The following is a 53,813-nucleotide window of genomic DNA, read 5'->3' on the forward strand; positions in this document are numbered from 1 at the left end:
GCCAGCCGAGGCGCGCCGCGCCCAGCGCCGCGCCGGTTTCGCCGCCGCCGTGCTGGCGCGTGGGCGTGTCGAAGGCATCGGCCACCAGTTGCGCCCAGTAGGCGCTGCGCGCGCCGCCGCCCAGCATCGACAGCGGGCCCACTTCCGTACCGGCGGCGCGCAGGGCGTCGAGGCCATCGGTGAGCGCGAGCGTCACGCCTTCGAGTACCGCATAGCCGAGCAGCGCGCGATCCGTCGCGTGCGTCATGCCGAAAAACACGCCTTGCGCGTACGGGTCGTTGTGCGGCGTGCGCTCGCCCGAAAGATACGGCAGGAACAGCGGCGCGTGCGGCAGCGTGCGCGTATCGAGTTTCTCGACTTCGGCGAGCAGAGTGGGCTCGTCGGTGCCGGTGAGCTTGCAGACCCAGCGCAGGCAACTGGCCGCCGAGAGCACCACGCTCATCTGATGCCAGCGATCGGGAATCGCGTGGCAGAACGCATGCACGGCGGAAGCCGGATTGGGCGCGAAGCGATCGCCGATCACGCAAAGCACGCCCGAGGTGCCCAGCGACACGAAGCCATCGCCCGGCTGCACCGCGCCGATGCCAATCGCGCTGGTGGCGTTGTCGCCGCCGCCTGCGGCCACCACCACGTCGTCACGCAGACCGAATTCGCGCGCCACTGACGGCAGCAGCGTGCCGGACGGCGCACTGCCTTCAGCGAGCGACGGCATCTGCGCACGCGTCATATTGCAGGCGTCGAGCAGGGCGTCGGACCAGTCGCGTTTGGCCACATCGAGCCACAGCGTGCCCGCCGCATCGGACGGATCGGACACCTTGCCGCCCGTGAGCTTCAGGCGCAGCCAGTCCTTGGGCAGCAGCACACAGGCGGTCTGGCGGAACAGATCGGGTTCGTGACGCGCGACCCACAGCAGCTTGGGCGCGGTGAAGCCCGGCATCGCCAGATTGCCCGCCACGCGATGCAGCTGCGGCGCGCGCGCGGTGAGTTCGGCGCATTCATCGACGGCGCGCATGTCGTTCCAGAGGATCGCGGGACGCAGCACGGTGTCGTGTTTGTCGAGCAGCACCGCGCCGTGCATCTGCCCGGACAGGCCGATACCGCGTACTTCGGCGAATTCATGCGGATGCTTCGCGCGCAGCGCGGCGAGCGCCTGGCGCGTGCCGTCCCACCAGTCGGCGGGACTCTGCTCGGCCCAGCGCGGATGCGGACGAGACACCGTGAACGGCGAGCCCGCGGTGCCGATCACGCGGCCGTCGGGCGCGAGCAGCAGAACTTTTACTTCGGAGGTGCCGAGGTCGATGCCGAGATACATGGGCGCGCGCACAGTTCGTCTAGGTGGAGGCGCTACTTTAGCCGCGCGGGCAGGACGACGCCATGCGCGCCGACCCGAGGGCGCGGCGCGCGTCCGGTTGATATCGGAAAAAGCGTGTCGCGTGTGCCGTCACGCGCGGGCGCCGCGTTGCGCCAGCCACGCGTCGACGCGCGCGAGCGCATCGCGCAACGCCGCCAAAAGCGGTGCGCTGCCCGCGAGGCTGCCCCACAGCAGCTTGTCGGCGGCGAAGGCTTCGAGCGGATCGTGCGCCTCGAACATCTTCGCCACGGACGGCCCGTCCATCACGCCGTCCTGATACTGGTAGGGCAACGTTCCCGCGTTCCAGCGCTGCAAAAAGCGCAGGAACAGCGCGGGCAGAATCGCCGTGGCGGCAGGCGTCGCGCCCGCAGCGATGCGCTGCGCGATGGTCGGCGCGATAAAGCCGGGGATCTTCGAAAAGCCGTCGGCGGCTACGCGCTGGTTGGTGTCCTGGATATACGGATTGCTGAAGCGTTCGAGCACCACGTCGCGATATTTCGCCAGATCGAGCGGGCTGGGCGTGAGACAAGGGATCACGTCCTCGGTCACGTAGGCGCGCGCGAAGGCCTGAATGTCGCTATCGACGGTGCCTTCGTGGATGAAGTCGAGGCCCACCAGCGTGCCCGCCCACGCGATGCAGCTATGCGTGGCGTTGAGGATGCGGATCTTCGCCTCCTCGTAAGGCATCACGGATTCCACCATTTCCGCGCCCGCGCGCTCCCAGGCAGGGCGGCCCGCGCAGAAGTGATCCTCGATCACCCACTGGATGAACGCTTCTCCCATCACGGGGCAGGCGTCGTCGACGCCGGTGGCGGCTTTGACGCGCTCGCGCACGTCGGGCGTGGGGCGCGGCGTGATGCGGTCGACCATCGAATCGGGGCAGGCCGTGTTGGCGTCGAACCATTCGCGCAGCGCCATCGCGCCGCGCAGGCCGAGGAATTCGCGCATGCCCGCGTGAAAGCGCTTGCCGTTGCTGCGCAGGTTGTCGCAGGTTTGCAGCGTGACGGGCGCGCCGCCGCGCTGCATGCGCGCTTCCAGAATCGCGGCGAGCGCGCCGTAGATGGTGGAGCGCGCACCGTTCAGATCGGCGGCCAGATCGGGATTGGCGGTGTCGAGGCGGTCGTGCTCGTCGAGGTAGTAGCCGCCTTCGGTGACCGTGAAAGCGATGATCTTGCAGGCTGGATCGGCGCCTGCTTCAACGAGGCTCGCCAGATCCGCCGACCACGGCAGCACGCGCGTAATCGAATGGATCTGCTCGTAATGACGCTCGCCCTGTGGCGTGACGGTTTCGAGCGTGTAGACGCCTTTTTGCGCGGCCAGGGCGTCCATCACGGGATTCATATCGGCGCGGATATTGCCCACGGTTAGCGACCACGCGGGCTCGTCGGGCTGACGCGTGAGGTTCACGCGATGCAGATACCACGCCTGATGCGCCCGGTGAAACGACCCGGCGCCGATGTGCAGGATCACGTTCGCGTCGCTGCGTGCGCTGTCCATAACTGTCTCCTGATTTTTTTGCCCTGATTCGTGCTCTGAGGGCGCGCGCATTTTGCGTGCGCCATAGCCACATGCGTGGCGGCTTGCGTGAGCATTTGCTCTTTTGATGAACGAATGATCGTATTCGGTCGGGCGAAAGTCAAGACGGCAGCAGCGGGATTTCGCTGATGCGGTGCGAAGAAAGGGGATAAGAGGGCGCGACCGTGCACGCCGGGGAGTGGCTTGGGCGCGGTTGTTGTGGCGCACAACGTTGCGCTAGATCGAGTTTCAGGCGGATTGCGGAAAGCCAGCCACTGCGCCTCGTGCTATCCTGTGCATTACATTTGCGATGCAAAAGGAGCCGCGATGAAAACTGCCACGATGCCCGCGCTGCGCGTTGACCCGGAACTGCGTTCGGCGGCCGAAGATTTGCTCAACGATAACGAATCGCTGTCCTCATTCATGGAAGCGGCGCTGCGTGAAGGCGTGGCGCGCCGGCGGCTTCAGCGTGATTTCGTTGCGCGCGGGCTGGATTCGCGCGCGCAGGCACGGCGCGACAACGAATATTTTGCTGCTGACGATGTGCATGCCGAACTCGAAAGCATGCTGAACACAGCGAGGAAGAACGGGTGAGTTTTCGTGTGCGCTACACCCGTGGGGCGCGCGACGACCTCAAGCGGCTTTACGCGTATCTGCTGGAACGCGATGTCGAAGCTGCTACACGTGCCCTCGATGCGATTCGCAAGGCCGCTGACTTGCTGTGCGATTTCCCGTTCACGTGCCGTAAGGTCGATGATTCCAACCCGTTTCTACGCGAACTGTTGATTTCATTCGGCGGCTCGGGTTACGTCGCGCTGTTTGAGATCGAAGGGGCGCAAGGCGACGCCGACCCGGAGCACTACGTCACGATTCTCGCCGTTCGCCATCAGCGCGAAGACGACTACCACTGAGCACACGATCAGGCGCTGACGCGCTCCACCGCCGCCACCGCCTGCGCCGTCAAATCAGCCGCACAGCAATCGACCACAATGCGCTCCGGCATCGCGCGCAGCCACGTCAGCTGGCGCTTGCAGAGCTGACGCGTGGCGAATACACCCTTATCGCGCATGGTCGCGTAGTCGATTTCGCCGTCCAGATATTCCCACGCCTGGCGATAACCCACGCAGCGCATCGACGGCATATCCGCGTTCAGATCGCCGCGCGCGCGCAGCGTCTTCACTTCGTCGAGCAGACCGTTCGCCAGCATCGCGTCGAAGCGCTGCTCGATGCGCTTGTGCAGCACGCTGCGATCCGACGGCTCCAGCGCGATCGGCACGAAGCGGTAGCGCGCGGCGTCGTCCGTGGCGGCCTGGCGCGGCGCAGCCAGCAGCGTCGACATCGGCTGGCCGGTCAGCAGGTAGATTTCCAGCGCGCGCTGGATGCGCTGCGAGTCGTTGGGTGCGAGGCGCGCGGCGGTGGGCGGATCGACTTCGGCCAGACGCGCGTGCAGCGCGGGCCAGCCGTCGCGGGCCGCGTCGGCGTCGAGCTGTGCGCGCACGGCGGCGTCGGCGGTCGGCAGATCGTTGAGGCCTTGCGTGAGCGCCTTGTAGTAGAGCATCGTGCCGCCCACCAGCAAGGGCACGTTGCCGCGCGCGACGATCTCGCCCGTCACGCGCAGCGCGTCGGCGCGGAAGTTGGCGGCGGAGTAGGCGTCGGCGGGATCGACGATATCGATCAGGTGATGCACCGCCGCCGCGCGTTCCTGCGCGTCGGGCTTGGCCGTGCCGATGTCCATGCCGCGATACACCAGCGCCGAATCGACGCTGACGATTTCGATTTCGCGCCCGCGCGCCCGCGATTGCGCGGTAAATTCCAGCGCCGACGCCGTTTTGCCCGATGCGGTCGGGCCCAGCAGGCACGCGACCGGAAGTACGTGATTCACCATCTCTGCCATCTCACTGACCGCGCATGAAAAGACGATCGAGATCGGCGAGCGTGAGCTGATACCACGTCGGGCGGCCGTGGTTGCACTGGTCGGCGCGTTCGGTGGCTTCCATCTGGCGCAGCAGCGCGTTCATCTCGTCGAGCGTGAGACGACGGTTGGCGCGCACCGCGTGGTGACAGGCGAGCGTGCCCAGCATTTCGTGCTGGCGCTCGGTCAGCACGCGCGAGCCGCCGTAGGCGTGCAGATCCGCGAGCACGGCGCGAGCGAGCGCCTGCAGATCGGCGTCCTTGAGCAGCGCGGGCACGGCGCGGATCGCAATCGAGGTCGGCGAGAGCACCGCGAGGTCGAAGCCCAGCGCTTCGAGCGTGGCCTTTTCTTCTTCGACGGTGCCGGTTTCGATCGGATCCGCCGTCATCGAAACCGGAATCAGCAGCGGTTGCACTGCCAGCGAGCGTTCGGCCAGCGCGTGCTTGAACTGCTCGTAGAGGATGCGTTCGTGCGCGGCGTGCATATCGACGATCACGAGGCCGCGCGCGTTCTGCGCGAGCACGTAGATGCCGTGCACCTGACCCAACGCGAAACCGAGCGGATGATCGTCGCGGGCGTCGAAGGGCGCTTGCGCGGCGCTGGACTGCGCGTCGAACAGCGCGCCGGCTTCGGCGGCTTGCGTGACGGTCGAGCCATCGGCCGTGCCTGCGCCGACGTCCTTGCGGCCGAACAGCGCGTCGTAAAGCGCGAGCGGCTGCGCTACCGGCAGCGAGCCTTGCTGCATGCGCGACTGGCGTAGCCAGGTGTTGCCGCTGGACGAACCGCCTGCGCCGCTTGACGCACCCGCGCTGCCCGAGCCAAAGCCCGACGAACGCGAACCACTCGATCCGCCGAAACCGCTGCCCGATCCGCCAAAACTGCTCGCCACGCTGGCCGTACCGAATTGGCCCGATCCCGCGCCAAAGCTCGCCGCCGAACCGCCGCCGACGACGCCAAGCGAACCCGTGCCAGCCGTCGCGCCCGACGTCAGCCCAACCGATCCGCCGAGCACGCCCGCGCCTGGCATGGCGCGCGGCTCGATCATCGCGGAATGGCCGCCCGATGTGGTTTCGGGCGAGGCGCCCGCGTGCCGGGCGAGCGCGCGCTGCACCGCATGGAACACGAACTGGTGAATCGAGCGCGAATCGCGGAAACGCACTTCGATCTTCGACGGATGCACGTTCACATCGACGGCCTCGGGCGGCAGATCGAGGAACAGCACGTAGGACGGGTAACGGTCGCCGTGCAGCACGTCTTCGTAGGCGGCGCGCACGGCGTGCGTGAGCAGCTTGTCGCGCACGAAGCGGCCGTTGACGAAGAAGTACTGTTGATCGGCGCGATTACGGCTCGCGGTAGGCAGACCCGCGCAGCCGTAGACGGCGAGCGGCCCCGCGCGCTCGTCGAGCGGCAGGTGGGCCGTGGCGAACACCTCGCCGAGAATCTTCGAGACGCGCGTGGATGGATCGCTCGCGTTCCAGTGTTCGACCGCGCGGCCGTTGTGCAGCACGGAGATCGCCACGTCCGGACGCGCGAGCGCGCTGCGTCGGATCATCTCCAGGCAATGGCCGAGTTCGGTCTGCTCGCTTTTCAGGAATTTGCGGCGTGCGGGCGTGTTGAAGTACAGCTCGCGCACTTCGATGGTGGTGCCCTGGCCGCCTGCGGCGGGTGAGAGCGCGCCGGTGTTGGCGTCGATCTTCATCGCGTGCGCGGCGCTGGCGGGGCGGCTCGTGATCGACATCTCGGCGACCGAGGCGATCGAGGCGAGCGCTTCGCCGCGAAACCCGAGCGTCGCGACGCTTTCGAGTTCGGCGAGCGAGCGGATCTTGCTGGTGGCGTGGCGCGTCAGCGCGAGCGGCAGTTCGCCTTCGGGAATGCCGCAGCCGTCGTCGGCGATCGAAATGCGCTTTACGCCGCCTTCGTCGAGCAGGATGCGCAGCGTGCTCGCGCCCGCGTCGAGCGCGTTTTCGAGCAGCTCCTTCACCACCGAGGCGGGGCGCTCGACCACTTCGCCCGCCGCGATCTGGCTGATGAGCTGATCGGGCAGCGCCTGGATCGCACGCGCGGGCTGGGCCACGCGTGGCTCGTGCGGCGCGGGCGCTTCGTGCGTCTCGGGCGCTGGGCTTTCGGTGGCGGAAGCGGCGTCGATGGCCGCGTCGGGCGCGGCAGCGCCGCTGGGATCGAGATTCTCGGACATGCGCGCAATTATAACGACTCGGGCGGCAGCCCTTACGGCCCCGGTTTTGTCTCCGATTGGCGCGCTTTGGCCGTGCATTGCGCGCATTTTTGCGGTTTTTCGCGGGAATTTTTCGTGACGCCGGGCACTTTCTGTATCATGGCGCGGTCAATTTTGCTTCTCGCGCAACACCGGTTTCGCGCGCCATGAATCGTCACTTACCAGGGACGAAAAAGCGCGCTGGAGCCATGACCAATAAGGGACACTTTTGGATACGCTGCTGCAGTTCGTCAACCTTGTCTTGCACATCGACAAGTTTCTCGGAGTCTTCATCCACCAGTACGGCGCCTGGGTCTATGCGGTGCTGTTCCTGATCGTGTTCTGCGAGACCGGCCTCGTGATCCTGCCGTTCCTGCCGGGCGACTCGCTGCTGTTCATCGGCGGCGCGTTTGCGGCCACGCATGAAATGAACCTTGGCGCGCTGCTCACGCTGCTGATCGTCGCGGCGGTCACGGGCAACACGCTCAACTATCTGATCGGCCGCGCGATCGGGCCGAAGGTGTTCAACACAAGCATTCCTGTGCTCGAACGCTTCCTCGACCGCGCCGCGCTGCAGAAAACCCACGACTTCTATGAGCGCCACGGCGGCAAGACCATCGTGCTGGCGCGTTTCATTCCGGTCGTGCGCACGTTCGCGCCTTTCGTCGCAGGCGTCTCGCAGATGAGCATGCAGCGCTTCCAGCTCTTCAATATCGCGGGCGCGCTGTTCTGGGTGCTGCTGCTGGTGCTGCTGGGCTTCTTCTTCGGCAATATTCCGTTTATTCGCCAGTACCTCAACATCATCGTGCTGGTGGGTATCGGCGCGGCTATCGTGCCGGTGGTGCTGGGCGGCCTGTGGAAGATGATGCGCAAGAGCGGCGGCGGCAATGCCGTGCGCGGGCCGAACGGCAACTGATCGAGCCGCATCGACGCGCTTCATGAAAAAAACGGCATCGCCCGCAAGGACGATGCCGTTTTTCTTTGCCTGGCGCTTTACGTGGCTTGCGGGCCTTGCTGGCCGATGCGCCGGATGATCGAAGGCGTTTCCGGCGTCGGGTAGCCGGCGTCACGGAAGGTTTCGACGATCGCGCGGTTGGTGTCGAAATACACCTGCCAGTACGTGTCGTTGTTCGTGTACGGCCGCACGGCCAGCAGCGGCCCTTCGGGCGTGAACGAGAGAATCTCCACATCCGGCGCGGGGTCCGCGGCGACGTTCGGAATCTTTGCGATGGCCGCGCGCAGGCGGCTGGCCGCATCGACGGGATCGACGCCATTGGCGATCTTCGCGGTGAGTTCGACGCGGCGCACGGGCGTGGCGCTGTAGTTCGAGATCGTGTCCGAAAAGATCTTGTTGTTGCCGATGATGTTCACGACGTTGTCGGGCGAGATGATGGTCGTGCCGAAGATGCCCAGTTCCTTCACCGTCCCCGTCACGCCGCCCGCCGTCACGAAGTCGCCCACCTTGAACGGGCGCAGCACCTGCATGAACACGCCCGCCGCGAAGTGCGCAAGCAGACCGCCCCACGCCGTGCCGATCGCCAGACCCAGGCCCGCGAGCAGTGCCGCGAACGAAGTCGTCTGCACGCCGAACACCTGCAGGATCGCCAGCACCAGGATCAGGTTCAGCACCGCCGCGAGAATCGAGCTCAGATAATGCGCGAGCGTGGGATCGACGCGCTCGTTGCGCCCGAGCATCTTGCGCAGGAAGCCCGCGACCAGATTGATCGCCCAGCGGCCGACGATCCACAGCACGATGGCCGCCAGAACCTTGGTCCCGAAGTCGATGCCTCGGGTCATGATGAATACGCGGATGGTTTCGAGATCCAAGATGCCCTCGCTTGATTCGGTGATTGAGCCGGAAAGACGCGTTGAAATGCAGGGAACTGCATGTTGAAGCGACTGAAACGACGACTGTGCAACCGTGGGGGCGAGGCAAGGGAGTTCTGACGGGCGTCGAGCGCGGCCCGTATCCGCTTCAAATCCGCATCGCTTGTGCATTTATAGGCGAAGCGGCGATCGCGTGCATCCTGCGTGCCCAGGCGGTTCGGGGTTGACCCCAGGCAATGCGCGCGCCGTATGCGCGTCTCCGTTCTTCAGTTGATGCGCACCGGATACGCGTTCGGCGTTATCGTTGCGGGTTGTCTTGCGCGCCGGCTTAAAACGTTTTCAGCGATCAGTACACCTACAAGGAGGCTTCATGAACCTGTCGAATTCCGATCTGCATCTCATCACCGTCGATCTCGAAGCGCTGCGGCCCACGCAGCTCACGGTCGGCTACCGTGAGGTAGAGCTCAAGCGCACGCACTGGAAGTCGCTCGACAAGAAAGGCCGCGCGGCGGCTATTGAGAATCACTGGTTTCCGGCCGTGCTCGGTCCCAAGGGCCGCTACTACGTGGTCGATCATCACCATCTGGGTCTCGCGTGGCTGCACGAAGGCGTGCCCAGCGTGCGCGTGACCGTCATCAAGGACCTCTCCTGGCTCGACCAGACGATCTTCTGGCGCATGATGGAGCACAACCAGTGGGTGCATCCCTTCGATGCCTCGGGCGAGCGCTGCGACTACGACGCGTTGCCTAAACAGCTTTCCGGTCTCTCGGACGATCCGTATCGCAGCCTCGCGGGCGAGTTGCGCGTGGCGGGCGGTTACGCCAAGGACACCACGCCTTTCAGCGAATTCCTCTGGGCCGACTACCTGCGCCAGAAGGTGAGCGCGGCGCGCGTGTCGAAGGACTTCGACAAGGCGCTGTCCGATGCACTCGCTCACGCACACGACGCCGATGCGCGCTATTTGCCGGGCTGGTCGGGCGTGGTGCCGGCAGCCGCCGCGGCCAATGGCTCGGGCGGGGCGGTGGCGCAAGCCGCGGCAGCCAGCGATGCAGGCGACGCCGCCGCCAAGGCCAAGGGCAAGGCAAAGAAAAAGCCCGCGTGAGTTCGCAAGCTCACATCGGCAGTGTGGATTTGCTGTACGGCGACGTTTCGATCACGAGCGCGCCGTCTTTGCTGCGTTCGTTTGCATGGCGCTCGCGCGCGTTGCGTCGCGCGGCGCGGCGGGCGAGCGCCAGCGCGACGGCCGCCGCGAGCGCATAGGCGACGGTGCGCGCAAAGAACGCACTGACCGGGTGGTAGATCGCCCAGGGACCGCCCGCATCGGCGAATACGAGGAACGTGAGCGCCGCGTCGAACGCGCACAGTATCGCCATCATGCCGATGAAGAGACGTGTGGCGTGCGGCGTGAGATCCGGGCGCATCGCGCGGATGAACCAGCAGGCCATCCGCACGACGGCGAGCAGGACGAGATTCGAGAGCAGGCAGCAGACGAAGTTGTGCATAAGAAGGGCCAATGGCCGGCGAGAGGCCGGAAGCGGCGCGATCATGGCACGCCTCGGCATCTCGAAAAATCGCCTTCGCGTGCGTGTGGTGTACGTTCAAGCGCGCGCGGCCACGCGCTCCCGCAGCAACGCTTTACGCGGCGCGGCTGCGGCGGCTTTGTCAACTTTGGTCAGGCGTGGGAGCGACGGTTGCATCGCTGCAACGCAATCGGGCGCAGGAGGCGCGGGGAATGTGCCGGAGCGCTTACCGAGCGTCGGGTAGCGGCGCGTCGGGCGGCGTGCCGCTTTTCAGGAAATGGCAGAGCCACTGACAGGCAGGACCGGTGGCGGCGTCAGTACGGTGGATCAGCGAGACGTTGTAGTTCACCGAACCGCGATCGGCGAGGACGATGCGTACGAGCCGGCCCGCTTCGAGATCGGCTTCGACCAGATGACGCGGCATCGATCCCCAGCCCAGCCCCGCGAGCAGCAACCGGTGTTTGGCGCCCAGATCGCCAAGCTTCCACGCGCGATTGCTATACACGCCGAAGGTCTGTCCGACGGTGAGGCGGCTGCGGTCGGTCAGCACGAGCTGGGTGTGCTCGCGCGCGTCCGAGATGCGCACCGGCTGCGGCGCTTGCGCAAGCGGATGGCAGGGCGCGGCCACCAGCACGAGTTCGACCGTGCCGATCGACTGCGCCTCGATCACATGCGGCCAGTTCTGGTTCGGCCCGCTGATACCGATCGCGCAATCGCCGTCCAGCACCAGTTTGATCACGCCGCCCAGCGCCTCCATGGTGAGATTGAGCGCGACGGTGGGAAACGCCCGCGCGAAGGCCTGCAAGGCTTCCACCAGCCGTTGCGACGGAAACATCACGTCGACGGCCACGGAGACTTCGCCTTCCAGGCCGCGCTGCAGGCCCGCCGCCTTGGCGTTAAGCTGGCCCATCAGCAGGTCCAGACGGCGCGCATCGGCGAGAATCGCCCGGCCCGCGGCGGTGAGTTCGGGCTTGCGCTTGCCGCGCTCGAACAGCGCCACGCCCAGCAGCGACTCCAGATTGGCGATGGTGTAGCTCACCACCGACTGCGCGCGGTCGAGCTGACGCGCCGCCGCCGAGAAACTGCCGGTTTCGGCCACGGCGATCAAGGCGCGCAGTTGTTCGAGGCTGGGCGAGCGATCCATGGTCGACCTATCGAAAAAATGGATGATAACGATCCATTCTAGACGATTGTTTGAATAGCTAGCGCCGGGTTAAAGTGCGCGTTCCTTATCGAAGGTGCTCATGCCGATGAACCGTTCCGTCAAGCCCACTGGCCGCTACAGCGGCGTCGCGATGCTGCTGCACTGGTCGATCGCCGCGCTGATCGTCTGGGGCTTCGCGCTCGGCTGGGTTATGACCGATATCCCCGGTTTCACGCCCACCAAACTGCGTTATTTCTCGTGGCACAAGTGGATCGGCGTGACCGTACTCGCGCTGGTGCTGGTGCGCATTCTCTGGCGTGCGACCCACGCCGCGCCGGCGCTGCCGCGCTCGATGCACGGCTGGGAGAAGGGCGCTGCGCATCTGGGCCACCTGGCGCTTTACCTGCTGATGGTCGCGATTCCCGTGAGCGGCTATTTGTATAGCTCGGCGGCGGGCATTCAGGTGGTGTATCTCGGCATCTGGCCGCTGCCCACGCTGATCGGCCCCGACACCGCGCTCAAGGGCGTGCTGCGCACCGTGCACGTGACGCTCGACTACGCGCTGCTCGCCGTGGTGGTGGTGCACGTGCTCGCGGTCGTGAAGCATCAGCTGCTCGACCGTCAGAATGTCCTCGCGCGCATGCTGCCGTTTGGCACGCCGCGCGACTGAACCTGATTTCTCTCCAACGCTCATAACGAACGCCTCGCGCGAACCGAACGAACATGATCCAACGTCTCGCCTCCAAAGTCTCCGTCGTCGCGCTTGGCGCGGCGCTCGCCGCCGGCGCGGCCTTCACCGCTTCGTTCGCACTGAACGCGGACGCCGCCGACAACGCGAAGAGCACGGTCTCCGCCGTGTTCAAGCAGATGAACGTGCCGGTCGAAGGCAAGTTCAACAAGTTCAGCGCCGACGTGCATTTCGATCCGACCAACGCCGCCGCATCGAGCGCGAAGCTCGACGTGGATGTCGCCAGCTTCGATCTCGGCTCGCCGGACTACAACAAGGAAGTCGCGGGCGACGAGTGGTTCGACGCCGGCAAATTTCCGCACGCGACCTTCGTCTCCACGCAGATCAAGCCGGGCGCGAACGGCGCATACAGCGTCGCGGGCAAGCTCACGATCAAGGGCAAGACGACCGACGTGGTCGTGCCCGTGACGTACCACAAGGATGGCGCGAACCAGGTGTTCGACGGCGCGCTGCCCATCAAGCGTCTCGCGTACAACATCGGCACGGGCGAGTGGAAAGACACCTCGGTGGTCGCCGACGACGTGCAGATCAAGTTTCACATCGTGGCCGCCGCGCACTAACGCGCTGGCCGTTTTATCGATTCAAGCCGATTCACTCCGATTCACCCGACTTTCGTCATCCGTAACAGGACCCACGCTTCCATGAAGACCACGATTTTCGCCGCGGCCGCACTGGCTGCCGCCATCGCTACGCCTGCATTCGCTGCTGCAACGACCTACAACCTCGACCCGACGCACACGTACCCGAGCTTCGAAACCGATCACTTCGGCGGCGTCTCGGTGTGGCGCGGCAAGTTCACGAAGAGCTCGGGCACCGTCGTGCTCGACACCGCAGCGAAGACCGGCACGGTCGACGTGACCATCGACGCATCGTCGATCGACACGGGCAACAAGGCGCTCGACAAGCACGTCAGCTCGGCTGAAATGCTCGACGCAGCCAAGTACCCGACGGCCGTCTACAAGGGCACCTCGATCAAGTTCGACGGCGACAAGCCCGTTGAAGTGATCGGCACGTTCACGCTGCACGGCGTCACGAAGCCGCTGAACCTGAAGATCGATTCGTTCAAGTGCTTCCAGAACCCGATGCTCAAGCGCGAAGTGTGCGGCGCCGACGCGACCGCCCAGTTCGACCGTTCGGACTTCGGCGTGAACTACGGCCAGGCCTACGGCTTCAAGATGCTGACGACGCTGCAGATCCAGGTCGAAGGCGTGAAGGCTGACTGAGCGTAGTCTCAGTTGCCGTAAAAAAGCCCGTGCGTGAGAGCGCACGGGCTTTTTGTTTTTTGGCGCGCGCCTGATGGTTCAGTGAATCGGCGAACTCGATGAACTTGCGTGCACCGTGCGCGGCGCGAGCGCGACATCGACCACGTGCGAATGCCAGATGCCACACGTCGCTTTCACGGGCACCCACGCGTATTTGCCGCGCACTTTCGCGAAGGCGCGCAGATGGATCAGCGTGTCGATGGGGGAAGCCTGCGGCGCGGGGCTCGACGCCGCCGAAACCTGCGCAATCGCGCTGGCGGGCACGGGGCTTTCGACCTTGGCGGTGAGCGCGCGGCGATCGGGCACGAGCAGCGAATCGTAGCGCTGCGCCTGACGCACCCATTCGTCGAGCGCGGCGACACAGTTCACGACGGCGTCGGGCACGCGGATACGGCGCAGGTATTCGTAGTCTTCGGGAGGAGCTTGAACCTGCGCCTGAACGCGCAGACTGACCCAGAGCAGCGCGACAAGAGCGCAGGCGAGAGTCGGGAACTTCATGTTGACGTGGCCTGTGCAGCGGAGTGGAGAACAGCGGGGAGGGCGTGAGTATACACGCTGAGCACGCTGAGCCTCGGGCCGGCTCGCACGGGCCGCAGATGGATGCGCGCGCATCGATCCGGAAAAACAAAAAGCCCGGTCGCAATGACCGGGCTTCCTGATTTTATCTTTGGTAGGCCGTACGGGATTCGAACCTGTGACCAACGGATTAAAAGTCCGCTGCTCTACCAGCTGAGCTAACGACCCAAAAGAGAAGCGGGATTATAGCGAGATACCCGGGGGGTGTCAACAACCCGGGCACGTCAAAATGAGAAAAGGCCCGAAACACGTCAAACCTGCCGACGTCTTCCGGGCCTTCGAAGCACACACTGGCGATAGCGCCAGCCGCACCTTACTTCAGCTGCGAGAGCTTGCTTTGCGCGGCCTGCGCCACATCCGAGCTGCCGTACTGCGAAACGATCTGCTCAAGCGTGCGTTTGGCCGCAGCCTTTTGCCCCTGCTCGATCTGATTGTTCGCAATCGCCATGAGCGCTTCAGGCGCACGCGGATGCTGCGGATACTTGCTGACCACGTTCTGCCAGGTCGCAGTCGATCCCTTGTAGTCCTTCAGTGCGTAGAGCGCATTGCCGAGCCAGTACTGCGCGGTCGGCTGATACGGGCTCTGCGGATACTTCGAGATGAAGCTGCGGAACGACGCGGCGGCCTGCTTGAAGTCGCCATTGCGAAACTGCGTGGAGGCGGAGTTGAACGCATCCATCTCACCCGGCTGAACCGTGCCTTGCACGCCGTCCACGGTTTCCTGTTGCGGCTCGAACTTCTTGAGACGCGTATCCAGATCCGTGTAGTAGTCCTTCTGCTGCTTCGCAAGCGTCGTCAGCTCATTGCCGAGATCCTCGTTCTGTCCACGCAGCGTCGCGACCTGCTGGTTGAGCTGGTCGATACGGTTGGACTGGTCGAGGATCGTGCGTTGCGCGGCCGACAACTGGCTATTCAGATTGTCCGTCTTCGCACGCAGGTCGAGAATCGCCTGGCGCGCCTGATCGTCATCGAAGAGACCCGCGTGGGCCGGCAGCGCCGAGAAGGCGACGCCAGCCACGCAGGCGGCTGCGGCAAACCGCAGCGGGGAGAAACGGTGCGACATACGCCCCTTCATCCAATGCTAATTACTGTTGGTACACGAGGTCAGCACGGCGGTTCTGCGCCCACGATGCTTCGTCGTGGCCGGTTGCCAGCGGCTTTTCCTTGCCGAGGCTGACGGCTTCCATCTGCGAATCCGGCACGCCCATCAGCGACAGCGCCTTGCGGACGGCTTCAGCACGCTTCTGGCCCAGTGCCAGGTTGTACTCGCTCGTGCCGCGCTCGTCGGTGTTGCCCTGGATCAGGACGTGACGTTCCGGGTGCGTCTTCAGGTACTGTGCGTGTGCCTGGATCACGCTCTGGTAGTCATCCTTGACTGCGTAGCTGTCGAAGTCGAAGTACACGCTGCGCTTGGCGAGCGGGCTGTTCGGGTCGTTCAGCGGATCGACGTTGACCTGTGCGACTGCGTTCGGGTTCGGTTGCGTGCTCATGTTGCCGGCGTTCGCGTTTTCGTCGGCCTTCGGAGCCGACTTACACGCTGCCAGCGCACCGATCATCAAAACGGCCAGGGCCAGGCGGACTTTGTTCGACATCATTGTTGCTCTCCTGAAGTGTTATTGCATAAAAGGACCCCAGGACGGCTCGCGTACGCTGCCGCCCTGAACGGACAGGATTTGCCGCGTACGACCGTCGGTCGAAACAGCAGCCAGCACGCCACGGCCGTTCACCTGTGTGGCGTAAAGAATGTACTGACCGTTCGCCGCGAAGCTGGGCGATTCGTCATGTGTCGTGTCGGTCAGGGCGGTCGCTACGCCGGACTGCAGATCCTGAATGTACAGCTTAAATCCGCCCCCCGTGCGCGAGATGTACGCCAGCTGTTTGCCGTCCGGGCTGACCCGCGGGCTCGTGTTATAGCTGCCGGTAAACGTCACGCGCTGCGCCGATCCAGCGCTTTCGCCCTGGGCTGACATCTTGTAAATCTGCGGCTGGCCACCGCGATCGCTCGTGAAGTAAATCGAGCGTCCGTCAGGAGAGTAGGTGGGTTCCGTATCGATCGTCGTGCCTTGCGTCAGGCGGCGCAGACCGGAGCCGTCAGCATTGACGGCGAAGATCTGCGTATTGCCCGTGCGCGAGAGGGCGACGGCAAGCGTGCGCCCATCCGGCGACCACGCAGGCGCCGAGTTGTTGCCCTTCTGATCTGAAATGATGACGCGCCGCCCCGTGGGCAGGTCATGCACGTAGACGATGGGCTTTTTCTTTTCGAAAGAAACGTAGGCGACCTTGGTGCCGTCAGGCGACCAGGCCGGCGAGATGATCGGCTCGGGGCTCGACAGCGCGATGTGCGCGTCCTGACCATCGGAGTCCGAAATCTGCAGCTGATAGCGGCCGCCCGTCTTGATGACGTACGACAGACGCGTGGCGAAGACGCCGCGATCGCCCATCAGCTTGGCGTAGATGTAGTCCGCAACCTTGTGCGCGCTCATGCGCAGGCCGGCCGGCGGGCTTTGCAGCACGAGACCGCCGAGGCTTTCGCCCTTCACGGTGTCGTACAGCTTGAAGCGCACTTCGTACTGGCCGTTCGGCAGCTTGTTCACGCTGCCCGCAACGAACGCATTGGCGCCCTTGGCCTTCCAGCCGCCGAGGTCGACCGAATCGTTTTCCGAGACGGGCGTGCTGCCCGCGTCCACGTTCGTGAACTTGCCGCTGCGCGCGAGGTCGGAGCGCACGATGGCGGCGACCTGCTGCGGCGAGTTGGCCTCGCCGGCGAACGTCGCCGTGGCGATCGGGAATTGGGTGGAGCCCACGCCGGTGACGAGGACGTTGAGTTGTGCGTGCGCGGCGCCGCCGACTGCGATCAGGCAGGACGCGACGAGGGTACGCAGGCCAAGCTTCGTCATCAAACTCATGCTGTGCTGTTTCCTGAAAAAGCGATATTTGTCACATCGCGGAACAGCAGACAGACCCGAAATGCATCGAATCGTTCCTTGTCTGCTGCCGCGCGCCAGCTTATCTGTGCTCTGACTTGCGCCGTCAACCTGCCGGGCGCAAGGTAATCTTGAAGCTCGACGGCGTCTTGCCGTCGGTGTCCTGCGGCATCGGATCCGAACGCTGCACCGCACGCAATGCCGCGTCGTCCCACGACGAGTTGCCGCTGCTGCGCGTGACCGTCGCCGAAAGCAACGTGCCGCTAGGCGCGCAATGCACCGACACCACCGTTTCGAGGCCTGACGTGTCGCCGGCCCAGACGATGTTCGGACGCACGCGGCGTTGCACCTTCTCGGCATAACCCGCCGATGCCGCGTTGCCGCCCGAGCCGCTGCCCGTGCCGCTCTTCGCCAGACCATTGCCGCTGGAGCCTTCGCCGCCGCCCATCGCACCTTGCATCTGGGCGATACGCGCGCGTCGTTCGGCGTCCATCTTCTTGGCCTGGGCGTCGGCTTGCGCCTTGGCCTTGGCGGCCTTGTCGGCGTCGGCCTTCTTCTGGGCGTCGAGCTTCGCCTGCTTCTGCTGCTGTTCTTCTTCCTGCTGCTTCTTGAGCGCGTCTTGCTGCTGCTGTTGCTGCTTGAGCTTTTCGGCGGCCTGTTGCTGCTCCTGCTGCTGTTGCTTGAGCTTCGCCTGCTTCTGCTGCGCGGCCAGTTGCGCCGCCTGCTGGGCAGCCAGTTGCTGCTGACGCTTCGCTTCGGCTTCCTGCTGTTGCTTTACGCGCTGCTGTTCCAGCAGCTGCGCTTCGCGCGCCGCCGCTTCCTGCTGCTTACGCTTTTGCTGTTGCAGCGCGATGTCCGCGTCCTCCGTTTTTGGCGGCGGCGGGGCAGGCTGCACCGGCACGGGCGGCGGCAAGGGCTTGGGCGTGGAAAGGTCCGGGACTTCCGTCCACAGTTCCGCTTCCTCGCCTGCCGGCGTGCTGTTCTGCCAGTGGATGCCGTGATACAGGAAGAAGCCGAGCAGCACGTGCATCACCACGGCGAGCGCTATAGCACGTCCCGTGCCGCGCTCGCGCGGTGGCTGCAATGGATACGTTTCGTTCTTCCGGGTCATTGCGATTTAACGAGCAGTCCGACACGTTTGACGCCGCGCGCCTTTAGATCGGACATCACGTTCATCACCGTCTCGTACTTGACGGCCTTGTCGGCGGCGATCACGACCGGCTGGTCGGGATGGCTTTGCTCGCGATCGGCAACGAAGCTGTTGAGATCGGCGCGCGACATGGTTTCCTGCTGCGTGGCGCCCGAATCATCCTTGTAGCGTACGCTCAGATTGCCGTCGGGACGAATGTTCACCACCACGGGCGGCACCTGCTGCTGCTGGGACGCGCCACCGACAGTCGGCAGATTGACAATGGACGGCGCCACCAGCGGCGCGGTCACCATGAAGATCACGAGCAGCACCAGCATCACGTCGATATACGGCACGACGTTGATGTCGGCCATCGCACGACGCGAGCGGTTGCCTCGCATGCTCGAACGCATTGAGCCTGCCATCTTCGACTCCTTTGAAGATTAGTGGGCCTGACGCTGCAGGATGTTCGAAAACTCTTCGATGAAGGTTTCGAAGCGGATCGCCAGACGGTCGATGTCGTGCGCGTAGCTGTTGTACGCAACGACTGCCGGAATCGCGGCGAACAGACCGATGGCGGTGGCCGTCAGTGCTTCGGCGATGCCGGGCGCGACGTTCGCAAGCGTCGCCTGCTGCACGTTCGCCAGACCGCGGAACGCGTTCATGATCCCCCACACCGTGCCGAACAGACCGATGTACGGGCTGACCGAGCCGACCGAAGCGAGGAACGAGAGATTCGCTTCGAGCGCATCCATCTCGCGCTGGAACGCTGCGCGCATCGCGCGGCGGGCGCCGTCGAGCACGAGGCTCGGATCGTTCAGACGTTTCTCTTTGGCCTTGAGGAATTCGCGCATGCCCGACTCGAAGATACGCTCGAGCGCGCCGATCGTGTGACGGTTGTTGGCGGCGCTTTGATACAGCGCCTGCAGGTCGCCGCCCGACCAGAAGTCGCGCTCGAAGCGCTCGGTCTGCCGGCGCGCACGGCGGATGGCAAACCACTTGCGGAAGATGAAGGTCCAGGAAATCAGGGAAAGCAACAGGAGCAGTCCCATCACCGCCTGTGCCAGTATGCTCGCATTAAGAACGAGTGAAATGATCGACAGATCTTGTGTAGTGTTCATAAAGATTCGTTGTGACGTCCCGAAAGGGGCGAGCGGCTGCAAGGCGTTGCGAAGCTTCCCGAAGGCAAGCGGCAAGACTGCGCGCGATTGCGACCGAACCCAGCTTGGTCCTGCAATGACCGACGCGAGTTCACTGGCGTCGTAATCAACGGCAATAGTTAAGTGGCCGTTGACACAGCCGGCAAGACTTTCTTCATGCCACGCTCCAAAGCGTCGAAAACATGGCCTGGAATGGGAGCGGGGCGCATGACGGCACCGTCGACGCAGGCGACGCGGATCTTGCCCGTTGCCAGCAGCGTGTCACCGCGCCACGCTTCCTGCATGAAGTCGACAGATGCGCGGCCCAGCTTGTCCAGGCGGCTCACGACCGTCACGACATCGTCGAGACGGGCGGGCGCCCGATAGTCGAGCGCCGTGCTGCGCACGACGAAGAGCGTGCCCGATTCCTCGGCCAGCCTGCGTTGATCGACGCCGCACGCGCGCAGCCATTCGGTGCGCGCGCGCTCGAAGAACTTCAGGTAGTTCGCGTAGAACACGATGCCGCCGGCGTCGGTGTCTTCGTAGTAGACGCGGACCGGCCATGTAAAACCTTCCGCGGCCTGAGATGGGGCCGTATCCGGCTTGCTAGTGGATCTTTCCATGCCGCGCATTCTACCGGAACGCATAAGCGTTACGCCGTTCGGACGACTGAGCTACGAAAGTATTCTGAAAGCTTTTAGCCGCGATGGATAGTGAGTCCCGCGAAGCTCTGCGCGACCGGCATCAGCTCGATCGTGTTGATGTTCACGTGGGCCGGGCGGGTGGCGATCCAGTAGATCGAATCGGCGATGTCTTCGGCCGTGAGCGGTTCGACATCCTTATAGACATTGGCCGCCTTGGAGTCGTCGCCGCGATAGCGCACGTTCGAGAATTCGGTGCCGCCGCACAGGCCCGGCTCGATATCCGTCACGCGCAGCGCCGTGCCTGCGAGGTCGGCGCGCAGGTTCAGGCTGAACTGGCGCACGAAGGCCTTGGTCGCGCCGTAGACGTTGCCGCCCGCATACGGCCAGCGGCCCGCCACCGATCCAAGATTGAAAATGTGACCGCGGTTGCGATCGACCATGCCCGGCAGGAAAGCATGCGTGACTTGCACCAGACCCGTGCAGTTGGTGTCGATCATGGTTTCCCACTCGTCCAGATCGGCCTTCTGGGCCGGTTCGACGCCCAGCGCGAGGCCGGCGTTGTTGACGAGCACGTCGATATTGGCGAATTCGGCGGGCAGGGCGGCGGGGGCGGCCGCAACGGCGGCGCGGTCGCGCACGTCCAGCTCGAACGGCAGCAGCGCGTCACCCAGCTCCGCGGCGAGTGCGTCGAGACGGTCCTTGCGGCGCGCCGTGGCGACGACGCGGTGGCCGCCCTTCACGAAGGCTCGGGCGATGGCGGCGCCAAATCCTGCTGATGCGCCGGTGACGAAGACAATCATGGTGGCTCCCTGGTCGGTAGAAGGCGAGGAAAGGGGAAAGCCTACTTCCAATGCGGCGCTGCGGCAAGGAAGCGGCAATACCCGCGCAAGCCGCGCCAGCTGTGGCTCAGGGGGCGCGAAGCCGGTCCGGTTGCCTAATATGGGCGGTTCCAATACACTAACGCGCTCAATCCCTGCGTGACTGGCGATAGGGTTCCCGGCGGGCTGAATTTGTAACGACGGTTGCAACGTCTGTAACAAAGGCCCGGCAAGCTGTGCTTTGCATGGCTCAATTGGGGGCTCAAGGTGGAACGACCCACCGTGAAGCGCAGGGTGCCGTTTTGCCGTTCGCCTGGGCAGCCGAGATCCGCGCGCTTTCAATAGCGCTGCACGGGCTGTCCTGCCTCGCGTGTGCGGCACCTTGTTCCGCCACGTCAAGGCTGGCCATAGCTCCTGGAGCGTTGCCAGCAGCGCCGCGTACCCGCTACGCGTTCCGCGCGAGACCCGGTCAACCTGAACACACTTAACGGAATCCGTATGTTTAACCGAGCCGAAAGCACCATCGCCAACGTCGATCCCGAACTCTTCGCCGCGATCGAACTCGAAAACCGCCGTCAGGAAGATCACATCGAACTGATCGCGTCGGAAAACTACACCTCGCCCGCGGTCATGGCCGCGCAGGGCTCGCAGCTCACCAACAAGTACGCCGAAGGCTATCCGGGCAAGCGTTACTACGGCGGCTGCGAAAACGTCGACATCGTCGAGCAACTGGCCATTGACCGCGTGAAGGCGCTGTTCGGCGCGGAAGCCGCCAACGTGCAGCCGAACTCGGGCTCGCAGGCCAACCAGGGTGTGTTCTTCGCCGTGCTCAAGCCGGGCGACACCATCATGGGTATGAGCCTCGCCGAAGGCGGCCACCTGACGCACGGCATGGCGCTCAACATGAGCGGCAAGTGGTTCAACGTCGTGAGCTATGGTCTCGACGCGAACGAAGACATCGATTACGACGCACTCGAAAAACGCGCGCACGAAACCAAGCCGAAGCTCATCATCGCAGGCGCATCGGCGTTCGCGCTGCGTATCGACTTCGAGCGCATCGCCAAGGTCGCGAAGGCCGTTGGCGCGTATTTCATGGTCGACATGGCGCACTACGCCGGTCTGATCGCTGCGGGCGTGTACCCGAACCCGGTGCCGTTCGCCGATTTCGTCACCACGACCACGCACAAGAGCCTGCGCGGCCCGCGCGGCGGCGTGATCCTGATGAAGGCCGAGCACGAAAAGGCCATCAATTCGGCGATCTTCCCTGGCATCCAGGGCGGCCCGCTGATGCACGTGATCGCCGGCAAGGCGGTGGCGTTCAAGGAAGCCGCATCGCCGGAATTCAAGACCTACCAGCAGCAAGTGGTCGAGAACGCACGCGTGCTGGCTGAAACGCTGGTCAAGCGCGGTCTGCGTATCGTTTCGGGCCGCACGGAAAGCCACGTGATGCTGGTCGACCTGCGCGCGAAGAACATCACCGGCAAGGCGGCGGAAGCCGTGCTGGGTTCGGCGCACATCACGGTCAACAAGAACGCGATCCCGAACGATCCGGAAAAGCCGTTTGTCACGAGCGGCATCCGCCTGGGCTCGCCCGCGATGACGACGCGCGGCTTCGGCGTGAAGGAAGCCGAACAGGTGGGCAACCTGATCGCCGACGTGCTTGAGAACCCGGAAGACGCAGCAACGATCGAGCGCGTGAAGGCGCAAGTGTCGGAGCTGACCAAGCGTTTCCCGGTCTACGGCTAAGCCAGGCCCCAAGCCAGCATGCGCTGCCCCTTCTGCCGGCATGAAGACACGCAAGTGGTGGACTCGCGCGTGTCCGAGGACGGCGCCGCGATCCGGCGCCGCCGTCGCTGCCCGGCCTGCGACAAGCGTTTCACGACGTACGAGCGGGTCGAGCTGGCGATGCCGGCTATCGTCAAGAAGGATGGCAGCCGCACGGAATTCGACCGCCGCAAGATCATGGCGAGCATGCAACTGGCGCTGCGCAAGCGGCCCGTTGCGGCCGACGCGATCGACGCGGCGGTTGCCCGCATCGAGTATCAACTGCTCGGTAGCGGCGAGCGCGAAGTGCGCAGCGAACGCCTTGGCGAACTCGTGATGGGCGAACTGCGCGAGCTCGACAAAGTGGCTTTCGTGCGTTTTGCGTCCGTGTACCGGCGCTTCGAGGATGTCTCCGAATTCGAGGACGTCATCGAGGAATTCCGCCGCGCGAGCGGTGCGGCCACGCCGCCCAAAAAGCGCTGAACGCCAGCGCGCATCTCTGCTTCGCGTTTTCACGCGCATTTTCTCTCGCATCTCCCTTCTCCCTGCTATTGCCCGTGACCCTCGCATTTTCGCGAGCGGATCGTGTGCGCGATAGCTAGCCATTCGGCTAATTGTTCCGTTTTCCTTTCATCGATAGATTGATTGCAGTTCCTGATCGCTAAGGATTGCAGATGAAACAGGCGGGCTTCACCTTGCTGGAAACCGTGGCCGCGATCGTGCTGATCGCGATCTGCGCGAGCGCAAGTGCGCCCGCGTTCGTTGCCTGGCGCGTGCGAGACCAGATCGACGCGCGGGCCAATGCGCTGCTCGGCACGTTGTCTTATGCACGCAGCGAAGCGATCCGCCGCAAGGCGCGCGTCTCCGTGTGCCGCGTCGACGCGGCGCGGCGCTGTCTTGCGGCGGGCAAATCCTGCCCATCGGGACTCGCTGACTGGTCGTGCGGTTGGGCGGTCATGGCCGAGCGCGCGAGCGCGTCGGTGCTGCTGCGCGTGCAGCCGTCTCTGGACGAGATTGGCGTGGCCTCGGCGCTCACTGCGCTGACTTTCACGCCGCCTGCAGGACAGATGATCGGCACGCTTCGCAATTTCGAGATTGCGCCACGTGTGACTTCGGGATCGACGAAAGGCGCAGCTTGGCGGCGCTGCATACGCGTCGCAGCCGGCGGGCGCGCGCGCATCAGCGATGGGGCGTGCGGAGCCGGATCATGAGGCGGCGTGCGCAGGCCGGGTTTGCGCTCCTTGAAGTTGCGCTGGCGATGGCGCTGATGGCGACCTGTGGCATGGGTCTGCTGAGCGCGCAGTTGGCGCTCGCGCGGCATGCATCGGCGAGTGCGACTCAGGCGCGTGCTGCTTTTGCCGCCGATGCGCTGGCAGAGGCAACGCTTGAAACGGGCTCGGCGGCACGCGATCAATGGCGCGCACGTGCCGCTGCGCTGGTGGCGGACGGACAGGTGAGCCTGTCCGGCTCGCAAGTCGTGCTGTCATGGACCGCTCTTCGCGATGAAGCCGTTGCTGGGCGTGACTGCGCGGGCACATCTGCGACAGAAGGAGGTCGAGCATGCGTGGCGCTCGCGTTCGCACAATGAGGCGCGGCCGCGCGCTCAGGCCTGCCGGCGCAGGGCATACGTTGCTCGAATTCACGATTGCCGTGGCGCTTGGGCTGGTCGTGATTGTCGGTGCACTGGCCGCTTATCGTTCGCAGCGCCAGGCATTTGCGTATGCGGTCGATGCCGCGCATATCCATGAGGCCGGTGTGAGTGCGCTCACGCTGATCGGCGAGCAGATCCAGATGGCCGGCTTCGTCTCCGCCGACGATACGGTCGCGCTTACGGGGCCGCCGCTTTTCGGCTGCACTGCGGGGCGTCCCACCGGCGCTGCCGCGAGCCTCACCTGCGAAGCGTTGTCGAGCCGCTCGGACGGCGTGGCGGTGCGCTATCGCGGCGACGCCCAATCGACATGGCCCGCGACCAACGGGCAAGCCACAGATTGTCTGGGGCAGGCGGTTGGCGCATCACAGGGCGAAGTGCTCAATCGCTTTCACGCGAAGACGAGCACGTCGACCGGTGAGCCGGAACTCTATTGCGAAGGCACGGGCAAGCTCGGCACCGCGCAGCCGCTCGTGGAAGGCGTCGAGCGCCTGCGGGCGCGCTATTGGACGACGGGCGCGGCGCAGGCTGTCGACGCCGCCGCGCTGTCGCGGGAGCGCTGGGATTCGGTCGTCGCGGTCGATCTGTGCGTGCTCGTACGCGGTGAGGCGCTTGGGCGCCGCGTGCGTTACGTCGATTGCGAGGGGAGTTCGCTGACATCGAGCGATGGGCGCGCCCGTCAGGCGTTCTGGCGGCACGTGGTGTTGCGCAACGTGCTGGGGTCGCAGCCATGAGGCAGGAGGCTAGACGCTGCAAAGCTGAGCACGGCGTCGCGTTGCCGGTCGTGCTGCTGATTGTCTCGATGATGCTCGTGACGTCGGCGGCGTGGTTCGAGGCATCGCTTTTCGAGGCGCGCAATGCTGCCTCCGTGCTCGACGCGTTGCAGTCTTTTCATGCTGCGGATGGCGCGTTGACGCTGTGCTCTCGTGCTCTGGTTGACGGGATGGCGTCGGGGTCGTCAATTGCTGCGCAAGCGGGGGAGCCGCAGCAATGGCGGCGTCAGGATGCGTTCGAGGCGTTGGCGACGACGCCTGCCTCGTCGTGGCCGGGTTCAGTGCGTCCGCCGCAGTGTCTGATGGAAGCGTGGCGCATCGAAACGCGGCCAGCAGTGCGGGCGTGGCTCGTCACAGCCAGAGGATTTGGCGCGACGGAAGACGCGCAAAGCTGGCTGCAAATGCAGATTGTGTTCGACGGAACGCGTGTCGAGCGGCATTGGCGGCGCGTCGTTGCGCGGCCGTTTTAACGGGCGAGAGGCAAAACGATGCGACGCGATTCACGCGCCTTTACGTTGCTGGAAATGATGATCGCGCTTGCGGCGGCGGCCATCGTCGCCGCATTTGCGGTTCCGGGCTGGCGCAACCAGATCGCGCGAGGGCATCGCGTCGACGCGGTCACGGCGCTGTATCGCGCGGCGCAGTATGCCGACGCACAGGCAGCCGTTGCGGCGTCATTGCCGGCGGGCTTCGATCAGGCGCCGCCGTCCGGTAGGGCAATTTATCGGCTGAAGCGGCTGGCGGGCGATGAGTCGAACGGCGGCTATGCGATCGTCGCGTCGCCCACACAGACTGGGCCAATGCGCGACGATCCGTGCGGAGCGTTCGTCCTCGACGCCAATGGCACGCGCAGTAACGAATCGGGCGCGGGCCTCTCCACGCAGGCATGCTGGAGCGATCGATGAAGGGGGACGCTCAGTCCGATCGCCGGGCCGTCGAATCAGCCGGTGAGATCGTCTTCGTCAGATGCCGCGCGGCGTGCGCGGACGTCGCCGCCGTCGCGCTGACGGCGCATCTGCTGCCACACGCGCCAGGCTTCGTAGGCGGTGAAGGCGAGGCCGCCCCATTTGACGACGGGCTTCGCCGCGGAGGCGATACCGTCACGCAGCGGCTTGGCCACCACGAACGAGACCAGCGAACTCAAGATCGGATACTGCTTGAGCAGACTGCTCAAGCCGCTGCTGAAAGCGCTCGTCGAACCGGATGCGCTGGCCGCCACGCGGCCGAAACCCGGCACGAGAAAGCGCAGCCAGCTGAAATGCGTCACGGTCTCGCGCAATTCGATGATCGAGGCGGTCATTTCGGCGCGTTCGACGCTCGCGCGCACGAGCAGCAGTTCCTTGCGCAGGGCGCGCATCTGCGGCGTCGAGAGATCGCGGCTATGTGGGCGCGTAGGGCGGAAGGCTTGATCGGGGCGAAGTTGGCTCATGGCGTCGATGCTAGGGTTTGCGAAGGATTTCGCGGTCCTTCTCGAATTCTTCGAGCGTCGCCTGGAACACCAGCGGCGCATTGCGCAGTCCCTGGCGCGCCTTCAACGCGCAGACTAGGGCGGCGAGCGCGTAGATCAGCGTGATCCCGGCGAGCGCCTGCCAGCGATACGTATCCCAGAAAGCGATGGCGATCAGCGCGGTCAGGGCGATCAGCGCCATGGTCGCCAGCATCATCGCCGCGAGTCCGAGGAACAGCACGCCCAGCAGGCGTTCCTTTTCTTCGGCCAGCTCGATGCCGATCAACTCGAGCCGTGTCTGGATGATCGAGAACGCGGAGCCGAGGAGACGGCGCAACGGCCCATGTTCGTGCTGCGAGCGGGTGTCTGTCGTCATGGCGAATGAGGGTTACGCCAACGCGTGCGCGATGGCGGGCGCGCGCAAAAGCTGCGCGAAAAAGCGCCCAGAAAAGACAGGCCGGTGGAGCGCACCGGCCTGCTGTTTGAGCGCTGGGCCGAACCGGTTCGCGCCGATGTGCGGCGCGGCCGGACCGCGAGACGGTGCGGCGACCGTCTCGCGACAACCCCAGCGTGTTACTTGCGGTTGATCAGCAAGCCCACGAGCACGCCGACGCCGGCGGCGATGCCGATCGACGTCCACGGATGTTCGTGGACATAGTCATCGGTGGCGCGCGCCGCCTTCTTGCCCTTCTCGACGACGACGACCTGAACGTCCGCCGCCTTTTCCTTCGCCTGCTTCAGGCGAGAGAGGGCCGTTTCGCGCAGCTCCGAAGCACGTTCGCCCGTGGCGCTCGCCGCTTGCTTGAGCAGGTCCTCTGCATCCGCGAGGACGGTTTTGATATCCGACATCAGCCTCTCCTTATTGACCTCTGACATTGACTGGCTCCCATCGTGTCACATTACGCGTGAATCGTAACAAAGATACGGGCGCTGGCAAGCCTGGCGCGCCGCAGCTGCAGCCCGATCATCGATAAATTGACGCACGATCCGTTCCCGCATCGGCGAATTTCGCTGCTGCATCAAGGATAGCGGGTGTTCACGTTGCTTCACCGCGCTTCTGATTGCTGCGTACGAAAAATCCGAAGGGAGAGACATGGAGTTGATCCGGCACGTAAAGTTTCCGCGCTGCTATTCAAAATTACAAAAACTCATACCAGTGTGAACCGATGTTCGTTCGCGGGGCATATAGCTGCCCTGTATGCTTCAATGTTGTGAATGTCCACTGGCGCATCGGCTGGTCTTGCGCCGCCCACTTCGTTCAAAGGAACCGCACCATGAGTCTTCGTCTTGGCGATATCGCACCCGACTTCGAGCAGGATTCGAGCATTGGCCGCATCAAGTTTCATGAGTGGCTCGGCAATAGCTGGGGCGTGCTGTTCTCGCATCCGGCCGACTTCACGCCGGTCTGCACGACCGAACTTGGCCTGACCGCAAAGCTCAAGGACGAGTTCGAGAAGCGCAATGTGAAGACGATCGCGCTGTCGGTGGATAGCGCCGAGTCGCACAACGAATGGATCAAGGACATCAACGAAACGCAGGCGGCGAGCGTCGGCTTCCCGATTCTCGCGGACGGCGATCGCAAGGTCTCGACGCTGTACGACATGATCCACCCGAACGCCAACGAGACGCTCACGGTGCGCTCGCTGTTCGTGATCGATCCGAACAAGAAGGTGCGACTCATCATCACGTATCCGGCCAGCACGGGCCGCAACTTCGACGAAATCCTGCGCGTGATTGATTCGCTGCAGCTGACCGACCACTACCAGGTGGCCACGCCCGGCAACTGGAAGCAGGGCGATGACGTGGTGATCGTCCCGTCGCTCAAGGACGAAGAGGTTATCAAGCAGAAGTTCCCGAAGGGCTATAAGGCGCTGCGTCCGTATCTGCGTCTCACGCCGCAGCCGAACAAGTAAGCGCTCACCGCGCTCACCGCGTTCACCTGGCCGCATAAAGGAAAAGCGCCGCACGTTCGAAACGTGCGGCGCTTTTTTTACGTAGTGATGCCGAAAGCGACGCTTAGAAGAACGCCTGAATGCCCGTCTGCGCGCGGCCGAGGATCAGCGCGTGAATGTCGTGCGTGCCTTCATACGTGTTCACCACTTCCAGATTCACGAGGTGACGCGCCACGCCGAATTCGTCCGAGATGCCGTTGCCGCCCAGCATGTCACGCGCAAGACGCGCGATGTCGAGCGATTTGCCGCACGAATTGCGCTTCATGATCGAGGTGATTTCGACGGCAGCGGTGCCTTCGTCCTTCATGCGGCCCAGGCGCAGGCAACCTTGCAGGCCGAGCGTGATTTCCGTCTGCATATCGGCGAGCTTTTTCTGGATGAGCTGGTTGGCAGCCAGCGGGCGGCCAAACTGCTTGCGGTCGAGCACGTACTGACGCGCGGTGTGCCAGCACGATTCCGCCGCGCCGAGCGCGCCCCAGGCGATGCCGTAACGCGCCGAGTTCAGGCAGGTGAACGGACCGCGCAGACCCTTCACGCCCGGCATGAGGTTGTCTTCCGGCACGAACACTTCGTCGAGCACGATTTCGCCGGTGATCGACGAGCGCAGGCCCACCTTGCCGTGGATCGCCGGCGCCGACAGACCCTTCCAGCCTTTCTCCAGAATGAAGCCGCGGATGTCATCCTTGCCGTCTTCTTCGAGCTTGGCCCAGACCACGAACACGTCGGCGATCGGCGAATTCGTGATCCACATCTTCGATCCCGAAAGCGAATAGCCGCCGTTCACCTTCTTCGCGCGCGTGACCATGCTGCCCGGGTCGGAGCCGTGGTTCGGCTCGGTCAGACCGAAGCAGCCGATCCATTCGCCGCTGGCGAGCTTCGGCAGATACTTTTCTTTCTGCGCGTCCGAGCCGAATTCGAAGATCGGCACCATCACGAGCGACGATTGCACCGACATCATCGAGCGATAGCCCGAATCCACGCGCTCCACTTCGCGCGCAATCAGACCGTAGGCGACGTAGTTCAGACCCGGGCCGCCGTACTGTTCCGGAATGGTCGGGCCAAGCAGCCCGACTTCGCCCATCTCGCGGAAGATCGAGGCGTCGGTCTTCTCGTGGCGGAACGCTTCGGTCACGCGCGGCGCGAGCTTGTCCTGCGCGTAAGCGGCGGCGGCGTCGCGCACCATGCGTTCGTCTTCGGTGAGCTGCTGGTCGAGCAGCAGCGGGTCTTCCCAATGGAACTGGGCGTGTGCGGCCATGGTGTCTCTCCTGAGTCTCGTAACCTGCTGAACCTCTGATTTACTTCAGCCAGGGAAATTTGCGCTTGACTGGAGTTCCGCTAAGCGGAACAATGTTTTGCAAATTGACTTCAGTGTATCACCAGGCCGCTCATGTCCGCACCAGAAATGAATGCCTCTTCCTCGTTTGCGTCGACGCTGGCTTCCGGTCCAATCGACGAACGCAAATTCGTGGTCGCGCTCGCACGCGGGCTGGAACTGCTGCGCGCGTTCCGTCCGGGCGAAACGCTGCTCGGCAATCGCGATTTCGTCGAGCGCACCGGCTTGCCCAAAGCGACCGTAAACCGCCTCGCGTACACGCTCACCACGCTCGGCTATCTGCGTTTCGACGAATCGCTGGGCAAATATGCGCTCGACGCGGGCGTGCTGTCGCTCGGCTTCGCGCTGCTTTCGGGCACGGATACGCTGGAGCTGGCGCGTCCGCACCTGCGTGCGTTCGCGCGCGAAGTGGGCGCGGCGGTGTCGCTGGGCTGCCGCGACGGTCTGGACGTGATCTATCTGGAGACGATCCGCAGCGAAACGGCGCTCACGCTGGGCCTCGCTTCAGGCTCGCGGCTGTCGATGCTGACGAGTTCGATGGGCCGCGCGTATCTGGCCGTGCAGCCGCTCGACGTGCGCACGGCGCTGTTCGCGGAGCTGGAAAAGGCGGCGCAGGCGGCGGGGGAGGACGGCCCGGCGCTGGTCGCGGCGGCGAAGCGAGAGATCGAAAACTTCGCGAAGGAAGGGGCGTGCTTTTCGTTTCGCGACTGGCACGAGGACGTCAATGCCGTAGCGGTGCCGTTTCGCGAGCCGCGTGAGCGGCGCTGGCTGGTGCTCAGTTGCAGCGGGCCGGCTTCGTCGATGGGACCGGACGTGTTCCGCGAGCGTGTCGCGCCGCTCCTGAAGTCGCTGGCACGCAGGTTGGGCGAAACGGTGTGAAGCGGCGCTAAAAAGAAAAAAGCCGGGAATCTCTCCCGGCTTTTTACTTGCTGCCCGCGTGAGCGGCTCAGTGGTTGAGCTTGCCCAGCAGCAGGAATTCCATCAGCGCCTTCTGGACGTGCAGGCGGTTTTCCGCTTCGTCCCAGACCACGCTTTGCGGGCCGTCGATCACTTCGGCGCTCACTTCCTCGCCGCGGTGAGCGGGCAGGCAGTGCATGAAGAGGGCGTCGGCGTTGGCGCGCGCCATCATTTCCGCATCCACGCACCAGTCGGCGAAGGCCTGCTTGCGCACTTCGTTTTCGGCTTCGAAGCCCATGCTGGTCCACACATCGGTGGTCACGAGGTCAGCGCCTGCGCAGGCTTCGTTCGGATCGGCGAGCACGGTGATGAACGGCTTGCTTTCTTCGGCCACCAGCGCCGGGTCGAGCTGATAGCCCGGCGGCGTGGAGATGCGCAGCTTGAAGTCGAGGATCTGGGCGGCTTCGATCCACGTGTAGAGCATGTTGTTGGCGTCGCCCACCCACGCCACGGTCTTGCCGCGGATCGGGCCGCGATGCTCGTAGAACGTGAAGATGTCAGCCAGCACCTGGCAAGGGTGATACTCGTTCGTCAGGCCGTTGATCACCGGCACGCGCGAGCTTTCCGCGAATCGCTTGATGATGTCCTGGCCGAACGTGCGGATCATGATGATGTCGACCATGCGCGAGATGACCTGCGCGGAGTCTTCGATCGGCTCGCCGCGGCCAAGCTGCGTGTCGCGCGTGTTCATGAACACGGCGTGGCCGCCCAGCTGGAAGATGCCCGCTTCGAACGAAAGTCGCGTGCGCGTCGAGTTCTTCTCGAAGATCATCGCGAGCGTGCGGTCGTGCAGCGGATGGTAGGTCTCGTAGCTCTTGAACTTGCGCTTCAGGATGCGCGCGCGCTCCAGCACATAGTCATATTCTTCAAGAGAGAAATCCGAGAACTGCAGGTAATGGCGTATGGTCCGGGAGGTCATGAAGCGAAAACGGCGCCCGATCCGGCCTCGAACTGCAGGAAAGGGCCGGCGACGCCGCTGCGGTTGGTGGTAAGTCAAAGCAGCATAAAGGATTTTGCGGAATTTGACGAGTTGGCGAAAAGGCGGCGCCCGATCGGGTGGGCGCGCCGTCAAAGTTGCGCGAGGAGCTAAAGTTGTCTGCGCATCAGGCCGTCAAGTGTCCTGTGTGCGGTGCGTCAAAAGGTGCGCTGCGCTATAATCCGATAGATTTTTCAGGCACGGCAGAAGGCTGGATGTGCTGGGCGCGCACACGATGCGAAGCCCGCGCAAAGCCCGCCGCAGCGGCCTGTGCGCCGGCACCACCGCTGAGCCGGTCCGCACGCAGCGACGTCACACAGGTACTCCTACATGGCCGAAGAAGCCCCAACCGAATACTTCATTCAAGGCATCACCAGCAAAGGGAAGAAGTTTCGTCCGAGCGACTGGTCGGAGCGTCTGGCGGGTGTGATGTCGAGCTTCGGGCCGAAAGCGTCGGCGAACGCGCGCGGGCCGAATGCCTATCTGCGCTATTCCCTCTACGTGCGCCCGACGATGATCGGCGACCTCAAGGTGGTGGTGCTCGATTCGCGTCTGAAGGATATCGAGCCGATGGCGTTCAACTTCGTGCTGAACTTCGCCAAGGACAACGATCTTCTGGTGACCGAGGCCTGCGAACTGCCGCACGATCACGCTACGCAGCAGAGCGGGGAAGTGAAGCGCTAAGGCGTTGCCCCCGCAGCAATATAGAAAAAACGACCCGCACATGCGGGTTTTTTTACGTCTGGAATCCGGGCTCGTGCTTGTAAGCCGCCGCGAGCGGGCACAAAAAAACCCGCCGAAGCGGGTTTTTTGCACAGCGCCAGGTTGAACCTGAAACGCTTAGGCCATTGCCTTGACAGCAGCAGCCAGACGGCTCTTATGACGAGCAGCCTTGTTCTTGTGGACGATCTTCTTGTCCGAGATGATGTCCAGCGTCTTTGCCGAAGTCTTCAGGATTTCAGCAGCAGCAGCCTTGTCGCCTGCGTCGATTGCCTTGCGGACAGCCTTGATAGCCGTGCGGAACTTCGAGCGCAGTGCCGAGTTGTGTGCGTTTTGCTTGGTAGCCTGGCGAGCGCGCTTGCGTGCCTGTGCGGAATTTGCCATTACTCTTTCCTTGATTATCTGGGCGCGTACTTGCCGACGCCCGTTGCCTGGATTCGCGCCTGGGTTTGGACCCAGACACAAAACGGTATTTGCCGGTAGACGCGAATCTCTAGAATCCTGTCTGCCCGCCACATTCCTTGTGCCGAAACGTCAGGGGCTGTCGTGGACAACCGCCTTGGCGCTTCCTTTCCAGAACGCGTCCCAGCCCCATTTGAGGCCGGGAATCGGCGATTATAGCAACGAAATCATGGACGTGGCAATCGCCAGGCGATGCCCAACGCTGGGACGGCAGGGGACAGAACATTAAAGCGGTCGCCGGATCTTTTACGACGCGGTCACAATGCGGCCCCTTCGCGATCCCAAGTTACAAGTTGTCACGCCGCCATTCGCATCCCGAAAGCCGCCCAGCGGCGAACGGTCAAATGGCACCCGTATAATAAGCGCCCCATGAATCTATTCCGAGCCCTGCTGACGGTCAGCGGCTTCACGCTGCTGTCTCGCGTGACCGGACTGGCCCGCGAGACGCTGATCGCCCGAGCATTCGGCGCGAGTCAGTACACCGACGCCTTTTACGTCGCGTTCCGCATTCCCAACCTGCTGCGCCGCATTTCGGCCGAAGGCGCGTTTTCGCAGGCCTTCGTGCCGATCCTCGCGGAGTTCAAGAACCAGCAAGGTCACGACGCCACGCGCGCGCTAGTCGATGCCACATCGACCGTGCTCGCGTGGGTGCTCGCCTTCCTGTCGGTGCTGGGCATCGTCGGCGCGTCGTTCGTCGTGACCGTGGTCGCGTCGGGCCTCAAGAGCGACGGGCAGGCCTACCAGCTTGCCGTCACGATGACGCGCATCATGTTCCCGTACATCGTGTTCATTTCGCTGACGTCGCTCGCGTCCGGCGTACTCAACACTTACAAGCAGTTCTCGCTGCCCGCGTTCGCGCCGGTGCTGCTCAACGTCTCGTTCATCACCGCCGCGGTGGCGTTCGCGCCGCGCATGCATCAGCCGGTCTTCGCGCTGGCGTGGGCGGTGATCGTCGGCGGGGTGCTGCAGTTCCTCGTGCAGTTGCCGGGGCTCAAGCGCATCGACATGATGCCGCGCATCCATCTGAACCCGCTCAAGGCGCTCGCGCACCGCGGCGTCAAGCGCGTGCTCGCGAAAATGGTGCCGGCCATGTTCGCGGTGTCCGTGGCGCAGATCAGCCTGATCATCAACACGAACATTGCCTCGCGCCTCGGCCCGGGCGCGGTGTCGTGGATCAACTACGCCGACCGCCTGATGGAGTTCCCCACGGCGCTGCTGGGCGTGGCGCTCGGCACGATCCTGCTGCCGTCGCTGTCCAAGGCGCACGTCGATGCCGATCCGCACGAGTATTCCGCGCTGCTCGACTGGGGCCTGCGCGTGACCTTCCTGCTGGCCGCGCCGTCGGCGGTTGCGCTGTTTTTCTTCGCCGAACCGCTCACCGCCACGCTGTTCCACTACGGCAAGTTCGACGCCAACTCGGTCATCATGACGGGCCGCGCACTGGCGGCGTACGGCGTGGGGCTGATCGGCCTCATTCTCATCAAGATCCTCGCGCCCGGTTTCTACGCGCGCCAGGACATCAAGACGCCCGTGAAGATCGGCGTGGGCGTGCTGATCGCCACGCAGATCAGCAACTACATTTTCGTGCCGATCTTCTCGCACGCGGGCCTGACGCTTTCGGTGGGCCTGGGCGCCTGCATGAACGCGCTGCTGCTCTTTATCGGCCTGCGCCGCCGTGGCATCTATATGCCGTCCGCGGGCTGGACGACGTTCTTCGTGCAACTGATCGGGGCATGCCTCGTGCTGGCAGGCGCCATGCACTGGTGCTCGATCAGCTATGACTGGATTGGCCTGCGCCACGAGCCGCTCGCGCGCATTCTGCTGCTCGGGTCCTGCCTCGTGCTGTTCGCGACGCTATATTTCGGTATGCTTTGGCTGATGGGCTTCAAATACGGCTACTTCAAGAGGCGCACGAAGTGACGACGATGAACTCGCGGGTCCTGGACTATTTCAGCGCGCTCGTCGCGGAAGACGAAAGCCTGCCGCTCACCGAAGCGGCGCTGTCGATCGCGCAGGATGCCTACCCCGATCTCGATCTGCAAGGCACGCTCGCCGAAATCGACGAGCTTGCGCTGCGCGTGAGCCGTCGCCTGCCTGAAGGCGCGGACGTGCGCCAGCAGATCGCGTTTCTGAACCGCGTGTTCTTTCGCGAGATGGGCTTCGCGGCCAATCTCAACGACTTCCTCGATCCGGACAACAGCCATCTGCACGTGGTGCTGCGCCGCCGGCGCGGCATTCCGATTTCGCTCGCTGTGCTCTATCTGGAGATAGCGGGCCAACTGGGTCTGCCGGTGCAGGGCGTGTCGTTTCCCGGCCACTTTCTGCTGCGCGTGGCGTTGCCCGACGGCGACGCGATGCTCGACCCCACCACCGGCCGCGCGCTGACCGAATCCGACATGGTCGATATGCTTGAGCCCTACGTGGCCAACGCCGGCGATTCCGTCGCCCGCGCGCTGCGCATGCTGCTCGAACCGGCCACGCGGCGCGAGATCGTCGCGCGCATGTTGGGCAATCTCAAATCTGTCTATCTTCAGACCGAACGCTGGGAGCGTTTGCTGGCCATCCAGCAGCGCCTCGTCATCCTGCTGCCGGACAGCATCGAGGAAGTTCGCGACCGTGGCTTCGCTTATGCGCGGCTCGAATACGTGCGGCCCGCGCTCGAAGATCTGGAGACGTATCTCGACGAGCGCCCAGACGCCGCCGATGCGACCGTGGTCGAATCGCAGTTGCAGGAGTTGCGACAGCGGATGCTCGATAACGACTGACGCTGTGCGCTTCGCCATCAAAAAAGCCCGCCGAAGCGGGCTTTTTTGCGTCAAATCGCGTCGCCGATGCAGGCTTACTTCGGCTGCATGCGAATCGCGCCGTCGAGGCGGATCACTTCGCCGTTGAGCATCGGGTTCTCGAAGATCTGCTTGACCAGCATTGCGTACTCGTCGGGCTTGCCCAGACGCGAGGGGAAGGGCACCATCGCGCCCAGCGCATCTTGCACTTCCTTGGGCATGCCCAGCAGCATCGGCGTTTCAAAGATGCCGGGCGCGATGGTCATGACGCGGATGCCGCTGCGCGACAGATCGCGTGCGACCGGCAGCGTCATGGCGACCACGCCGCCCTTGGACGCCGCATAGGCCGCCTGGCCGATCTGGCCGTCATACGCCGCCACGGAAGCGGTATTGACGATCACGCCGCGCTCGCCGCCCTCGTTGGGCGCGGTCTGCGCGATTGCGGCGGCCGCCAGGCGGATCATGTTGAAGGTGCCGATCAGATTGACCGAGATGGTCTTGCTGAACGCGTCGAGCGGATGCGGGCCGTCCTTGCCGACGGTCTTGATCGCGGGCGCGATACCCGCGCAATTCACCAGACCGCGCAGCGTGCCCAGCGCCGTAGCGGCGGCCACGGCTTTGGCGCCGTCTTCTTCGCTGGCGACGTTGCACTTCACGAACACGCCGCCCAGTTCCTGGGCGAGCGCGTGGCCGGCTTCCTCGTTGAGATCGGCGAGCACGACCTTGCCGCCTTCGGCCGCAATCAGGCGCGCCGAAGCCGCACCGAGGCCCGAAGCGCCACCGGTGATCAGAAATACGTTGTCGCGGATTTGCATCTGTCTTCCTCCTTGCTGCTCGATGGCATTGCGATGGTTTTGTTATGGGCGATGCAGGGACCGGCCCACGACTCATCGGCGAAACTTAGTGCCGCAGCGCAAGAGGAGAGTGGCCGGCCAGAAAGCAAAACGGGCGAGGCCGGCGGTGTCGCCGGGCCTCGCCCGGCTTTGGCCGGCTAGAGACGTTTTACGGTCTTACTTGAGGGCGTCGAATGCGCGGTTGCGGATTTCGTCCACGCTGCCCAGACCCGAGATCGCGCGATATTGCGGCGCCTGCAGGCCGTTTTCTTCACCGCGCTTGGCCCATTCGCTGTAGTAGCTGATGAGCGGCTTGGTTTGCGCGACGTACACGTCGAGACGCTTGCGAACCGTCTCTTCCTTGTCGTCGTCGCGTTGCACGAGCGCTTCGCCCGTCACGTCGTCCCGGCCCTCTTCCTTCGGCGGATTGAACTTGACGTGGTACGTGCGGCCCGACGCCGGGTGCATGCGGCGACCGCTCATACGCGTGATGATTTCGTCGAACGGCACGTCGATCTCGAGCACGTAGTCGATCGCGACGCCGGCCTGCTTCATCGCTTCTGCCTGGGGCAGCGTGCGCGGAAAGCCGTCGAACAGATAACCGTTCTTGCAGTCGTCTTCCTTCAGACGTTCCTTCACCAGGTTGATGATGAGTTCGTCCGTCACGAGTTCGCCCGCGTCCATGAAGCGCTTCGCTTCGAGGCCGAGCGGCGTGCCCGCCTTGACCGCCGCGCGCAGCATGTCGCCGGTCGAGATCTGCGGAATGCCGAACTTCTCTTTGATGAAGGTTGCCTGGGTTCCCTTGCCCGCGCCGGGGGCGCCCAACAGGATCAAACGCATTTCAACTTTCTCCGATCTGTGTGAATTCTTGCGGCGCGGCGGCTGCCCTTGATGAAGGTTCAGGGCGGCATCTGCGGCGTCGTGCGTCTCCTACCCGTTTGCTCGTGCCCGACACGCCTCTCGCATCATGTCAGAGGCCGGTGGCGCCGTGCCAGACCCGCGCATGCCTTTAGCGCCGGAAATGGAATCCGGCGCGGCGCACTGGGTGGCAACTAGCCTCGGAAGGCTGCGAGCAAAACCGGGCAACGGTGGGGGAAACCCCCACGCACAAAGGCTTGGACGGCTCGCGCAAACAATTGATTATGCCATGGGTTTTTCGGCCCACCAGCGCTATTAAGGTCGGAATAACGCCTGTACACGGGCGAGGTCGGCGGGCGTGTCGACGCCGGGCGCCGGCGCTTCATCCGTGACCAGCACCGCGATGCGCTCGCCGTGCCACATCGCGCGCAGTTGTTCGAGCGCTTCCACCTGCTCGATCGGCGACTGCGCGAGGCCCGGATAGGCGCGCAGGAATTTGGCCCGGTAGGCATACAGGCCGATATGCCGATAAACCGTCGCCGGGGCAGGCGGGGCGGGCATCGCGGCCAGATCGAGACGGCCCGGCGACCAATGCGGCTGCCAGGCGTCGCGCGCCCAGGGAATGGGGGCGCGCGAGAAGTAGAGCGCCACGCCGCGCGCATCGAGCACCACCTTCACGACGTTCGGGCTGAAGATCTCGTCCGAGGCCGTGATGGGGTGGGCGGCCGTGGCGATCGCGCACTCGGGGTGAGCGGCCAGGTGCGACGCCACGTCGCAGATCAGCGCGGGGTCGATCAGCGGCTCGTCGCCCTGAACATTGACCACGATCAAATCATCGTTCCAGCCGAAGTGCTCGGCGACTTCCGCGAGGCGATCCGTGCCCGAGGGATGGTCGGCGCGCGTGAGCACGGCTTCGAAGCCATGCTGGCGTGCGGCGTCCAGCACGCTCTGGGCGTCCGAGGCCACCAGCACCTGCTGGGCGCCCGATTCGCGGGCGCGCTCGGCCACGCGCACGACCATCGGCTTGCCGCCGATATCGGCGAGCGGCTTGTTCGGCAGCCGGGTGGACGCAAGACGCGCCGGCACGACGGCGATAAAGGATTGCACGGGAGTGGTCATGACCGGTTCGGGCGAGGTGAGGCGGCGAGGTGAGGCTAGTAAGGCGCAGGCCGACGGGTCAGGCCGAAGCGGGGCCGTTCGGATCGACGGGTGTGCCTTCGACGGTCTGACGGGCTTCGTCGACGAGCATGACGGGTATGCCGTCGCGGATCGGATAAGCGAGCTTGTCGGCGCTGCAGATCAGTTCCTGCGCGGCGCGATCGTAGCTGAGCGGGCCCTTGCAGATCGGGCAGACCAAAATTTCAAGCAGACGGGCGTCCACGGAGTTTCTCCACAACCAGGGTGATAAGGCGATGATCGAGCGCGGCTTGCACAGGGACAACCCAGATGCGCGCGTCGTTCCAGGCCCCCAATTTTACTGCATCCTTTTCGGTGACCAGGATGGCGTCGGCATCGATATCGGCGAACGGGTTCGAGGTGTAGTCGTAATGGTCGGGCAGCGGCAGCGTTTGCGGCGCGAGACCGGCCGCGCGCAAGGTGGCGAAAAAGCGCTCCGGCGAGCCGATGCCGGCCGCCGCGACGAGGCGCTGCGGCGCGCTGTTTGTGGTGTTTGCGCTGTTCGCGCCCGACTGCCCCGTGCCGAACTGCGCGAGCGGGCGGCGCAGTGCCGGGTTTGCCAGATGCCAGGCTTCGCCTGGCTCCAGCTTGAGCGCGAAGGTGTTGGGCCAATCGGGTAGGGCGCGCTCGAACGGATTGTTGATGAGCGTGGCGTCGCGGTGCCGCGAAAGCGGTTCGCGCAGCGGACCGGCGGGCAGCAGGAAGCCGTTGCCGCCCAGCCGGTGATCGAACACCACGAGTTCGAAGTCGCGTACGAGGCGATAGTGCTGCAGGCCGTCGTCGCTCACGATCACATCGACGTCGCGATGCGCCGCGCACAGGGCCTGCGCCGCCGCCACGCGGTCGGGCGAGACCCACACGGGCACGCCGGTGCGGCGGGCGATCAGCAACGGTTCGTCGCCGCAGGCGCGGGCGGACGTGGATGCCGTCACGGCGGTGGGGCGCTCGATTTTCGCGCCGTAGCCGCGCGATACAACGCCGGGCGAGTAGCCCGCCGCGCGCAGCGCTTCGACGAGCGCGATCACCGTGGGCGTCTTGCCCGTACCGCCCACCGTCACGTTGCCCACCACCACGACCGGCACGCCCACGCGCACCGATTTGAGCCAGCCGGCCGCAAAGGCCGCGCGGCGCGCGCCGCTCACGGCTGCGAACACGGCGGCCAGCGGCGAGAGCACCCACGCGAGCGGGCCGCGCTCCTGCCATGCGCGCGCAATCGTGCTTTCGGTGCGTGCCTTGAAGTCGGCGAGAGGCGTGCTCATCGGCAGGCGCGGGGTATCGGGTTCGCGTCCGATGCGGGCATCGGACGGCAGGACGGCATGGGCATCGGAGCGGTTCTCCTGTTCGGAAGGGGCGCACGGCGCGAGAGAGCGGCGATCGGTCTGTGTAGGCCGTTGCGTGGCCAACCGCGGACCAATCTGAGGCCGACGTGAACCTGGCACTCTAGCGCGGGTGGGTGAGGGGCGGCAAGCCGCGTGGCCGTTTGCGCCAAGGTGGTGAAAGATTTGCGCCAGTCGGCATTGGCGACGGATTGCTGCAAGAGGACGGCCGAATCTGGAGCATGATACTAATTTTTAGTATCATTGTTTCTTACGCATTCGCATGAAAGCCAGACACGAAAGGACGCTTGAGCACATTTTCTCGCGCCCGACGCCAGCGGGCGTCAGGTGGGCCGACGCTGTGGCGCTGATGCGCGAACTGGGCGCGGAAATCGAAGAGCGCGAAGGTTCTCGCGTCGCGATTTTCCTGTTTGGCCAGATCAAGGTGATGCATCGCCCTCATCCGTCGCCGGATATGGACAAAGGTGCGGTTACGTCGCTGCGAAGGTGGTTCGAAGACAATGGAGTGAAGCCGTGATCAACATCATGAAAATTGCTGGCCACAAGGCCGTCATCGCCTACGATCCGGACATCGACATGTTTCGCGGTGAATTCGTGGGGCTGAACGGTGGCGCCGACTTTTACGCGACCGACGTCGCCGGTTTGCATCTCGAAGGCGAGCAATCGTTGAAGGTATTTCTCGAAGAATGTGAGCGGCGCAACGTCGAGCCCTACAAGCAGTATTCCGGTCGTTTCGTCCTGCGCACTTCGTCCCACGCGCATGAGGCGGCGGCGACCGCGGCGGCGGCTCAGGGCATGAGCCTGAACCAATGGGCGGCAAACATTCTAGAACAGGCCGCCACGGCCGACTGACGCAGCATTTCACGTAAACCGCTATTCTCCCTTCCCCCGGAAATTCCACGCCCTGTGGACAACTTTGTGGAGAAGTCGGTGCCGGGCGGCCGCAAAGGCCCGTTCGTGCGCCTTTCCATCGGTGTAAGGTACGGATGGGCGAATAAAAATCCTATTTGAATCAATGGGATAGATCGTATTTTAGCGTTTGCGCGGTATCCGTCGCAAATATGACAATTCATGTAGCCAATGTGGAAACATCGCCGCGCCCGCGCGCTGGGAGCGTTTCCTGCTGGACTCCGGCCCCCTGAACGGTCTATCGTCTGGGCGGGCCGCCTCGCGTCCGCTGCTTATCCACACCCTCTGCCATGTTCTCCGATCGCCTTTCTTCTCCGCCTGGCGGCGACGTCGTCGTCCCGGTTTCGGCGCTCAATCGCGCCATTGGCGCCATGCTCGAGCGCAGCTTCCCGCTTGCCTGGATTTCCGGCGAAGTGTCGAATTTCACGCGCGCCGCGAGCGGTCACTGGTACTTCTCGATCAAGGACGCGCAGGCGCAGATCCGCTGTGTGATGTTCCGCGGCCGTGCCCAGTACGCCGAATTCACGCCGCGCGAAGGCGACCGCATCGAGGTGCGCGCGCTCGTCACGATGTACGAGCCGCGCGGCGAACTCCAGTTGAACGTCGAGGCGGTACGCCGCACCGGGCAGGGGCGCCTCTACGAAGCCTTCCTGCGCCTGAAGGCCCAGCTCGAAGCCGAAGGCCTCTTCGACGAAGCGCGCAAGCGCGAACTGCCCACGCATCCGCGCGCCATCGGCGTGATTACGTCGATGCAGGCCGCCGCGCTGCGCGACGTGCTCACCACACTGTGCCGCCGCGCGCCGCATGTGCCGGTGATCGTCTATCCGGCGCCGGTGCAGGGCGCGGGCTCGGCGGAAAAGCTCACGGCGATGCTGGAGACCGCCAACGCGCGCAACGAAGTCGATGTGATCGTGCTGTGCCGCGGCGGCGGCTCGATCGAGGATCTCTGGTCGTTCAACGACGAAGCGCTGGCGCGCGCGATTGCGGCGAGCGGGATTCCGGTCGTGAGCGGCGTGGGCCACGAAACCGATTTCACCATCGCCGATTTCGCCGCCGACGTGCGTGCGCCCACGCCTACCGGCGCTGCCGAACTGGTGAGCCCGCAGCGCGTGCTGCTGCTGCGCGAGCTGGATCAACGTCACGCGACGCTCGCGCGTGGGTTTGGCCGCCTGATGGAACGCCGCGCGCAGCAACTCGACTGGCTCGCGCGGCGGCTGGTGTCGCCGGCCGAGCGCCTGGCGCAGCAGCGCTCGCATCTGCGTCAACTGGCAATCCGGCTGGCATCGGCGGGTTCGCGCTCGACCGCGCAGGCGCGCGCGAGCTTTAACGTCGTGCAGATGCGCTGGCAGCGCACGCGTCCGGACGCGGCGGCGCAGCGCGTCCAGGTCGAAGCGCTCGAACGACGTCTGGACGCCGCGTTTTCGCGTGGTCGCGAACGTGCCGTTGCGCGTGTGTCGGAACTTTCGGCGCGGCTCGAAGTGCTCAGTCCGCAGCGCACCCTGGAACGCGGCTATGCGGCGCTGCTCGACGCGCAGAGCGGGGCCGCCGTGCGCGCGCCGACGGCGCTCAAGCCGGGCAAGCGCCTGACCGTGCATCTCGCCCAGGGCAGCGCCGATGTTGCGCTCGCCGATGTGCAGCCGCGTCTGTCCGAAGGTTTCTGAAGCCGTTTCGAAAAACCGTCTTACGGGCGCGTTGCGAGGCTGGCAACGCCGCGGCAATGGCGCCTGCAACGCTTTTGCAATCTTTGCAGGCGATGCTGGAAGCGCGGCGCTCGGGCAGCGGGCGCGCTGCATGCGCATAACGCGACGCATAGACAGCATTTGCACTGTCCGGACAACGCCTTGCGCCAACCGGACAGCAGCCATGCCGCCCGTGCGGCGAGCTGGTACGGCGAGGCCGCAGAGGTTCACCCGACGCACTCGAAAGCCGCTGAAAACAGGCGTGAAAGCCTTGTCCGGCGCATGTTCGGCATAATGTCCGCTGGTTTGCGGGGTTATTCCAACTCGCCTACAATCGAGTGCTCAATGCCGGTCTATACGTAGAATTTCACGTAGTTCACGTAGAACTTCAAGCAGAACTCCCCATAACACGACGAAGGAACCGCATCATGTCATTTACGCTCCCGCCGCTGCCGTTCGCGAAGAACGCTCTTGCTCCGAACATGTCGGAAGAGACGCTCGAGTTCCACTACGGCAAGCATCACCAGGCTTACGTCACCAACCTGAACAACCTGATCCCGGGCACCGAGTTCGAAAAGCTTTCGCTCGAAGAGATCGTCAAGAAGTCGTCGGGTGGCGTGTTCAACAACGCAGCCCAGGTCTGGAACCACACGTTCTTCTGGAACAGCCTCTCCCCGCAAGGCGGCGGCGCACCGACGGGCGCGCTGGGCGACGCGATCAACGCAAAGTGGGGCTCCTACGACGCGTTCAAGGAAGCGTTCTCGAAGGCTGCAGTCGGCAACTTCGGTTCGGGCTGGACGTGGCTCGTGAAGAAGGCTGACGGCTCGCTCGACATCGTGTCGACCAGCAACGCTGCTACGCCGCTCACGACCGACGCAACCGCGCTGATCACGATCGACGTGTGGGAACACGCTTACTACATCGACTACCGCAACGCGCGTCCGAAGTTCGTCGAAGCGTACTGGAACATCGTGAACTGGGACTTCGCAGCGAAGAACTTCGCGTAAGTCTTTCGGTTCGCGCGCCGTGTAGTCATTGCGCGGCGCCGTAAAAAAAGCCCTCGATTCGCATCGAGGGCTTTTTTGTTTGCTACGCGCGCCTTAGTGACGCTTTAGCGCCGATTACGCCAGTGCGGCGATCGTTTGCTCCGTCGAGCGCACATGGCCCATGTGGCGGAACAGTTTGTCGAACGTGAAGTGATGCATCTCTTCGTTGAGCGCCGACGTCGCGTCTTCGACGAAAACCAGCTTGAAGCCGAAGTCGAAGGCCGCGCGCGCGGTGGACTCCACGCCGAAGTTGGTCGCGATGCCGCCGAGCACGATCGTGTCGATGCCGCGGCGACGCAACTGCTGTTCGAGATTGGTGCCGTAGAACGCGCCCCATTGGCGCTTGGCGACGATCACGTCGCCGTCCTGCGCACCGATTTCCGGCACCAGCTCGGAAGCGATGGCCGGGGCGAGCGGCGCGTCGGGCGTGCGCGTGGGCGCATCGGCGGGCAGTGCGAGAATTTCGTTGAGCAGCACGTGCACCCAGACGACCGTGCCGCCTTTGGCGCGCAACGCATCGGCGAGCGCGCGACCTTTTTCGACCACTTGCGCGCCGCTATGGGGCGCGATGGGGCGGCTCACGATACCGTGTTGCAGATCGATCATCACGAGCGCGGTCTTGCGCGGATCGAGCGAGAGGGAAGAGAGAGCTTGCGTCATGGTGCACCATTATGTGAGGATAGCCTCACATATAATACACGAATGTGAGGGAGGACTCAGATATGGCGGCCACACCGCTGCGGCCAGGCGCTGCGTCTAGTGTGTCGAAGGATGCGTCAAAGGAAGCCGCGCGCCGCGTGCCGCGCCAGGAACGCGCTGCGCGCACCGTTGAGGCGCTGCTCGAAGCGGCGGCGCAGGACTTTGCCGAACGCGGTTTCGAGGGCGCGACCATGACGCAGATCGCGCAGCAGGCGGGCGTGTCGATCGGCGCGGCGTACCAGTATTTCCGCAACAAGGACGAGCTTGCGCTGGCGCTGCGTCAGCAGTATGGCAACGACATGGATGCGCGCTGGAGCGCTTTTATCGAAGCCCAGGCCGATGAACCCGCCTTGCCGCCCGCGCAGCTTGCCGAGCGCCTGTTCGACATGATGGTCGATCTGATGGACACCTTTCCGGCGTATTTGCCGTTGTTGTCCGCGTCGCTCGACTTCCGGCGCGATGCCGCCGCGCGCAACAAGCTGCGACTGCGGTTTTCGACACTGTTTCGCCGCTACAACGAAGCGCTGTCCGCCGACGAGGCCTACCGTATCGCCGAAGTCATGCTGCAGGTGGTCAAGAGTCTGAACCCGCTTTACGCCGCCGCGAAGCCCAGGGAGCGCAAGCTGCTGGTGGCCGAATACAAGGGCGTGCTGGCGGCGTGGCTGGCGGTTCGCCTGGTGTAACGCTGCTAGTGCTAGCGCGGCAGGTGTTCGTCGCGCGCATGCAGCACGCGGTCGATCAGACCGTATTCCGCCGCCGCCTCCGACGACATGAAATGATCGCGGTCGGTGTCGCGCACGATGTCGGCGATGTCGCGGCCGGTGTGCGCGGCCAGCATCGCGTTCAGGCGCTCGCGCTGATACAGCACCTCGCGCGCCTGCACTTCGACATCGGCGGCCGTGCCCTGGCTGCCGCCCGAAGGCTGATGGATCATGATGCGGGCGTTCGGCAGTGCGAAGCGTTTGCCGCGCGTACCGGCGGCCAGCAGAAACGATCCCATGCTGGCGGCGAAACCGGTGCATAGCGTGGAGACATCGGGCTTCACGAACTGCATGGTGTCGTGGATCGCCATGCCGTCATAGACCGAGCCGCCCGGCGAGTTGATGTACAGGCTGATGTCTTTCTCCGGATTTTCGGCTTCGAGAAACAGCAGTTGAGCGACCACGACGCTCGCTGTCTGCTCCGTTACCGGGCCGACCAGAAACACGATCCGTTCGCGCAGCAGACGCGAGTAAATGTCGTAGGCCCGTTCGCCGCGGCCTGAGGTTTCGATGACGGTTGGCACCAGGTTGAGCGCTTGCGGCGCGATTGCTGCATGATGCTGGAGGTTGGCGTGCATGGGAGGCCTCGGGTGGAGTTGGGCGCAGCACGGTCTGGCTGGGCCACTGCCTTCAAGACGCGCCTCGCGTCCCGCGTGTGACGGGAATATTTTTGCCGATGGCTGTCACATCGGCGCTGCGCCGGACGTCATGAGGGAAGGACGGCGCGGGCCGTCCGCGAAAACAGGGCGCGGGTCGTGGGTGCGCCAGGCAAAGGAGCGACGCGAATGACGTTGATCGACGAAATGCGCAATCAGGAGCAGATGCAGACGCCAACTCTGACTCAGACGCACGAAGCGCCCGCATGGGACGAGGCGCGCCGCGCGTGCGCGTTCGAGAAAGAGCGTGCGCGCCTGCTGGCGCTGGCCGCGCGCGTGCTGGGCAGTCGCGCGGAGGCCGAAGACGTCGTGCAGGACGCGTGGTTTCGCTGGCGTGACGCCGACGCCGCAGCGGTCCACACGCCGCAGGCATGGCTCGCCACGGTGACGGTGCGCCTCGCCATCGACCGGGTGCGCAAGCTACGCCGCGACAGCGCAGCCACAGCCGCGCTCGCGGGCGAACTCTCCTGGCTGGATGGCTGCGCGCCATCGGCGGAAGAAACCGGTTTGCGCGCCGCGCATCTCTCGCAGGCGTGGCTGATGTTGCTGGATCGGCTCGGGCCGCTGGAGCGGGCCGTGTTCGTGCTGCGCGAGGCTTTCGAGTGCGATTACGCCGAGATTGCCGCGCTGACCGGCTGTACGCTCGCGCATTGCCGCCAGATCGTGCATCGCGCGCATGGCCGGCTGTCGCGCGAGGCGAGAGAATCCGCGCCTGCCGATGCGGCGCAGCACGCGCGCACGGTCGAGCGCTTGCGCGAAGTGCTGCACGCGCAGGATCGGCCTGGCTTGATGGATCTGCTAGGGGTGACCGCGACCGCGCTGGCGAGTGCTTCCGCGTCCCGCCTGCCTCGCGCACTGCGCGTCGAAACGCTCGCGCTCGACGGTGAGCCTGGCGTCGCGCTGATCGCCGAAGACGGGGCGTTGTGCGCCTGGCTGCACCTGCGCGAACGCCAGCGCAGTGGCGACGGCGGCGTCATGCCCGTGGTCTGCATGGGCGGATCGGCCACGTTGGAGAACGCAAATCGTGCGTTCGGCGGCGCGGCGGTGCGCGCCGTGCTGGCCCAATACCGCCACTACACACAGCACGCGGCGTCGAACGAAGCCGCGCTCGCCGTTCTCGCCTAGCCGCGTTGCGCGGCTTCCCAGTTGATGTCGACGCATAGCACCTGCAGGCCGTGCGCCGTCTGCGCGGCGATCGAGGCCGTCACGCACAGGTGGGCCTCGTTGATCGACAGATAGGGCGGCGTGAACTGTACGCTGCCCGGCGCCTTCATCGCGCCGATAAAGTACGGCCGGCGTTCCCAGCTTGCGCCTTCGGAATGCAATAGCGGACGGAAGCGCTTGGCGCGCTGCGAGGTGCGGCCGTCCGGCAGCACGTTGTCGCCGATCTGGCGGCCCGAGGCGTCCAGCAGGAAGCTGCGCGCCGTCTCGGCGAGGCCGAGCAGCGGCAGGGTGGCGTCGCCCATGCTCGCGCCGGCGGCCAGCTGTGCCGCCGCCGCTTCGAGGGCGCTGACATATGGCGCGAGACGCGCGCACTGGGTCCGCTCGCGTGCGCTCACGCGCTCGCGCAGGCGTGCTGACAGATCGTCCATCAACTGCGCGGCGACGGCCGGTGGCACCGGCTCCACGTCGGGCCGCGCGAAGTGCGCGCCCTGCACGAAATCCGCGCCGCTTTCCAGCGCGATCAGCGCGTCGCGCTCGGTCGACAGTCCGCCCACCAGCACCAGCTGGCCGGACTCATGCAGCATCGACACCAGACCTGGCAGCACGCGCTCGATGTGCGCGTGGCGGCTCGCCTGCGCCAGCAGACTGCGGTCGAGCGTGACGATATCCGGGCGCAGTTGCCATACGCGGTCGATGTTCGAATGCTTGGCGCCGAAGCCGTCCAGCGCGATCACGAAACCGGCCTTGCGCAGCGAATCGATGATCTCGGCGAAACGCGAATTCTCGCCGCCCGCCTGTTCGGAGACTTCCAGCACCACGCGCTGCGGTGGCAGGCCGAGCGCCTTGATGCCGGCGAGCAGGGCGTCGCCGTAGCTCGTGTCCATCAGCGCGGCGGGATGCAGGCTCAGGAACAGCCATTCGTCATGCGAATCGAAGGCGTTGAAATTGCCCAGATGCAGCGATTCGGCCAGACGGCCGAGTTCGAGCAGGTCGCCGCGGCGCGCCGCCTGGGTGAAGACCTCCTGCGACGGCACCTGCTGGCCCTGTTCGTCGTGCGCGCGCAGCGACGCGTGATAGCCGATCGCGCGGCGGTGGGCGACCGAAAACACCGGCTGGAACACACTGAAAACGGTGTATCCGCCGTAGAGCACGGTGCGCCGGGCGCCTTCTTCGCCCGCGATGGGGCGCGACTGGTAGCCGGGGGGATCGAGGTCGATCATGCTGTTCATAGGCCTGAATGGCGCGCGCTCTGGGTGGTGCCGGAGTCGTCCCTGTCGGGCCGTCCCGAACCTTGCGCGCGATCCTCAAGTTTACATTACTGGATAGGCGTGCAAAAAGTATGCGCGTTCAGGCACAAGGCGGATCGGATGATTCGCGCGGGATATCGACGATATTGAGACGCCGGGCGGTGCCTCGCGGCGGTTCGCAAGGCACCCGCGCGGCGCGCTTCATGCACCGTCGCGGTGCGCGTGTTCGCTGTGTTCAGGTCCGCTGCGTTCAGGTTCGCTCGGACGGATCGGTTTTCTTCGCCGCGCGCCGCACATCGTCGGAAAGCTGGGCGAAGATCCACGACGAGGCCGCCGTGATGACGCCCACGCACACAAAGGTGGCGTGGAACGCCGGGATCACGTTCGAGGCTGTCATGTGGCCGATCAAACCTGTGAAAGCGGTGAGCATCGCGCCCGCCACCGTCACGCCCAGACTCATCGAGAGCATCTGCACGAGCGAGAACAGGCTGTTGCCGCTGCTCGCGCCGCCCATGCCGAGGTCCTTGAGCGTGAGCGTGTTCATCGCCGTGAACTGCATCGAGTTGACGCCGCCGAATACGGCCAGCTGCAAGATGCGCAGCCACAGCGGCTCGTTCGGCGTGGACAGCGCGAAGCTCGCCATCATCAGACCGACCAGCACCGTATTCACCACCAGCACGCGCCGGTAGCCCACGCGCGTGATCAGATGCGTGACGAGGCGCTTGGAACCCATGCCGGCGGCGGCGACCGGCAGCATCATCAGACCTGCTTCGAACGGCGTGTAGCCCAGCGCGACTTGCAGCAGCAGGGGAATCAGATACGGCATCGCGCCGCTGCCGATGCGCGCGAACAGATTGCCGAGCAGCCCCACGCTGAAGGTGTGGATCTTGAAGAGTTCGAGCGAGAAGATCGGCCGGGGCGAGCGCTGCGCGTGCAGCCCATAGGCCACGAAGGCGGCGAGCGAGACCACCAGCAGCACCAGCACGACCGCTTGCGGAATGCCCAGTTCGGAGTGGCCGTCGAGCGCGAACGAGATCGTCACCATGCCGGTCACGAGCAGCAGGTAGCCGGGCACGTCGAATTTCGGCGTGTCGGGATTGCGGCTGTCGGGCATGAAGATGAAGGTGAAAATGCAGCCCACCACGCCCACCGGCACATTGATCAGGAAGATCCAGTGCCAGGAGGCGATCTGCACGAGCCAGCCGCCCAGCGTCGGACCGATCAGCGGGCCGATCAAACCCGGGATCGCCACGAACGAGAGCGCGGGCAGGTAGCGTTCGGCCGGGAACGTGCGCAGCACGGCAAGACGCCCGACCGGCAGCAGCATCGCGCCGCCCACGCCCTGCGCAATGCGCGAGAGCACCAGCTGGTCCAGCGTATGAGCGCTCGCGCACAGCAATGAGCCGACGGTGAACACGAAGATCGCGCCGAGAAACACCCGACGCGTGCCGAGTTTGTCGGCGAGCCAGCCCGAGACGGGGATCATGACCGCCATCGTCAGCGAATAGGCGATCACGACTGATTGCATGCGCAACGGTAATTCGCCGAGACTCGTCGCCATCGCGGGCAGCGCCGTGTTGACGATGGTCGAGTCGAGCGTCTGCATGAAGAAGCCCGTGGCGACCAGCCACAGCATCACCGACAGCGATCGTGGCGAAGGTGTGCTGCTGGAGGCGACGCTGGAGGTGGTGCTGGGTTCTGACATGGGACGGGCGGCTTGGCGTGGCGGGCTTCGACATTGTAGAGAACCCGGCGCGCCCGCGCGCTCAAGAGGCTGGCGTTCTTCGCGGCGCCTGGCTCACAGGCGCGCCGCCGCCGCGAAGAACGCCTGCGCGCGTGGGTCCAGCGCGAACGCCGCGTTGATGCGCAGCCACGGGCTGGGTTCGCCGTGTGGGCGGAAGTGGCTGCCCGGCGATGCGCTCACGCCGAACGGCTCGCCGTAGGCCACCAGACGCGCCGAATCGTCGATATGCGGTACGCGCGCCCACACGAACTTGCCGCCCATCTGCTGATGGGTGCGTCCGCTGCCTTGCAGGCCGGTCGCGCTGGCCGGTCCGCCGAACAGTTCCCAGCCGTGCTCTTCCAGCGTGCGCGTGGCCGTGCCTAGCGCTTCGGCGATACGCCTGCGCAGCCGCTCCAGATACTTGCGGTAAGCGCCGCGCTCCAGCAGCGTGGCCGCCACCGCCTGGGTGAAGCGCGAACCGCTGATGGTGGTCAGCGCCTTGATCGCAGCGAGATCGCGCACGATGGCGGGACTCGCGACCACATAACCCACACGCAGCGAGGACGACAGCGTCTTCGACAGCCCGCTCACATAGACCACATGCTCGAACTGATCGAGCGCGGCGAGGCGGTCGGTGGGATCGGTCTGGAAATCGGCGTAGATATCGTCTTCGACGATGGTGAAGCCGTGCTCGCGCGCGAGCTGCAGCAGCCGGAACGCCACGGGCGGGGAGATCGTCGTGCCGGTCGGGTTGTGGAACACCGTGTTGACGAAGAACGCGCGCGGACGATGCTGCGCGAGCAGCGCATGCAGGTGGTCGAGATCGGGGCCGCTCGCGGTGCGCCGCACGCCCACCAGGCGCAGGCCGTGCAGCTTCAGGAGTCCGTAGAGGTTGTAGTAGCCGGGGTCTTCCACGAACACGGTGTCGCCGGGCTTGAGCATGTAACGGATCATCAGGTCGAGGCCTTCGCTCGCGCCTTCGGTGACCAGGATCTGCGAGGCATCGGCAGCAATGCCGAGCGGCGCGAGACGGTTGCGCAGATGTTCGCGCAGCGTTGCTTCGCCCAGCGGCGAACCGTAGTCGACCAGACTCGATGGGTCGGTGCGCGAGACGTGGCGGATCGCCTGGCCAATGGCGTCGACGTCGCGCCACGCCTGGGGCACCACGCCGCTGTCGAGTTGCAGCGTCTCGCTCGGGCGGCTCAGGTGCGCGACCAGATGATCCGATTCGTCGACGGCATTCGCGATGTCGCAGGTGCCCATGCCCGCCATGCCCGCGCGCGCGTACTCGCTCACGTAAAAGCCCGAACCCTGGCGCGAATCCAGCCAGCCGAGCGACACCAGCCGGTCGTAGGCCTCGATCACGGGAAAGCGGCTGATGCGGTAATCGGCGGCAAGCTGGCGGATCGACGGCAGGCGCGCACCCGGATGCGCCGAGCGCGAGCGAATCCAGGTCTGCACGCCGGCGACGATCTGTTCGGTGAGCGGCACGCTGCTGGCGCGGTCGAGTTCGAGTTTCATGCGAGGTGTACGTGATTGCGGGCCAAAGTGTCCGGTTTTTTGACTGGACAGTTCCGGGCTAACTGTTCGGAACTGTGCATGTAGTCGCCTGACACTGACGGCAATAATGCTCCCATCCGGAACACGCTTCAAGGCGCTTTTTTCAGCCACTGGCGAAGCGATATGGCGAGGAGCACGGCAATGCGCGAAATCCGAATTTTCGAACTGGAACACGGCGAACCTGCCGAAACCTGGCAACTGGCGCAGGCGATGCAACTGCACGTCAGCGAGGGCGAACTCTGGCTCACCATCGGCGGCGATGCCCACGATTACTGGCTGCGCGCGGGCGAATCGATGACGCTGGTGGCGGGCGCGCGCGTCTGGCTGAGCGCGGGCGACGAGGGCGCGCGTTTCGTGCTGGCGCTTGGCGGCGCATCGGCGCGCGCGGCGGTGGTGTTGCAGCGTGATCGCAGTGCGCCAGGTTTGGCTGGCTGGGTCGCGCAGGCGCTGCGCAGTGTGCGCTCGCGTGCGGCGCGTGCCGCCTTGAACCATCCCGCAGCGGGTTGATTATCTCGGTCAAGATTGATCGCGGCGGGGCGCTGCCCGTAACCTGACTGGACTTCATTCACGCCCACAGGACGCTGCCATGACGCCCCGCGACGCACTCGAACATCTCTGGATGCTGGCCCATCCGCACGAAGCTGGCCATGAAGCCGTTGGCCATGAAGCCGCTGCGCTCGATCTGATCGACGTGCACGGTGACGATCCCGCTCTGCCGTCGGTGTTTCGCGTCGGCACGCTGGCGGCGGCGTCGATTGGCGCGGCGGGGCTGGCAGCCGCGCGTTTTCACGCGCTGCGCGGCGGCCCGGATCAGCGCGTGTCGATCGACGTGCGCCGTGCGCTGGCGGCGTTTCGCAGCGAACGCTATCTGAGCGTCGATGGCGGCGCGCCGTTCGAGTTGCGCCATCCGGTGACGGGTTACTTCGAGACGCGCGATGGCCGCTGGATCCAGCTGCACGCGAATTTTGCCCATCATTTGCAGGGCATTCTGCGCGTGCTCGGTTGCGGCGATAGCCACGACGAGGTCGCGCGTGCGATCCGCTCGAACTGGGACGGCGCGGCGCTCGACACGGCGCTGGCCGAAGCGGGGCTGTGCGCCGCGCTTGTGCGCACGCCGCGCGAATGGGCCGCGCACGAACAGGCACAAGCGGTGGCGAGCCTGCCGCTGTTCGAGATCGAACGCATCGGCGATGCCGACGCGCCTGCGCTGCAACCCGGAGAGCGTCCGCTCGAAGGCGTGCGCGTGGTCGATCTCACGCGCATCATCGCGGGGCCGGTGGCGGGGCGCACGCTCGCGCATCACGGCGCCGACGTGCTGCTCATCAACGGTCCGCATCTGCCCAATATCGCGCCGCTGGTGATCGACAATGGCCGCGGCAAGCGCTCGGCCACGCTCGATCTGCGCGAGGCGGCGGGCCGCGAGCAACTGCACAGCCTGATTCGAGACGCCGATGTGTTTCTGCAAGGCTATCGCCCCGGCGCGCTCGCCGCGCATGGCTTCGCGCCGGAGGTGCTGGCGCGCGAGCGGCCCGGCATCGTCTGCGTGTCGATCTGCGCGTACTCGCATCGCGGACCGTGGCACGCGCGGCGTGGCTTCGACAGCCTCGTGCAGTCGGCGAGCGGCATCGTCTGGAGCGAGAGCACAGTGGCGGGCACGCAGTCTGGTTTCGATACGCCGCGCCCGCTGCCGTGTCAGGCGCTCGATCATGCAACGGGCTATCTCGCGGCGTTCGCCACGATGGTGGCGCTGGCGCGGCGCGCGCGTGAGGGCGGCAGCTGGCACGTTCGCCTGTCGCTTGCGCAGACGGGCCGCTGGCTGCAAACGATGGGCATGCTGGAGAACGGGCAACAGGCGCCCGAGGTGAGTGCGCAGGACGTGGCCGATTGCCTCGAAGAAACGCTCACGCCGTTTGGACGCGTGCGCGCCGTGAAGCCTGCCGAGCAACTCGAACGCACGCCGGCGTTCTATGCGCGCCCGTGCGTGCCGATCGGCACCGATCGGCCGCAGTGGGGCGAATGAGGCGCCTCGATGGCGCTTACTTGCGCAGTTCCGCGACGAAGTCGTAGTAGTCGTTGCGGCAGTAAGTATCGGTGAGTTCGATGGCGCGTTGATCGGCGGTATAGCCCACGCGCGTGATGAGCAGCAGCGCTTCGTTGGGCGCGATGCTCATCTGCTTCGCGATCTCCTCGCTCGCATTCACCGCGCGAAAGTGCTGCAACGCGCGCACGATCGACAGTCCGCGCTGCTCCAGAAAACTGTAAAGCGAATCGCCGATGGCGTTCGGATCGGGGATCAGCGCGGCGGGGAAAGTCGAATTTTCGACGGCCATGACGATGCCGTCCGCCAGACGCAGGCGCTTCAGACGCGTGACGGCAGCAGCGGGCGAAAGCCCGAGCTGGATCACTTCGTCGCGGCTGGCCGGCTGGATCTCGCGCGAGAGCCAGCGCGAAGCGGGCGTGAAGCCGCGCTGACGCAACATCTCCGAAAAACTCGTGAGCCGCGAGAGCGGATCTTCATAGCGCGGCGTGATGAAACTGCCGGCTCCTTGCGTGCGGCGGATCAGACCTTGCTCGACCAGCAGCGCGATGGCCTTGCGCGCGGTGATGCGCGACACGCCCAGCGCGTCGG

At 64.9% G+C, this 53,813-nt stretch carries 59 protein-coding genes, 1 tRNA gene, 1 pseudogene and 1 riboswitch (1 of these 62 running past the window's edge); of the genes and pseudogenes, 27 read left to right on the top strand and 34 right to left on the bottom strand.

Annotation, left to right across the window (positions count from 1 at the left end; genetic code table 11):
- Both xylB and dalD read right to left on the bottom strand, forming a co-directional pair.
- Positions 1-1,312: xylulokinase (gene xylB, locus F3J17_RS33570; protein ID WP_167069762.1), on the bottom strand; the 1,312-nt coding region annotated here is incomplete at its 3' end.
- A 129-nt stretch (positions 1,313-1,441) separates the two neighbouring features.
- Complete coding sequence (gene dalD, locus F3J17_RS33575; RefSeq protein ID WP_167069764.1) at positions 1,442-2,848, bottom strand: D-arabinitol 4-dehydrogenase; 1,407 nt, start codon at positions 2,846-2,848, stop codon at positions 1,442-1,444.
- Between the two features lie 345 nt (positions 2,849-3,193).
- Between dalD and F3J17_RS33580 the strand changes: the two genes are divergently transcribed.
- Both F3J17_RS33580 and F3J17_RS33585 read left to right on the top strand, forming a co-directional pair.
- Entirely contained in the window at positions 3,194-3,460 is a 267-nt protein-coding gene (locus F3J17_RS33580) for a YlcI/YnfO family protein (RefSeq protein WP_167069863.1), read from the top strand.
- Entirely contained in the window at positions 3,457-3,777 is a 321-nt protein-coding gene (locus tag F3J17_RS33585; RefSeq protein WP_167069766.1) for a type II toxin-antitoxin system RelE/ParE family toxin, read from the top strand. Before F3J17_RS33580 ends, F3J17_RS33585 begins: the two co-directional genes overlap by 4 nt.
- A gap of 8 nt (positions 3,778-3,785) precedes the next feature.
- Here the strand turns inward: F3J17_RS33585 and miaA are convergent, their stop codons facing one another.
- Both miaA and mutL read right to left on the bottom strand, forming a co-directional pair.
- Positions 3,786-4,748 (bottom strand): tRNA (adenosine(37)-N6)-dimethylallyltransferase MiaA, encoded by a 963-nt coding sequence (gene miaA, locus F3J17_RS33590; protein WP_345891284.1) that lies wholly within the window; start codon positions 4,746-4,748, stop codon positions 3,786-3,788.
- A gap of 13 nt (positions 4,749-4,761) precedes the next feature.
- Entirely contained in the window at positions 4,762-6,972 is a 2,211-nt protein-coding gene (gene mutL / locus F3J17_RS33595; protein WP_167069770.1) for a DNA mismatch repair endonuclease MutL, read from the bottom strand.
- 247 nt (positions 6,973-7,219) lie between these two features.
- Here mutL and F3J17_RS33600 point away from each other — a divergent pair, with 247 nt between their 5' ends.
- A complete protein-coding gene (locus F3J17_RS33600; RefSeq protein WP_167069772.1) occupies positions 7,220-7,906 on the top strand; it encodes a DedA family protein in 687 nt (228 codons plus the stop codon).
- Positions 7,907-7,983: 77 nt separating this feature from the next.
- On the opposite strand, the gene F3J17_RS33605 is transcribed toward F3J17_RS33600, so the two are convergent.
- A complete protein-coding gene (locus F3J17_RS33605) occupies positions 7,984-8,817 on the bottom strand; it encodes a mechanosensitive ion channel family protein (protein ID WP_167069774.1) in 834 nt (277 codons plus the stop codon).
- Between the two features lie 370 nt (positions 8,818-9,187).
- Between F3J17_RS33605 and F3J17_RS33610 the strand changes: the two are divergent.
- Positions 9,188-9,808: pseudogene (locus F3J17_RS33610) on the top strand (ParB-like protein); the annotation flags it as partial.
- A gap of 121 nt (positions 9,809-9,929) precedes the next feature.
- On the opposite strand, the gene F3J17_RS33615 reads toward F3J17_RS33610, so the two are convergent.
- Positions 9,930-10,319: a hypothetical protein gene (locus tag F3J17_RS33615; protein WP_167069777.1), complete on the bottom strand. Its 390-nt coding sequence runs from the start codon at positions 10,317-10,319 to the stop codon at positions 9,930-9,932.
- 244 nt (positions 10,320-10,563) lie between these two features.
- Positions 10,564-11,481 (bottom strand): LysR family transcriptional regulator, encoded by a 918-nt coding sequence (locus tag F3J17_RS33620; RefSeq protein ID WP_167069779.1) that lies wholly within the window; start codon positions 11,479-11,481, stop codon positions 10,564-10,566.
- 106 nt (positions 11,482-11,587) lie between these two features.
- On the opposite strand from F3J17_RS33620, the gene F3J17_RS33625 reads away from it, so the two are divergent.
- The 3 genes from F3J17_RS33625 (at position 11,588) to F3J17_RS33635 (ending at position 13,452) form a co-directional block, all read left to right on the top strand.
- Complete coding sequence (locus tag F3J17_RS33625; protein WP_167069781.1) at positions 11,588-12,151, top strand: cytochrome b; 564 nt, start codon at positions 11,588-11,590, stop codon at positions 12,149-12,151.
- A 53-nt stretch (positions 12,152-12,204) separates the two neighbouring features.
- Positions 12,205-12,789 (top strand): YceI family protein, encoded by a 585-nt coding sequence (locus F3J17_RS33630; protein ID WP_167069783.1) that lies wholly within the window; start codon positions 12,205-12,207, stop codon positions 12,787-12,789.
- Between the two features lie 81 nt (positions 12,790-12,870).
- A complete protein-coding gene (locus tag F3J17_RS33635; RefSeq protein ID WP_167069785.1) occupies positions 12,871-13,452 on the top strand; it encodes a YceI family protein in 582 nt (193 codons plus the stop codon).
- Positions 13,453-13,530: 78 nt separating this feature from the next.
- Here the strand turns inward: F3J17_RS33635 and F3J17_RS33640 are convergent, their stop codons facing one another.
- From F3J17_RS33640 to ydfG, 10 genes are all read right to left on the bottom strand, one after another.
- A complete protein-coding gene (locus F3J17_RS33640; protein WP_167069787.1) occupies positions 13,531-13,989 on the bottom strand; it encodes a hypothetical protein in 459 nt (152 codons plus the stop codon).
- Between the two features lie 170 nt (positions 13,990-14,159).
- Positions 14,160-14,235 (bottom strand) — tRNA-Lys (locus F3J17_RS33645).
- 145 nt (positions 14,236-14,380) lie between these two features.
- Positions 14,381-15,130 (bottom strand): tol-pal system protein YbgF, encoded by a 750-nt coding sequence (ybgF, locus tag F3J17_RS33650; RefSeq protein WP_167069789.1) that lies wholly within the window; start codon positions 15,128-15,130, stop codon positions 14,381-14,383.
- A gap of 22 nt (positions 15,131-15,152) precedes the next feature.
- Complete coding sequence (pal, locus tag F3J17_RS33655; RefSeq protein WP_167069791.1) at positions 15,153-15,662, bottom strand: peptidoglycan-associated lipoprotein Pal; 510 nt, start codon at positions 15,660-15,662, stop codon at positions 15,153-15,155.
- Between the two features lie 18 nt (positions 15,663-15,680).
- Positions 15,681-16,973 (bottom strand): Tol-Pal system beta propeller repeat protein TolB, encoded by a 1,293-nt coding sequence (gene tolB / locus F3J17_RS33660; RefSeq protein ID WP_167069793.1) that lies wholly within the window; start codon positions 16,971-16,973, stop codon positions 15,681-15,683.
- A 124-nt stretch (positions 16,974-17,097) separates the two neighbouring features.
- Positions 17,098-18,102, bottom strand: a complete 1,005-nt coding sequence (gene tolA / locus F3J17_RS33665) for a cell envelope integrity protein TolA (protein ID WP_167069795.1) — start codon at positions 18,100-18,102, stop codon at positions 17,098-17,100.
- Positions 18,099-18,545, bottom strand: a complete 447-nt coding sequence (tolR, locus tag F3J17_RS33670) for a protein TolR (RefSeq protein WP_167069797.1) — start codon at positions 18,543-18,545, stop codon at positions 18,099-18,101. The genes tolA and tolR overlap by 4 nt, the downstream gene beginning before the upstream one ends.
- An 18-nt stretch (positions 18,546-18,563) precedes the next feature.
- Entirely contained in the window at positions 18,564-19,241 is a 678-nt protein-coding gene (gene tolQ / locus F3J17_RS33675; RefSeq protein ID WP_027817805.1) for a protein TolQ, read from the bottom strand.
- 158 nt (positions 19,242-19,399) lie between these two features.
- Complete coding sequence (ybgC, locus tag F3J17_RS33680) at positions 19,400-19,891, bottom strand: tol-pal system-associated acyl-CoA thioesterase (protein WP_167069865.1); 492 nt, start codon at positions 19,889-19,891, stop codon at positions 19,400-19,402.
- A gap of 65 nt (positions 19,892-19,956) precedes the next feature.
- Positions 19,957-20,703, bottom strand: coding sequence for a bifunctional NADP-dependent 3-hydroxy acid dehydrogenase/3-hydroxypropionate dehydrogenase YdfG (gene ydfG / locus F3J17_RS33685; protein WP_167069799.1), 747 nt, complete (start codon positions 20,701-20,703; stop codon positions 19,957-19,959).
- Between the two features lie 167 nt (positions 20,704-20,870).
- Positions 20,871-21,047: riboswitch (ZMP/ZTP riboswitch) on the top strand.
- Positions 21,048-21,219: 172 nt separating this feature from the next.
- On the opposite strand from ydfG, the gene glyA reads away from it, so the two are divergent.
- The 7 genes from glyA to F3J17_RS33720 all read left to right on the top strand — a co-directional run bounded on the left by glyA (position 21,220) and on the right by F3J17_RS33720 (position 25,811).
- Positions 21,220-22,467 (top strand): serine hydroxymethyltransferase, encoded by a 1,248-nt coding sequence (gene glyA, locus F3J17_RS33690; protein ID WP_167069801.1) that lies wholly within the window; start codon positions 21,220-21,222, stop codon positions 22,465-22,467.
- Between the two features lie 18 nt (positions 22,468-22,485).
- Entirely contained in the window at positions 22,486-22,968 is a 483-nt protein-coding gene (nrdR, locus tag F3J17_RS33695; protein WP_028220157.1) for a transcriptional regulator NrdR, read from the top strand.
- Positions 22,969-23,159: 191 nt separating this feature from the next.
- The gene (locus F3J17_RS33700; protein ID WP_167069803.1) at positions 23,160-23,696 is read left to right on the top strand and encodes a GspH/FimT family pseudopilin; all 537 of its coding nucleotides are present in this window, start codon (positions 23,160-23,162) and stop codon (positions 23,694-23,696) included.
- The gene (locus F3J17_RS33705; protein WP_167069805.1) at positions 23,693-24,073 is read left to right on the top strand and encodes a hypothetical protein; all 381 of its coding nucleotides are present in this window, start codon (positions 23,693-23,695) and stop codon (positions 24,071-24,073) included. Before F3J17_RS33700 ends, F3J17_RS33705 begins: the two co-directional genes overlap by 4 nt.
- Positions 24,070-24,867, top strand: a complete 798-nt coding sequence (locus F3J17_RS33710) for a PilW family protein (protein WP_167069807.1) — start codon at positions 24,070-24,072, stop codon at positions 24,865-24,867. Before F3J17_RS33705 ends, F3J17_RS33710 begins: the two co-directional genes overlap by 4 nt.
- Entirely contained in the window at positions 24,864-25,376 is a 513-nt protein-coding gene (locus F3J17_RS33715) for a hypothetical protein (protein ID WP_240161249.1), read from the top strand. The genes F3J17_RS33710 and F3J17_RS33715 overlap by 4 nt, the downstream gene beginning before the upstream one ends.
- Positions 25,377-25,394: 18 nt before the next feature.
- A complete protein-coding gene (locus tag F3J17_RS33720) occupies positions 25,395-25,811 on the top strand; it encodes a type IV pilin protein (RefSeq protein ID WP_167069809.1) in 417 nt (138 codons plus the stop codon).
- Positions 25,812-25,846: 35 nt separating this feature from the next.
- Here the strand turns inward: F3J17_RS33720 and F3J17_RS33725 are convergent, their stop codons facing one another.
- From F3J17_RS33725 to F3J17_RS33735, 3 genes are all read right to left on the bottom strand, one after another.
- The gene (locus F3J17_RS33725) at positions 25,847-26,335 is read right to left on the bottom strand and encodes a DUF3318 domain-containing protein (protein ID WP_167069811.1); all 489 of its coding nucleotides are present in this window, start codon (positions 26,333-26,335) and stop codon (positions 25,847-25,849) included.
- Positions 26,336-26,345: 10 nt separating this feature from the next.
- Positions 26,346-26,729 carry a phage holin family protein gene (locus tag F3J17_RS33730; RefSeq protein ID WP_167069813.1) on the bottom strand — a complete coding sequence of 128 codons (384 nt, stop codon included), beginning with the start codon at positions 26,727-26,729 and terminating at the stop codon, positions 26,346-26,348.
- A gap of 197 nt (positions 26,730-26,926) precedes the next feature.
- The gene (locus F3J17_RS33735) at positions 26,927-27,229 is read right to left on the bottom strand and encodes a YqjD family protein (RefSeq protein WP_027817793.1); all 303 of its coding nucleotides are present in this window, start codon (positions 27,227-27,229) and stop codon (positions 26,927-26,929) included.
- A gap of 398 nt (positions 27,230-27,627) precedes the next feature.
- Between F3J17_RS33735 and F3J17_RS33740 the strand changes: the two genes are divergently transcribed.
- On the top strand, positions 27,628-28,266 hold the full coding sequence (locus F3J17_RS33740; protein WP_027817792.1) for a peroxiredoxin: 639 nt from the start codon (positions 27,628-27,630) through the stop codon (positions 28,264-28,266).
- Positions 28,267-28,369: 103 nt separating this feature from the next.
- On the opposite strand, the gene F3J17_RS33745 is transcribed toward F3J17_RS33740, so the two are convergent.
- On the bottom strand, positions 28,370-29,560 hold the full coding sequence (locus tag F3J17_RS33745; protein ID WP_167069815.1) for an acyl-CoA dehydrogenase: 1,191 nt from the start codon (positions 29,558-29,560) through the stop codon (positions 28,370-28,372).
- Positions 29,561-29,707: 147 nt separating this feature from the next.
- Between F3J17_RS33745 and F3J17_RS33750 the strand changes: the two genes are divergently transcribed.
- The gene (locus F3J17_RS33750; RefSeq protein WP_167069869.1) at positions 29,708-30,517 is read left to right on the top strand and encodes an IclR family transcriptional regulator; all 810 of its coding nucleotides are present in this window, start codon (positions 29,708-29,710) and stop codon (positions 30,515-30,517) included.
- A 67-nt stretch (positions 30,518-30,584) separates the two neighbouring features.
- Here the strand turns inward: F3J17_RS33750 and argF are convergent, their stop codons facing one another.
- Positions 30,585-31,514, bottom strand: a complete 930-nt coding sequence (gene argF, locus F3J17_RS33755) for an ornithine carbamoyltransferase (protein WP_167069817.1) — start codon at positions 31,512-31,514, stop codon at positions 30,585-30,587.
- A 387-nt stretch (positions 31,515-31,901) separates the two neighbouring features.
- Between argF and F3J17_RS33760 the strand changes: the two genes are divergently transcribed.
- Positions 31,902-32,255 carry a DUF3579 domain-containing protein gene (locus tag F3J17_RS33760; RefSeq protein WP_167069819.1) on the top strand — a complete coding sequence of 118 codons (354 nt, stop codon included), beginning with the start codon at positions 31,902-31,904 and terminating at the stop codon, positions 32,253-32,255.
- Between the two features lie 156 nt (positions 32,256-32,411).
- On the opposite strand, the gene rpsT is transcribed toward F3J17_RS33760, so the two are convergent.
- On the bottom strand, positions 32,412-32,675 hold the full coding sequence (rpsT, locus tag F3J17_RS33765; RefSeq protein WP_167069821.1) for a 30S ribosomal protein S20: 264 nt from the start codon (positions 32,673-32,675) through the stop codon (positions 32,412-32,414).
- A gap of 447 nt (positions 32,676-33,122) precedes the next feature.
- Here rpsT and murJ point away from each other — a divergent pair, with 447 nt between their 5' ends.
- Complete coding sequence (gene murJ / locus F3J17_RS33770; RefSeq protein ID WP_167069823.1) at positions 33,123-34,673, top strand: murein biosynthesis integral membrane protein MurJ; 1,551 nt, start codon at positions 33,123-33,125, stop codon at positions 34,671-34,673.
- Between the two features lie 5 nt (positions 34,674-34,678).
- Entirely contained in the window at positions 34,679-35,518 is an 840-nt protein-coding gene (locus tag F3J17_RS33775; protein WP_167069825.1) for a tetratricopeptide repeat protein, read from the top strand.
- A 74-nt stretch (positions 35,519-35,592) separates the two neighbouring features.
- Here F3J17_RS33775 and F3J17_RS33780 read toward each other — a convergent pair whose 3' ends face one another.
- The 5 genes from F3J17_RS33780 to lpxK form a co-directional block, all read right to left on the bottom strand.
- A complete protein-coding gene (locus F3J17_RS33780) occupies positions 35,593-36,351 on the bottom strand; it encodes a 3-hydroxyacyl-CoA dehydrogenase (RefSeq protein ID WP_167069827.1) in 759 nt (252 codons plus the stop codon).
- Positions 36,352-36,546: 195 nt separating this feature from the next.
- The gene (gene adk, locus F3J17_RS33785) at positions 36,547-37,209 is read right to left on the bottom strand and encodes an adenylate kinase (RefSeq protein WP_167069830.1); all 663 of its coding nucleotides are present in this window, start codon (positions 37,207-37,209) and stop codon (positions 36,547-36,549) included.
- Between the two features lie 333 nt (positions 37,210-37,542).
- Complete coding sequence (gene kdsB / locus F3J17_RS33790) at positions 37,543-38,346, bottom strand: 3-deoxy-manno-octulosonate cytidylyltransferase (RefSeq protein ID WP_167069832.1); 804 nt, start codon at positions 38,344-38,346, stop codon at positions 37,543-37,545.
- Between the two features lie 58 nt (positions 38,347-38,404).
- On the bottom strand, positions 38,405-38,608 hold the full coding sequence (locus F3J17_RS33795) for a Trm112 family protein (RefSeq protein WP_027817781.1): 204 nt from the start codon (positions 38,606-38,608) through the stop codon (positions 38,405-38,407).
- Complete coding sequence (gene lpxK, locus F3J17_RS33800) at positions 38,589-39,662, bottom strand: tetraacyldisaccharide 4'-kinase (protein WP_167069834.1); 1,074 nt, start codon at positions 39,660-39,662, stop codon at positions 38,589-38,591. The genes F3J17_RS33795 and lpxK overlap by 20 nt, the downstream gene beginning before the upstream one ends.
- A gap of 418 nt (positions 39,663-40,080) precedes the next feature.
- Here lpxK and F3J17_RS33805 point away from each other — a divergent pair, with 418 nt between their 5' ends.
- The 4 genes from F3J17_RS33805 to sodB all read left to right on the top strand — a co-directional run bounded on the left by F3J17_RS33805 (position 40,081) and on the right by sodB (position 43,335).
- A complete protein-coding gene (locus tag F3J17_RS33805) occupies positions 40,081-40,257 on the top strand; it encodes a type II toxin-antitoxin system HicA family toxin (RefSeq protein WP_345891285.1) in 177 nt (58 codons plus the stop codon).
- Positions 40,254-40,592, top strand: coding sequence for a type II toxin-antitoxin system HicB family antitoxin (locus F3J17_RS33810; RefSeq protein WP_167069838.1), 339 nt, complete (start codon positions 40,254-40,256; stop codon positions 40,590-40,592). The genes F3J17_RS33805 and F3J17_RS33810 overlap by 4 nt, the downstream gene beginning before the upstream one ends.
- 347 nt (positions 40,593-40,939) lie before the next feature.
- Positions 40,940-42,310 carry an exodeoxyribonuclease VII large subunit gene (gene xseA, locus F3J17_RS33815; RefSeq protein WP_167069840.1) on the top strand — a complete coding sequence of 457 codons (1,371 nt, stop codon included), beginning with the start codon at positions 40,940-40,942 and terminating at the stop codon, positions 42,308-42,310.
- A gap of 446 nt (positions 42,311-42,756) precedes the next feature.
- Positions 42,757-43,335 (top strand): superoxide dismutase [Fe], encoded by a 579-nt coding sequence (gene sodB, locus F3J17_RS33820; RefSeq protein ID WP_167069842.1) that lies wholly within the window; start codon positions 42,757-42,759, stop codon positions 43,333-43,335.
- A gap of 114 nt (positions 43,336-43,449) precedes the next feature.
- Here the strand turns inward: sodB and F3J17_RS33825 are convergent, their stop codons facing one another.
- Positions 43,450-44,034, bottom strand: coding sequence for an isochorismatase family protein (locus F3J17_RS33825; RefSeq protein WP_167069844.1), 585 nt, complete (start codon positions 44,032-44,034; stop codon positions 43,450-43,452).
- 62 nt (positions 44,035-44,096) lie between these two features.
- Here F3J17_RS33825 and F3J17_RS33830 point away from each other — a divergent pair, with 62 nt between their 5' ends.
- The gene (locus F3J17_RS33830) at positions 44,097-44,756 is read left to right on the top strand and encodes a TetR/AcrR family transcriptional regulator (RefSeq protein ID WP_167069846.1); all 660 of its coding nucleotides are present in this window, start codon (positions 44,097-44,099) and stop codon (positions 44,754-44,756) included.
- Between the two features lie 11 nt (positions 44,757-44,767).
- On the opposite strand, the gene clpP is transcribed toward F3J17_RS33830, so the two are convergent.
- Positions 44,768-45,412 carry an ATP-dependent Clp endopeptidase proteolytic subunit ClpP gene (gene clpP, locus F3J17_RS33835; protein ID WP_167069848.1) on the bottom strand — a complete coding sequence of 215 codons (645 nt, stop codon included), beginning with the start codon at positions 45,410-45,412 and terminating at the stop codon, positions 44,768-44,770.
- Positions 45,413-45,619: 207 nt separating this feature from the next.
- On the opposite strand from clpP, the gene F3J17_RS33840 reads away from it, so the two are divergent.
- Positions 45,620-46,615, top strand: coding sequence for a sigma-70 family RNA polymerase sigma factor (locus tag F3J17_RS33840; protein ID WP_167069850.1), 996 nt, complete (start codon positions 45,620-45,622; stop codon positions 46,613-46,615).
- On the opposite strand, the gene F3J17_RS33845 is transcribed toward F3J17_RS33840, so the two are convergent.
- The 3 genes from F3J17_RS33845 to F3J17_RS33855 all read right to left on the bottom strand — a co-directional run bounded on the left by F3J17_RS33845 (position 46,612) and on the right by F3J17_RS33855 (position 51,145).
- The gene (locus F3J17_RS33845) at positions 46,612-47,883 is read right to left on the bottom strand and encodes an EAL domain-containing protein (protein ID WP_167069852.1); all 1,272 of its coding nucleotides are present in this window, start codon (positions 47,881-47,883) and stop codon (positions 46,612-46,614) included. The genes F3J17_RS33840 and F3J17_RS33845 overlap by 4 nt on opposite strands.
- 268 nt (positions 47,884-48,151) lie before the next feature.
- Positions 48,152-49,606 carry a multidrug transporter subunit MdtD gene (gene mdtD / locus F3J17_RS33850; RefSeq protein WP_167069854.1) on the bottom strand — a complete coding sequence of 485 codons (1,455 nt, stop codon included), beginning with the start codon at positions 49,604-49,606 and terminating at the stop codon, positions 48,152-48,154.
- A gap of 93 nt (positions 49,607-49,699) precedes the next feature.
- A complete protein-coding gene (locus tag F3J17_RS33855; protein WP_167069856.1) occupies positions 49,700-51,145 on the bottom strand; it encodes a PLP-dependent aminotransferase family protein in 1,446 nt (481 codons plus the stop codon).
- Positions 51,146-51,325: 180 nt separating this feature from the next.
- Here F3J17_RS33855 and F3J17_RS33860 point away from each other — a divergent pair, with 180 nt between their 5' ends.
- Positions 51,326-51,691 carry a DUF2917 domain-containing protein gene (locus F3J17_RS33860; protein ID WP_167069858.1) on the top strand — a complete coding sequence of 122 codons (366 nt, stop codon included), beginning with the start codon at positions 51,326-51,328 and terminating at the stop codon, positions 51,689-51,691.
- Between the two features lie 79 nt (positions 51,692-51,770).
- Positions 51,771-53,204 (top strand): CoA transferase, encoded by a 1,434-nt coding sequence (locus tag F3J17_RS33865; RefSeq protein ID WP_167069860.1) that lies wholly within the window; start codon positions 51,771-51,773, stop codon positions 53,202-53,204.
- A gap of 16 nt (positions 53,205-53,220) precedes the next feature.
- Here F3J17_RS33865 and F3J17_RS33870 read toward each other — a convergent pair whose 3' ends face one another.
- Positions 53,221-53,813, bottom strand: the 3' portion of a protein-coding gene (locus F3J17_RS33870) for a GntR family transcriptional regulator (protein WP_027817767.1). 154 nt of this gene lie beyond the right edge of the window; 593 of the gene's 747 nt are visible here — the last part of the coding sequence; its start codon lies off the right edge, out of view; the stop codon is at positions 53,221-53,223.

Source organism: Burkholderia sp. Ax-1719 (assembly GCF_011753055.1).
Classification (GTDB): domain Bacteria; phylum Pseudomonadota; class Gammaproteobacteria; order Burkholderiales; family Burkholderiaceae; genus Paraburkholderia.

Bases quoted from the DNA above. Each gene is read 5' to 3' on its own strand.
- F3J17_RS33620 (WP_167069779.1), bottom strand. From the start codon at position 11,481: ATGGATCGCTCGCCCAGCCTCGAACAACTGCGCGCCTTGATCGCCGTG.
- F3J17_RS33865 (WP_167069860.1), top strand. From the start codon at position 51,771: ATGACGCCCCGCGACGCACTCGAACATCTCTGGATGCTGGCCCATCCG.
- F3J17_RS33840 (WP_167069850.1), top strand. From the start codon at position 45,620: ATGACGTTGATCGACGAAATGCGCAATCAGGAGCAGATGCAGACGCCA.
- mdtD (WP_167069854.1), bottom strand. From the start codon at position 49,606: ATGTCAGAACCCAGCACCACCTCCAGCGTCGCCTCCAGCAGCACACCT.
- F3J17_RS33640 (WP_167069787.1), bottom strand. From the start codon at position 13,989: ATGAAGTTCCCGACTCTCGCCTGCGCTCTTGTCGCGCTGCTCTGGGTC.
- F3J17_RS33725 (WP_167069811.1), bottom strand. From the start codon at position 26,335: ATGAGCCAACTTCGCCCCGATCAAGCCTTCCGCCCTACGCGCCCACAT.
- tolQ (WP_027817805.1), bottom strand. From the start codon at position 19,241: ATGAACACTACACAAGATCTGTCGATCATTTCACTCGTTCTTAATGCG.
- F3J17_RS33630 (WP_167069783.1), top strand. From the start codon at position 12,205: ATGATCCAACGTCTCGCCTCCAAAGTCTCCGTCGTCGCGCTTGGCGCG.
- F3J17_RS33780 (WP_167069827.1), bottom strand. From the start codon at position 36,351: ATGCAAATCCGCGACAACGTATTTCTGATCACCGGTGGCGCTTCGGGC.
- F3J17_RS33705 (WP_167069805.1), top strand. From the start codon at position 23,693: ATGAGGCGGCGTGCGCAGGCCGGGTTTGCGCTCCTTGAAGTTGCGCTG.
- mutL (WP_167069770.1), bottom strand. From the start codon at position 6,972: ATGTCCGAGAATCTCGATCCCAGCGGCGCTGCCGCGCCCGACGCGGCC.
- F3J17_RS33700 (WP_167069803.1), top strand. From the start codon at position 23,160: ATGAAACAGGCGGGCTTCACCTTGCTGGAAACCGTGGCCGCGATCGTG.
- rpsT (WP_167069821.1), bottom strand. From the start codon at position 32,675: ATGGCAAATTCCGCACAGGCACGCAAGCGCGCTCGCCAGGCTACCAAG.
- murJ (WP_167069823.1), top strand. From the start codon at position 33,123: ATGAATCTATTCCGAGCCCTGCTGACGGTCAGCGGCTTCACGCTGCTG.
- F3J17_RS33860 (WP_167069858.1), top strand. From the start codon at position 51,326: ATGCGCGAAATCCGAATTTTCGAACTGGAACACGGCGAACCTGCCGAA.
- argF (WP_167069817.1), bottom strand. From the start codon at position 31,514: ATGACCTCCCGGACCATACGCCATTACCTGCAGTTCTCGGATTTCTCT.
- sodB (WP_167069842.1), top strand. From the start codon at position 42,757: ATGTCATTTACGCTCCCGCCGCTGCCGTTCGCGAAGAACGCTCTTGCT.
- F3J17_RS33845 (WP_167069852.1), bottom strand. From the start codon at position 47,883: ATGAACAGCATGATCGACCTCGATCCCCCCGGCTACCAGTCGCGCCCC.
- F3J17_RS33715 (WP_240161249.1), top strand. From the start codon at position 24,864: ATGAGGCAGGAGGCTAGACGCTGCAAAGCTGAGCACGGCGTCGCGTTG.
- F3J17_RS33720 (WP_167069809.1), top strand. From the start codon at position 25,395: ATGCGACGCGATTCACGCGCCTTTACGTTGCTGGAAATGATGATCGCG.
- F3J17_RS33730 (WP_167069813.1), bottom strand. From the start codon at position 26,729: ATGACGACAGACACCCGCTCGCAGCACGAACATGGGCCGTTGCGCCGT.
- F3J17_RS33580 (WP_167069863.1), top strand. From the start codon at position 3,194: ATGAAAACTGCCACGATGCCCGCGCTGCGCGTTGACCCGGAACTGCGT.
- F3J17_RS33745 (WP_167069815.1), bottom strand. From the start codon at position 29,560: ATGGCCGCACACGCCCAGTTCCATTGGGAAGACCCGCTGCTGCTCGAC.
- clpP (WP_167069848.1), bottom strand. From the start codon at position 45,412: ATGCACGCCAACCTCCAGCATCATGCAGCAATCGCGCCGCAAGCGCTC.
- F3J17_RS33735 (WP_027817793.1), bottom strand. From the start codon at position 27,229: ATGTCAGAGGTCAATAAGGAGAGGCTGATGTCGGATATCAAAACCGTC.
- tolA (WP_167069795.1), bottom strand. From the start codon at position 18,102: ATGACCCGGAAGAACGAAACGTATCCATTGCAGCCACCGCGCGAGCGC.
- F3J17_RS33830 (WP_167069846.1), top strand. From the start codon at position 44,097: ATGGCGGCCACACCGCTGCGGCCAGGCGCTGCGTCTAGTGTGTCGAAG.
- F3J17_RS33855 (WP_167069856.1), bottom strand. From the start codon at position 51,145: ATGAAACTCGAACTCGACCGCGCCAGCAGCGTGCCGCTCACCGAACAG.
- xseA (WP_167069840.1), top strand. From the start codon at position 40,940: ATGTTCTCCGATCGCCTTTCTTCTCCGCCTGGCGGCGACGTCGTCGTC.
- F3J17_RS33710 (WP_167069807.1), top strand. From the start codon at position 24,070: ATGAGGCGCGGCCGCGCGCTCAGGCCTGCCGGCGCAGGGCATACGTTG.
- lpxK (WP_167069834.1), bottom strand. From the start codon at position 39,662: ATGAGCACGCCTCTCGCCGACTTCAAGGCACGCACCGAAAGCACGATT.
- F3J17_RS33750 (WP_167069869.1), top strand. From the start codon at position 29,708: ATGAATGCCTCTTCCTCGTTTGCGTCGACGCTGGCTTCCGGTCCAATC.
- adk (WP_167069830.1), bottom strand. From the start codon at position 37,209: ATGCGTTTGATCCTGTTGGGCGCCCCCGGCGCGGGCAAGGGAACCCAG.
- F3J17_RS33625 (WP_167069781.1), top strand. From the start codon at position 11,588: ATGAACCGTTCCGTCAAGCCCACTGGCCGCTACAGCGGCGTCGCGATG.
- tolR (WP_167069797.1), bottom strand. From the start codon at position 18,545: ATGGCAGGCTCAATGCGTTCGAGCATGCGAGGCAACCGCTCGCGTCGT.
- F3J17_RS33760 (WP_167069819.1), top strand. From the start codon at position 31,902: ATGGCCGAAGAAGCCCCAACCGAATACTTCATTCAAGGCATCACCAGC.
- kdsB (WP_167069832.1), bottom strand. From the start codon at position 38,346: ATGACCACTCCCGTGCAATCCTTTATCGCCGTCGTGCCGGCGCGTCTT.
- dalD (WP_167069764.1), bottom strand. From the start codon at position 2,848: ATGGACAGCGCACGCAGCGACGCGAACGTGATCCTGCACATCGGCGCC.
- F3J17_RS33615 (WP_167069777.1), bottom strand. From the start codon at position 10,319: ATGCACAACTTCGTCTGCTGCCTGCTCTCGAATCTCGTCCTGCTCGCC.
- F3J17_RS33775 (WP_167069825.1), top strand. From the start codon at position 34,679: ATGAACTCGCGGGTCCTGGACTATTTCAGCGCGCTCGTCGCGGAAGAC.
- pal (WP_167069791.1), bottom strand. From the start codon at position 15,662: ATGATGTCGAACAAAGTCCGCCTGGCCCTGGCCGTTTTGATGATCGGT.
- ybgF (WP_167069789.1), bottom strand. From the start codon at position 15,130: ATGTCGCACCGTTTCTCCCCGCTGCGGTTTGCCGCAGCCGCCTGCGTG.
- F3J17_RS33635 (WP_167069785.1), top strand. From the start codon at position 12,871: ATGAAGACCACGATTTTCGCCGCGGCCGCACTGGCTGCCGCCATCGCT.
- F3J17_RS33740 (WP_027817792.1), top strand. From the start codon at position 27,628: ATGAGTCTTCGTCTTGGCGATATCGCACCCGACTTCGAGCAGGATTCG.
- F3J17_RS33825 (WP_167069844.1), bottom strand. From the start codon at position 44,034: ATGACGCAAGCTCTCTCTTCCCTCTCGCTCGATCCGCGCAAGACCGCG.
- nrdR (WP_028220157.1), top strand. From the start codon at position 22,486: ATGCGCTGCCCCTTCTGCCGGCATGAAGACACGCAAGTGGTGGACTCG.
- glyA (WP_167069801.1), top strand. From the start codon at position 21,220: ATGTTTAACCGAGCCGAAAGCACCATCGCCAACGTCGATCCCGAACTC.
- tolB (WP_167069793.1), bottom strand. From the start codon at position 16,973: ATGAGTTTGATGACGAAGCTTGGCCTGCGTACCCTCGTCGCGTCCTGC.
- ybgC (WP_167069865.1), bottom strand. From the start codon at position 19,891: ATGCGCGGCATGGAAAGATCCACTAGCAAGCCGGATACGGCCCCATCT.
- ydfG (WP_167069799.1), bottom strand. From the start codon at position 20,703: ATGATTGTCTTCGTCACCGGCGCATCAGCAGGATTTGGCGCCGCCATC.